Annotated in this window: 50 protein-coding genes (2 of these 50 running past the window's edge); 23 read left to right on the forward strand and 27 right to left on the reverse strand. The window is 45.8% G+C overall.

Going from position 1 to position 57671, the window contains the following annotated elements; translation table 11 throughout:
- Nucleotides 1-24 carry the final stretch of an enoyl-ACP reductase FabV gene (fabV, locus tag ACHZBG_RS05530; RefSeq protein WP_320128451.1) on the forward strand. It extends 1188 nt beyond the left edge of the window, so the window shows 24 of its 1212 coding nt (coding positions 1189-1212); the start codon falls outside the window, past its left edge; it ends in the stop codon at nt 22-24.
- Nucleotides 25-157: 133 nt separating this feature from the next.
- Here fabV and ACHZBG_RS05535 read toward each other — a convergent pair whose 3' ends face one another.
- The 3 genes from ACHZBG_RS05535 to ACHZBG_RS05545 all read right to left on the reverse strand — a co-directional run bounded on the left by ACHZBG_RS05535 (nt 158) and on the right by ACHZBG_RS05545 (nt 3806).
- Nucleotides 158-1507, reverse strand: a complete 1350-nt coding sequence (locus tag ACHZBG_RS05535) for a GGDEF domain-containing protein (protein WP_320128452.1) — start codon at nt 1505-1507, stop codon at nt 158-160.
- Between the two features lie 195 nt (nt 1508-1702).
- Nucleotides 1703-2815, reverse strand: a complete 1113-nt coding sequence (locus ACHZBG_RS05540) for a radical SAM/SPASM domain-containing protein (protein ID WP_320128453.1) — start codon at nt 2813-2815, stop codon at nt 1703-1705.
- Nucleotides 2816-2873: 58 nt separating this feature from the next.
- Nucleotides 2874-3806, reverse strand: coding sequence for a PocR ligand-binding domain-containing protein (locus tag ACHZBG_RS05545; protein WP_320128454.1), 933 nt, complete (start codon nt 3804-3806; stop codon nt 2874-2876).
- Between the two features lie 104 nt (nt 3807-3910).
- Here ACHZBG_RS05545 and ACHZBG_RS05550 point away from each other — a divergent pair, with 104 nt between their 5' ends.
- Nucleotides 3911-5023, forward strand: coding sequence for an aminoglycoside phosphotransferase family protein (locus ACHZBG_RS05550; RefSeq protein ID WP_320128455.1), 1113 nt, complete (start codon nt 3911-3913; stop codon nt 5021-5023).
- Nucleotides 5024-5060: 37 nt separating this feature from the next.
- On the opposite strand, the gene ACHZBG_RS05555 is transcribed toward ACHZBG_RS05550, so the two are convergent.
- Both ACHZBG_RS05555 and ACHZBG_RS05560 read right to left on the reverse strand, forming a co-directional pair.
- Nucleotides 5061-6251, reverse strand: coding sequence for an AGE family epimerase/isomerase (locus ACHZBG_RS05555; RefSeq protein WP_320128456.1), 1191 nt, complete (start codon nt 6249-6251; stop codon nt 5061-5063).
- Between the two features lie 583 nt (nt 6252-6834).
- Complete coding sequence (locus ACHZBG_RS05560; protein WP_320128457.1) at nt 6835-8010, reverse strand: YgeY family selenium metabolism-linked hydrolase; 1176 nt, start codon at nt 8008-8010, stop codon at nt 6835-6837.
- A 187-nt stretch (nt 8011-8197) separates the two neighbouring features.
- Between ACHZBG_RS05560 and ACHZBG_RS05565 the strand changes: the two genes are divergently transcribed.
- Nucleotides 8198-9586 carry an IS3 family transposase gene (locus ACHZBG_RS05565; protein WP_320127752.1) on the forward strand — a complete coding sequence of 463 codons (1389 nt, stop codon included), beginning with the start codon at nt 8198-8200 and terminating at the stop codon, nt 9584-9586.
- Between the two features lie 69 nt (nt 9587-9655).
- Here ACHZBG_RS05565 and ACHZBG_RS05570 read toward each other — a convergent pair whose 3' ends face one another.
- Nucleotides 9656-10366 (reverse strand): GntR family transcriptional regulator, encoded by a 711-nt coding sequence (locus tag ACHZBG_RS05570; RefSeq protein WP_320128458.1) that lies wholly within the window; start codon nt 10364-10366, stop codon nt 9656-9658.
- 130 nt (nt 10367-10496) lie between these two features.
- On the reverse strand, nt 10497-10751 hold the full coding sequence (locus tag ACHZBG_RS05575; RefSeq protein ID WP_320128459.1) for a HigA family addiction module antitoxin: 255 nt from the start codon (nt 10749-10751) through the stop codon (nt 10497-10499).
- A gap of 188 nt (nt 10752-10939) precedes the next feature.
- Between ACHZBG_RS05575 and ACHZBG_RS05580 the strand changes: the two genes are divergently transcribed.
- Together ACHZBG_RS05580 and ACHZBG_RS05585 are read left to right on the forward strand one after the other, a co-directional pair.
- Nucleotides 10940-11242 carry a helix-turn-helix domain-containing protein gene (locus ACHZBG_RS05580; protein WP_320128460.1) on the forward strand — a complete coding sequence of 101 codons (303 nt, stop codon included), beginning with the start codon at nt 10940-10942 and terminating at the stop codon, nt 11240-11242.
- 82 nt (nt 11243-11324) lie between these two features.
- Nucleotides 11325-12062 (forward strand): AAC(3) family N-acetyltransferase, encoded by a 738-nt coding sequence (locus ACHZBG_RS05585; RefSeq protein ID WP_320128461.1) that lies wholly within the window; start codon nt 11325-11327, stop codon nt 12060-12062.
- On the opposite strand, the gene ACHZBG_RS05590 is transcribed toward ACHZBG_RS05585, so the two are convergent.
- The 5 genes from ACHZBG_RS05590 to ACHZBG_RS05610 form a co-directional block, all read right to left on the reverse strand.
- Nucleotides 12051-13067, reverse strand: a complete 1017-nt coding sequence (locus tag ACHZBG_RS05590; protein ID WP_320128462.1) for a LacI family DNA-binding transcriptional regulator — start codon at nt 13065-13067, stop codon at nt 12051-12053. The genes ACHZBG_RS05585 and ACHZBG_RS05590 overlap by 12 nt on opposite strands.
- On the reverse strand, nt 13064-14416 hold the full coding sequence (locus ACHZBG_RS05595) for an FAD-dependent oxidoreductase (protein WP_320128463.1): 1353 nt from the start codon (nt 14414-14416) through the stop codon (nt 13064-13066). The genes ACHZBG_RS05590 and ACHZBG_RS05595 overlap by 4 nt, the downstream gene beginning before the upstream one ends.
- An 86-nt stretch (nt 14417-14502) precedes the next feature.
- Complete coding sequence (locus ACHZBG_RS05600; RefSeq protein ID WP_320128464.1) at nt 14503-15336, reverse strand: carbohydrate ABC transporter permease; 834 nt, start codon at nt 15334-15336, stop codon at nt 14503-14505.
- A complete protein-coding gene (locus ACHZBG_RS05605) occupies nt 15326-16237 on the reverse strand; it encodes a sugar ABC transporter permease (RefSeq protein ID WP_320128465.1) in 912 nt (303 codons plus the stop codon). The genes ACHZBG_RS05600 and ACHZBG_RS05605 overlap by 11 nt, the downstream gene beginning before the upstream one ends.
- Before the next feature lie 30 nt (nt 16238-16267).
- Nucleotides 16268-17566 carry a sugar ABC transporter substrate-binding protein gene (locus ACHZBG_RS05610; protein WP_320128466.1) on the reverse strand — a complete coding sequence of 433 codons (1299 nt, stop codon included), beginning with the start codon at nt 17564-17566 and terminating at the stop codon, nt 16268-16270.
- A 201-nt stretch (nt 17567-17767) separates the two neighbouring features.
- On the opposite strand from ACHZBG_RS05610, the gene ACHZBG_RS05615 reads away from it, so the two are divergent.
- The gene (locus ACHZBG_RS05615; RefSeq protein WP_320128467.1) at nt 17768-18814 is read left to right on the forward strand and encodes an IS30 family transposase; all 1047 of its coding nucleotides are present in this window, start codon (nt 17768-17770) and stop codon (nt 18812-18814) included.
- A gap of 315 nt (nt 18815-19129) precedes the next feature.
- Here ACHZBG_RS05615 and ACHZBG_RS05620 read toward each other — a convergent pair whose 3' ends face one another.
- Nucleotides 19130-20026, reverse strand: a complete 897-nt coding sequence (locus ACHZBG_RS05620; protein ID WP_320128468.1) for a sensor domain-containing diguanylate cyclase — start codon at nt 20024-20026, stop codon at nt 19130-19132.
- An 89-nt stretch (nt 20027-20115) separates the two neighbouring features.
- A complete protein-coding gene (budA, locus tag ACHZBG_RS05625; RefSeq protein ID WP_320128469.1) occupies nt 20116-20940 on the reverse strand; it encodes an acetolactate decarboxylase in 825 nt (274 codons plus the stop codon).
- A 152-nt stretch (nt 20941-21092) separates the two neighbouring features.
- Between budA and ACHZBG_RS05630 the strand changes: the two genes are divergently transcribed.
- From ACHZBG_RS05630 to ACHZBG_RS05640, 3 genes are all read left to right on the forward strand, one after another.
- Nucleotides 21093-21593, forward strand: coding sequence for a hypothetical protein (locus ACHZBG_RS05630; RefSeq protein ID WP_320128470.1), 501 nt, complete (start codon nt 21093-21095; stop codon nt 21591-21593).
- 95 nt (nt 21594-21688) lie between these two features.
- Nucleotides 21689-21976: a hypothetical protein gene (locus tag ACHZBG_RS05635; protein WP_320128471.1), complete on the forward strand. Its 288-nt coding sequence runs from the start codon at nt 21689-21691 to the stop codon at nt 21974-21976.
- A 15-nt stretch (nt 21977-21991) separates the two neighbouring features.
- A complete protein-coding gene (locus tag ACHZBG_RS05640) occupies nt 21992-22912 on the forward strand; it encodes a substrate-binding domain-containing protein (RefSeq protein WP_320128472.1) in 921 nt (306 codons plus the stop codon).
- 44 nt (nt 22913-22956) lie between these two features.
- On the opposite strand, the gene ACHZBG_RS05645 is transcribed toward ACHZBG_RS05640, so the two are convergent.
- The 5 genes from ACHZBG_RS05645 to ACHZBG_RS05665 all read right to left on the reverse strand — a co-directional run bounded on the left by ACHZBG_RS05645 (nt 22957) and on the right by ACHZBG_RS05665 (nt 29144).
- Nucleotides 22957-23916, reverse strand: a complete 960-nt coding sequence (locus ACHZBG_RS05645; RefSeq protein ID WP_320128473.1) for an ABC transporter permease — start codon at nt 23914-23916, stop codon at nt 22957-22959.
- Entirely contained in the window at nt 23909-25066 is a 1158-nt protein-coding gene (locus tag ACHZBG_RS05650) for an ABC transporter permease (protein ID WP_320128474.1), read from the reverse strand. The genes ACHZBG_RS05645 and ACHZBG_RS05650 overlap by 8 nt, the downstream gene beginning before the upstream one ends.
- On the reverse strand, nt 25063-26607 hold the full coding sequence (locus ACHZBG_RS05655; protein ID WP_320128475.1) for an ABC transporter ATP-binding protein: 1545 nt from the start codon (nt 26605-26607) through the stop codon (nt 25063-25065). Before ACHZBG_RS05655 ends, ACHZBG_RS05650 begins: the two co-directional genes overlap by 4 nt.
- Before the next feature lie 64 nt (nt 26608-26671).
- Nucleotides 26672-27799 (reverse strand): BMP family ABC transporter substrate-binding protein, encoded by a 1128-nt coding sequence (locus ACHZBG_RS05660; RefSeq protein ID WP_320128476.1) that lies wholly within the window; start codon nt 27797-27799, stop codon nt 26672-26674.
- A gap of 97 nt (nt 27800-27896) precedes the next feature.
- Complete coding sequence (locus tag ACHZBG_RS05665) at nt 27897-29144, reverse strand: hypothetical protein (protein ID WP_320128477.1); 1248 nt, start codon at nt 29142-29144, stop codon at nt 27897-27899.
- A gap of 341 nt (nt 29145-29485) precedes the next feature.
- Between ACHZBG_RS05665 and ACHZBG_RS05670 the strand changes: the two genes are divergently transcribed.
- On the forward strand, nt 29486-30604 hold the full coding sequence (locus ACHZBG_RS05670; protein ID WP_320128478.1) for an HD domain-containing phosphohydrolase: 1119 nt from the start codon (nt 29486-29488) through the stop codon (nt 30602-30604).
- 12 nt (nt 30605-30616) lie between these two features.
- Nucleotides 30617-35305 (forward strand): response regulator, encoded by a 4689-nt coding sequence (locus ACHZBG_RS05675; protein ID WP_320128479.1) that lies wholly within the window; start codon nt 30617-30619, stop codon nt 35303-35305.
- Between the two features lie 1511 nt (nt 35306-36816).
- Here the strand turns inward: ACHZBG_RS05675 and ACHZBG_RS05680 are convergent.
- Genes ACHZBG_RS05680 through ACHZBG_RS05690 form a run of 3 tightly spaced genes read right to left on the reverse strand, consistent with a single transcriptional unit; the run spans nt 36817 to nt 38646 of the window.
- Nucleotides 36817-37470, reverse strand: coding sequence for a reverse transcriptase domain-containing protein (locus ACHZBG_RS05680; RefSeq protein ID WP_320128480.1), 654 nt, complete (start codon nt 37468-37470; stop codon nt 36817-36819).
- Nucleotides 37451-37735 carry a hypothetical protein gene (locus tag ACHZBG_RS05685; protein WP_320128481.1) on the reverse strand — a complete coding sequence of 95 codons (285 nt, stop codon included), beginning with the start codon at nt 37733-37735 and terminating at the stop codon, nt 37451-37453. Before ACHZBG_RS05685 ends, ACHZBG_RS05680 begins: the two co-directional genes overlap by 20 nt.
- On the reverse strand, nt 37732-38646 hold the full coding sequence (locus ACHZBG_RS05690) for a retron St85 family effector protein (RefSeq protein WP_320128482.1): 915 nt from the start codon (nt 38644-38646) through the stop codon (nt 37732-37734). Before ACHZBG_RS05690 ends, ACHZBG_RS05685 begins: the two co-directional genes overlap by 4 nt.
- A 610-nt stretch (nt 38647-39256) precedes the next feature.
- On the opposite strand from ACHZBG_RS05690, the gene ACHZBG_RS05695 reads away from it, so the two are divergent.
- The 5 genes from ACHZBG_RS05695 to ACHZBG_RS05715 are packed head-to-tail and all read left to right on the forward strand — an operon-like array spanning nt 39257 to nt 45317.
- Nucleotides 39257-40363 carry a 4Fe-4S binding protein gene (locus ACHZBG_RS05695; RefSeq protein ID WP_320128483.1) on the forward strand — a complete coding sequence of 369 codons (1107 nt, stop codon included), beginning with the start codon at nt 39257-39259 and terminating at the stop codon, nt 40361-40363.
- Entirely contained in the window at nt 40360-42672 is a 2313-nt protein-coding gene (locus ACHZBG_RS05700; RefSeq protein ID WP_320128484.1) for a xanthine dehydrogenase family protein molybdopterin-binding subunit, read from the forward strand. Before ACHZBG_RS05695 ends, ACHZBG_RS05700 begins: the two co-directional genes overlap by 4 nt.
- Nucleotide 42673: 1 nt before the next feature.
- Nucleotides 42674-43483: an FAD binding domain-containing protein gene (locus ACHZBG_RS05705; protein WP_320128485.1), complete on the forward strand. Its 810-nt coding sequence runs from the start codon at nt 42674-42676 to the stop codon at nt 43481-43483.
- A 3-nt stretch (nt 43484-43486) separates the two neighbouring features.
- On the forward strand, nt 43487-43978 hold the full coding sequence (locus tag ACHZBG_RS05710; protein ID WP_320128486.1) for a (2Fe-2S)-binding protein: 492 nt from the start codon (nt 43487-43489) through the stop codon (nt 43976-43978).
- A 10-nt stretch (nt 43979-43988) separates the two neighbouring features.
- Nucleotides 43989-45317, forward strand: coding sequence for an amidohydrolase family protein (locus ACHZBG_RS05715; protein WP_320128487.1), 1329 nt, complete (start codon nt 43989-43991; stop codon nt 45315-45317).
- On the opposite strand, the gene ACHZBG_RS05720 is transcribed toward ACHZBG_RS05715, so the two are convergent.
- On the reverse strand, nt 45300-46019 hold the full coding sequence (locus ACHZBG_RS05720) for a GntR family transcriptional regulator (protein ID WP_320128488.1): 720 nt from the start codon (nt 46017-46019) through the stop codon (nt 45300-45302). The two genes, ACHZBG_RS05715 and ACHZBG_RS05720, sit on opposite strands and share 18 nt — an antisense overlap.
- A 460-nt stretch (nt 46020-46479) precedes the next feature.
- Here ACHZBG_RS05720 and ACHZBG_RS05725 point away from each other — a divergent pair, with 460 nt between their 5' ends.
- From ACHZBG_RS05725 to ACHZBG_RS05755, 7 genes are all read left to right on the forward strand, one after another.
- A complete protein-coding gene (locus ACHZBG_RS05725) occupies nt 46480-47814 on the forward strand; it encodes a sugar ABC transporter substrate-binding protein (protein ID WP_320128489.1) in 1335 nt (444 codons plus the stop codon).
- A 75-nt stretch (nt 47815-47889) separates the two neighbouring features.
- Nucleotides 47890-48786 (forward strand): sugar ABC transporter permease, encoded by an 897-nt coding sequence (locus tag ACHZBG_RS05730; RefSeq protein WP_320128490.1) that lies wholly within the window; start codon nt 47890-47892, stop codon nt 48784-48786.
- The gene (locus tag ACHZBG_RS05735; RefSeq protein WP_320128491.1) at nt 48783-49622 is read left to right on the forward strand and encodes a carbohydrate ABC transporter permease; all 840 of its coding nucleotides are present in this window, start codon (nt 48783-48785) and stop codon (nt 49620-49622) included. The genes ACHZBG_RS05730 and ACHZBG_RS05735 overlap by 4 nt, the downstream gene beginning before the upstream one ends.
- A complete protein-coding gene (locus ACHZBG_RS05740) occupies nt 49619-50809 on the forward strand; it encodes an amidohydrolase family protein (protein WP_320128492.1) in 1191 nt (396 codons plus the stop codon). The genes ACHZBG_RS05735 and ACHZBG_RS05740 overlap by 4 nt, the downstream gene beginning before the upstream one ends.
- 11 nt (nt 50810-50820) lie before the next feature.
- Nucleotides 50821-52242: an FGGY family carbohydrate kinase gene (locus tag ACHZBG_RS05745; RefSeq protein ID WP_320128493.1), complete on the forward strand. Its 1422-nt coding sequence runs from the start codon at nt 50821-50823 to the stop codon at nt 52240-52242.
- A complete protein-coding gene (locus ACHZBG_RS05750; RefSeq protein WP_320128494.1) occupies nt 52239-53006 on the forward strand; it encodes a fructose-bisphosphate aldolase in 768 nt (255 codons plus the stop codon). Before ACHZBG_RS05745 ends, ACHZBG_RS05750 begins: the two co-directional genes overlap by 4 nt.
- A gap of 26 nt (nt 53007-53032) precedes the next feature.
- On the forward strand, nt 53033-54085 hold the full coding sequence (locus ACHZBG_RS05755) for an alcohol dehydrogenase catalytic domain-containing protein (protein WP_320128495.1): 1053 nt from the start codon (nt 53033-53035) through the stop codon (nt 54083-54085).
- 55 nt (nt 54086-54140) lie between these two features.
- Here ACHZBG_RS05755 and ACHZBG_RS05760 read toward each other — a convergent pair whose 3' ends face one another.
- From ACHZBG_RS05760 to ACHZBG_RS05775, 4 genes are all read right to left on the reverse strand, one after another.
- Nucleotides 54141-54959 (reverse strand): sugar phosphate isomerase/epimerase family protein, encoded by an 819-nt coding sequence (locus ACHZBG_RS05760; RefSeq protein ID WP_320128496.1) that lies wholly within the window; start codon nt 54957-54959, stop codon nt 54141-54143.
- A gap of 19 nt (nt 54960-54978) precedes the next feature.
- The gene (locus tag ACHZBG_RS05765) at nt 54979-55809 is read right to left on the reverse strand and encodes a carbohydrate ABC transporter permease (protein WP_320128497.1); all 831 of its coding nucleotides are present in this window, start codon (nt 55807-55809) and stop codon (nt 54979-54981) included.
- Nucleotides 55806-56687, reverse strand: a complete 882-nt coding sequence (locus ACHZBG_RS05770; protein WP_320128498.1) for a sugar ABC transporter permease — start codon at nt 56685-56687, stop codon at nt 55806-55808. The genes ACHZBG_RS05765 and ACHZBG_RS05770 overlap by 4 nt, the downstream gene beginning before the upstream one ends.
- Before the next feature lie 64 nt (nt 56688-56751).
- Nucleotides 56752-57671, reverse strand: partial view of an extracellular solute-binding protein gene (locus tag ACHZBG_RS05775; RefSeq protein ID WP_320128499.1) — the 3' portion only. It continues 337 nt past the right edge of the window; the window shows 920 of its 1257 coding nt (coding positions 338-1257); its start codon lies off the right edge, out of view; its stop codon occupies nt 56752-56754.

Consider the following 57671-nt stretch of genomic DNA (forward strand, 5'->3'; position numbering starts at 1 on the left):
GATGTAGATCCAAGAATCATCTAACCAATCTCTCTGTTATATCTTTCTTTGAAAACAGGCAATCCTTTGGGAGTTGCCTGTTTTGTATTTAAGAACCATTGAATCAAAAAAGGTCTTCCGTCAAAAAGAAGACCTTCAATGAGTATTTCATCATCCTTTACACGGAAACTCGGTTTCTCCCTGAGTTCTTTACCAGATAGAGAGACCGATCCGCTGCCTCTATCAATTCCTTTTCATACTCGGCATCGAGTTCAGGGAAGGAAGAGCCCCCGATGCTTACCGTAGCATGGATGTTCTGTTCACCATATGAAATTCTCTTTTCATCAACCATGCGTCGGATCTTTTCCCCGATATCCTGGGTATCGGAACGGGAAGCCCCGAGCAAGACCAGCATGAATTCATCTCCCCCAAGACGGACAATAATATCACCTTCCCTCAATTGCCCTCGGGCTGTAAGCGCTATGCTTCTGAGCACACGATCTCCCACAGAATGCCCATAGGCGTCGTTGATCTGCTTGAAATTATCAATATCCATCATCAAAAGTCCCATCGAGATATTTTGCTTGACAGTCCTTATGAATTCCTCATGGAGTCTGGCAACACCAAAACGGCGGTTATAGACTCCGGTAAGAGGATCTACCGCAGCAAGGCGTTGTACTTGGTCATGGGCCATTGAATTATGCAAGGCCAGAGCCAGGCTCTTTCCAAACAAATCGAGATTCTCATAGCTCTCTTCTGCAAAGGTAAAAGGCGAAGCCAAGACAATAATGCCCAAACCAACTTTTTTATAAAGGATGGGCTCAACAATGATCTGTTGGGGCTGAAAGGTAGTCAAAACCCCATCCAGGGTAATGTTCTTGGGAATATCAATGATTCCCCTTCTCAAGGTTTGCAAGGTGTCAAGCACGAGGGGGTTGGCTCCCAGGGAATCGGCATTGGTCAGACCTACGGAACAATGCACGTTCAGTTCCCCTTCTTCTTCAACCAAAATAGCTCCGGCAGGAGCTTTTACCATATCCAGAAGTGTTACCAAGGCATCACGGCAAAGCTCATCGGTCTCAAGATGGCTGGTAAGCATCTGCGTATAGGTCCGTATATTTATTTCGGTCTGCATTGATTTTGCAAGCGTATCCACTAGATTGTTGAAAGCCTTGGAACTCTCTCCGATAGCATCCTCGGAATCCACGGGAATATGACATTTCAGGGGAGAACAATCAAAGGTCTCACTCTTGCCGGAAATATCTTTCAAATGTTTCTCAATATCCAGCATATGATTGGAGAGATCTGAAAGGCGAGAACCTACAACCCGTTTGGCAAGGATTATGTTAACAAAGCCAACAAACAAACCAGCAATCATGCAGACTAAAAAAAACCACCAAGAAAAGGTGATTTCCCTAGGAATACCCAAGAAGAACATGAAGAACGGGAAGACCAATCCTACTATCAGGCCAAAGCCCATCATCCAGATGGCAAGATCGGAAAACACCTTTTTTGTAAGTCTAATCATTTTCTTATGCAATACCTCATGCAGACCCTAGGATAGATATTTTCTTATGTCAAGAGGAACTGAAACCATATTGAAAAAGTAATGAAATTATTGAAACAAAGCCCTTTTTATTGCAAAATTCCCACTCATTGCAATAATTTCATTTCTCTGTCATAAGTCAGGATTTACTGATTTAAAACTATAAAGAAAACGGTTTCAGTATTTGAGATTTATCGTTATCTGTTCCAATCGTTCTATGGCATATGGAAAAAATTGCTTCATTGAGCCGCAATATCGATAGGTTTCTCCCGTACGATAGCGTTTGCACCCTCCCCTGCACAGGCTTTTCCACTGACACTTGTTACATGCAAGACTTTTGTTAGGTGAGGACTCAATGAATTGCAGTTCTTTCCTCTTGGCATCGAGCTCGGCAATCGAGGAGGAAAGGATATTGCCTAAAAGGTAGTCATCGGAACAATAAAAATCACAGGGGTAGATACTCCCGTCGCTTTCGGCTACATACTGAACCGAGCAGATGCCCGCCATATCACAACTTTCTGGTGGATATCCCACAAGCATGGAAACAAGGTTGTCAAAAAACCGTACCGACACCCCTTTCCCGTTTGCAAGATTGTCATACCATAGGTCGAAGAGTTGCATCAGAAACTTTGCATAGGAATCGGAGGAAAGGGAAAAAGAAGTTCCCCCCGGCTCCTCACCGAAAGGATCCATGCAGGGGATATATTGAAGGAAAGACAAGCCTTTGCCAGCAAGATAGTTCCACATGGGCTTCACATTATCGGCCATCGCAGGAGTTACGACTGAAAGGATATTGAAGTCAACCTCCTGTTCTTTTAAAAATGCGATGGCCTCCAGCACCCTTTGGGAACTCCCGTTTCCTTGAAGGTCCTTACGAAATATATCGTTCAGCCGAGCATTGCCGTCAAAGGAAACTCCCACGAGAAACTTGTTTTCCTTGAAAAATTGCGCCCAGGAAAGATCCAGGGTAAGCGCATTCGTCTGGAAAGCATAGTGCACTTCCCTGTGGTAGGTTTTATTCAGTTTATTGACGGTTTCTACAAACCTTTGGAAAAAAGGAAGCCCGATCAGTGAAGGTTCTCCACCTTGGAACATGAACGAACAGTGCTCAACCTCGCCCAGACATTTTTCTATAAGCGATACCATAACCTCATCGGCCATAAACCCATGGAAAGGAATATCGCGTTTGGAGGCCAAGTCCTGGTAAAAGCAATAAGAACAAGCTAAATTGCAAGCAGAGGAAGAAGGCTTTATCATCATTACCAATTGTTTCCGTCTAGTCCTGTTCATGATGTACCTCTCTCTTCAAATTGTTACTCTATTACCATAGCAAAAAACAGGAGTTAACTCAAATGCCAGACTTCTGATAAGCAAGACAAACAACACCGACCCCACACTTTCTCAGCCAAGGACCAATAGATCTCCGTTGAGTTCCTTGCTGTGAAGGGTCTTGATATATTGCGAAGGGGGTACAGCTCCTGAACTTCCGGTAAACCCGGGAAAAATAGAGTTGATCGGGAAACCCAACCTGAAGGCAAGCCTCATTTATCTGCAGCAAGGGATTCTTGCTCAAAAGGCTTTCGAAGCGCTGTATCTTCCTTACGGTTGCCAAATGCTTGAACGAAACCTTGAACTTTTGCTTGATCGCATGGGATACTGCAGATTCACTTCGCCCGACAGCCTGGGCTACAGTGGCAAGGTTGCTCGGTTCCTGCATATGGTCGTCCAGATACTGGATGACCTTTTCCACCAGTTGCGGTTGCCAGAGTTTGACATAGGAAGAGGAAGAGACAAAATTGATGAGCATGGAAAAGAGGTGAAGCATCCTTGAAAGCGTCTCCTCCTCAAAATAGGGCCGGGCCAGGAAAGCCTCTCGAAAGGTTACGGGATCGAGGCCTGCCTCACTCCACTGTTGAAGCAACTGGGCAGGGACATGCTCGAGGGTCCTGAACTGCCCGAGCATGGCAAATCCGATAGTCCTACCATCCCGTTCAATTGGCATGACAGCCTCATTAAGTCCCCCATGGCAACGGTAGAGTGTAAGCTTGCCCAAACGCTTGCAACGCTCACACATCAGTTTGTCCTGGGCAAGACACCGAGATCTATAATGCATGCCCTTTTGCAGAAGCGTACAATAATCGGACGACTTTACAAAAACTCCGACCAGCCATTCCTCGACCAAGGGAGAATAGAGAGTAATCTTTACCCCAAAGCAATAGGAGAAACTGTCAATCAGTTGCTTAACCTCAGGATCAAAAAATATCTGTTGTGTTTCCTGCATAGAAGAAGTATCGCATAAACTGCAGATTTGTCCATATCAATTCCTTTTTTTACCCTATACACCCATAGTCTTCCCCCGTACGCTTCAAAGAGAAAGGAATCTGCATGGAAGCTAATAAAGAAGTATTGGAAATCATCGGACAATTTGCCATAGAAGGAAAGCTCCTTGGAATCAAGAGCAACACCGAAGGGCATATCAATAGTACGTTTATATCGACCTTTCAAGAAGGAACAAGCCTAAGAAAATATACCCACCAATTGGTCAATGGCGTGGTATTTCCACACCCAGAACAGGTAATGGAGAATATTCAGGCTATAACAGGTCATATCCAATTGAAATTACGACAGCAGGGAGCTGATCAGATCGACAAGCGCTGTCTGCAACTCATTCCCACCAAGACAGGGAATTTTTTCACGAAAGACAGTGAGGGAAGGCTTTGGAGAACCTATCGATATATCGATGGAGTCAAGACTTTCAGTGTCCTCTCTGATGCAATGGATGCTTATCTGCTGGGAGGGGCCATTGGAACCTTCGCCTTACAGCTCTCGGATTTCGATGGCAGAAAACTCCATGTCACAATTCCGGATTTCCATGACATGCATGTACGGTACGAACAACTCGATGCAGCAATCGAGAGAGACAATGCAAAAAGACTGGCTTCTGTGCTGGATGAAATAGGATTCCTCAGGGAAAACAGAAGCCGTGGCATGCTGCTCATCGATGAGCTGAAAAACGGGAAACTTCCCCTCAGGGTAACCCACAACGATACAAAGATGAACAATGTCCTGTTCAGCGAACAGAACGGGGAGGCTCTCTGTGTCATCGACCTCGATACGGTCATGAGCGGAACCTGCCTGTTTGACACTGGGGACATGATCAGAACAGGAACCTGTACGGCAAAGGAAGACGAGACCAACCTTTCCAAGGTCCATTTCAATCTCTCCCTGTTCCAGTCGTTGGTGCAGGGATATTACGAAAAGGCAAAAACTTTCCTCACTCCCGCTGAAACAAATTTGATAGCGGAATCAGGGAGAAACATTACCCAGATAATGGCTGTCCGCTTTCTGACGGATTATCTCAACGGGGACATCTATTATCACATTGACAGGCCAAGCCACAACCTCGACCGAACCCGGACCCAGATTGCCTTGATAAAAGACATGGACAGACAATGGGAGGATGTGCAAAAGAGTCTACATCGTATAGTTTCTCCCTGACAATTTGCTAAAAGAATTTTCCTTCCGACTGTTTTCCCTATCTTTCCAATTCTCCCAACATCTGTGAGCAGACCATATACATTCGGGGAATATGGAAAGGTCCCTTGTACATATTGCCCTTCAAAGGTGTAGCGAGCGTACCATCCCTGTGAAGATAGCCATACCACTCACCTTCTTCATTATCAAGGAAATGATTCTTCACATACGTATCAACCAATTTGAAATTTTCCAGATACGTCTCATTCCCGGTAAGGGAATAAGCCATGAGATTTGCGATGCTCGCCTCACATTGTGGCCACCAGAATTTCATGTCCTGCCAGTATTCCGAGCCACTCTTGCCAAGGACATCACGGAAATAGATAATTCCGCCATATTCCTTGTCCCAACCTATTTCCCACATCCAATCGAGCATCGTGGTCCCGAGTTTGATGAGAGCTGCATCATTGTTCCTGTACTTTGCCTCGCGCATAATGAACCAGGACCCTTCTATGGCATGCCCGGGATTCAACATCCTTCCCTCGATATGATCCAGTTGCAACGTCCCGTCAGGAGCGCACTGCTCTACGACCAGTTTCCTTTCAGGTCGCACGAAATAGGTTGTGATTTCCTTGAGCAATCCATCAATGAAGGTTGTAAGTTCCTGCGCATGGTCAGGGCAAGCTTGCCGTAGTTCCTGTGCCGTGTTAAGCAGAATCATGGGAACCCCGAACCCCTTGGAGGGTGCATTTTCCTGATTGAACTTTGGAACAAGCAAACCAGGGGTTTGAAGCATCACCAGAACCCTCTTGAACAAGGTATAGGCCTTATTTGCATATTCACTCTTTCCAAATGCCTTGCCGTAGGCGGCAAACCCGAGGATGGCAAACGTTTCGCTGAAAATGTATCGCAGCCGTTTGATAACGGGCTTTCCTTCTGCAGTCACCCGAAAATACATCCGTCCATCTTCTGGATCGAAACAGTGATCCTCGATAAAGGAGACGAGGGAGTCACAAACTTGTTTATAGACTTCCCTTTTTTCCATTGTGTCATATGCCGTTGCAAAAACCCACAGGGCACGGCCCTGGAACCAAACGGATTTATCTGTTTCAAGAAGGGAACCATCACGATCGAGCCCTGTATACAGGCCTCCATTGACATGGTCGAAACCATGTTCAAGCCAAAACGGAAGCACATTATCCACAAGCATTTTTTTGTATTCATCAGACATTGAATTAAACGTTTTATCCATCAAATAATCTCCTAGGAAGAGGTTTTAATCCTCCATGAGCATACTACTTTTCTTTGATTTAATCTTTAGCTCAAACCGGTTCCGGGAACAAATAAACCATTGATCTTGAATTTCTGGATCAACATTACCTTGGTAGTCCAAAGATGTTCCCTGATCGCCTTTTTTGCAATAGCGGGGGCATCCTTGAAAATTCATTGATAAGCATCTTGCTTTCACACAGCATTACCAGACTTTCATGGAAATCATACTCCAGTTCCCAGTTTCCTTGTCCATTTACAAAAAGGGAGTCTAGCAAGGAGTTGCGAATACACCAGAGTCTCGAGACAGTGTCGACACTGAACAAAACGACTTCGGAGGCTTAGGAGACCAGGAAATAACCAGATCAATCGGAGGATCAACTTGGTTGTCAGGGGAAAAATGTAGAGGAACGCAGATTCGTAGTTCAATTTTCAAGAGATGCAAACCCGGAGTATCCCACAACCTATTTTCGATTGTAGATAACACGTGTTCCAGGATTTCTTCCTTTTAGACACCATGAAAAACAGTACGAACCTGCCATTGGAAACAATTTCAGGGACTGCCCTTATGCCAGGACTTGGGCAATGATCCCTTCAAAACCCTTGCAGGCCTTGGTAAGTTGCTCGATTTCGATGTATTCATCGATGACATGGGCAAGATCTTCCCTAGAAGGTCCGAACCCGATGGTGGGAATCCCCTTTTCTCCGCAGAAGTGGCTTCCATTCGTGCAGAAAGAAAAGTGTGAAAGAGGAGCTTCTATACCAGCTTCCTTCAAGCCCAAGAGGGCTTTCTGGACCAAGGGCTCTTCGCTATCCATCATCCAGGCAGGAAAGAACCGTTTGGCGCTGATGGTTTCTCCTGTCCAGCAGGGTTGTGAACCTTCTGCAATATAAGCCCTGGCCTTAAGAGAGGGAATGGTCAGCTTCACCTTCTCGATTGCTTCCTTGATCGGTTGCAATACACTTTCCGAGGTTTCTCCCACTACAGTCCGTCGGTCAAAGGTTACCCGACACATTCCCGGAACTACGGAAGCTCCCGGGTAGGGACTGGAAAGTATGTCGGTAAGTTCAAGGATTCCCTTTCCCAGGACAGGATGGGTAGGCGGTTCAATTTTTTTGATTTCCTGGATAAGATCTATCATATGATAGACAGCGTTGATCCCTTTTTCCGGGTTGGAGGAATGGCAGGTCTTGCCTTCGGTTTCCACCACGATTTCAGCACGGCCTCGTTGTCCGATTTTCAAGGTTGTGGTCGTGGCTTCCCCGATAACCACAAAGTCGGGATTGGCTACCTTGCTTATCTCCCTGGCCGAGATTCCCTCGAAGCACTCCTCATGGACGGTGCACGAGACATAGACGGTGCCGGCAAAATCTTTTTTGGTATCCTCGGCAAAGAAGGCGGCACCCAAGATCATTGCGGCAACGCTCCCTTTCATATCGGAGGTCCCTCTTCCATAGATTTTACCGTCGCTAATCTCTGCCCCATAGGGAGCATGTGTCCATTGTGAAAGGTCGCTGATGTCGACTGTGTCGATATGCCCATCAAGCAGTATCGATTTTCCTTTTCTGTTTCCTTCAATAGTTCCCAGGACACTTCCGTATGTATCGATCGTAACTGTATCGAAACCTTTTTCAAGCATGGTTTGCTTTACAAAGTTGGCAACTTCTTGTTCCTGCCCAGAAAGGCTTGGTCTTTGTATCAGTTCCTGGCAAAGTGTTATGACTTGTTCTGCTCTCGTCATTGCATGGCTCCCTTTGTATATGTAATATGTAATATGCAATATATTGCATATATTAAGTATAGTGTTCCCTGAGTTGTTTTTTGTCAAGAGTAACCAAGAGGTACCTGTAAAGAGAAAAAACCCCAGAAAGGAAATTCCTTTGAACTTTCCCCCGTGAATTGGAGAAATCCAAACATGGGGGATTGTTATGTCAAAGATCAGCAAAAAGACGAAACTCAAGGCCTTGAAGTTATTCAAGCAAGGATGCAAAGGCAAGGCCACCGCAAAGAGACTGGGTCTCAATCCGTCAAGCACCAGGCGGTGGTGCAAGCAATACGAAGGTGGAAACGAGAGCTGGGTGTACTGTACCTACGACCGTAGATACGAGGCCATGAACGAGCAAGTAAAGGAAGGGATTGTCCTCAAGTCGCTGTCCAAGGAAGAAACCAAATCTGGTCTTTGCCGCAAATACGCCTTGTCGATTAGTGTTCTGAATGTATGGATTCGGAACTATACTGAGTACGGGGTCTGCACGAGAAAGAAAGGCAGAAAGAGGAAAGGTGGACACAATGACGGAATTGGAACGGAAGAAGATGGAAGAGCTCGAGAAGCTCGTAAGGCAACAGCAGTCAGAGCTCAAGGGGATGCACGACGGGATTATCTTCTACAGGACGTACTTCCAAATCTGCGAGGCAGAGGAGACGGATCCGTCAAAAAAAAAGTTCTATCAGCAGTTGCTGAGGCACGGAAGCTCGGAGTCCCTGTGACCCGTTCGCTCAAGCTGGCAGGCATCTGCCCGAGCACCTACTATTACTGGGAACAACACAAGGATGATTCGGTCAACAATGATGTCTCCATAGCATCGCACATCAGGCAGATACAAGAAGAGACAAACTGGTCCTACGGGATTCCAAGGATGACGCAGGAACTGAAGGCGAGGTTCGGGTACGTGCAACTGAACCACAAGCGCGTCGAGCGGGTCATGAAGGAACATGCCCTGAACGCGAAGGTCCGCATCCGACGGTTTCCCAAGGGCTACTATCGGATACGGAAAGAAACTGCAAGGGAACTGCCACAAAACATACTGGCCAGGGACTTCTCGGCAGAGGGGCCCATGTGCAAGCTGGTGACCGACATCACGTACCTTCGTGTCGTGGGGGGCTGGTTGTTCCTGGCCGCGGTCAAGGATTTGTACGACAACGGGATCGTGAGTTATGTCATGGAGGAGCACCAGAGCCTCGCCATGGTCATCAAGGCCATCCAGCAACTGGTCGACAAGGGATTCGATCTCCATGGCGTCCTCATCCACTCGGACCGGGGATGGACCTACACGAACAGGGCCTATGTCGACTACCTTAGGGGTCTCGGTGTGGTGCAGAGCATGTCCCGCAGGGGAAACTGTTGGGACAACGCCTGCATCGAGAATTTCTTCGGCCTCATGAAGTGTGAGACCATCTACCAGAACAGAAAGAGACTGCTAACCAAGGAAGAGATGGAACAGCTGGTAAGGGAATACATCGCTTGGTACAATGACAAGCGAATACAAAAAAAACTAGGCTACCGGTCTCCGGTGCAATACCGTCAATCAGTAGCCTAGCTCTCAGAACTCTCCAACTCTATGGGGAAAGTTCACTTACCGGGGTTATTTCTGACAGAGACAGACAAACTAGGGACGGTTGAGGTTTTCTGAAGGATTTGCTTCGTCGTTCTCGTCCAAAACGTCGTTTAGACACCGCTGCATAACATAAAGCCAATGGTTTTTCATCCTTGAACCAGCCAGGTCTGCATCCTTTGCCTTGATAGCCTCCAGGATTCCCTCATGATGACCTACTGAAGTCTTTCTTAAGCGGTCAGAATGGAAATAGTGGTATTTGATACGCTGGATATGCAATATCATAGTCTGGGAGAATTCTTCCATGTATTGGTTGTCTGCACAATCCATGATAATGGCATGGAACTCACTGTCACAGAGAATTGCATTTTCTGGATCATTGTTTTTGCAAGCATCAGAAAATTGGTGGTGTACAGCCTCCAGCCTTGATAGTTGTTCTTCAGTTATGGCAGTGCAGGCCAATTCTGCGGCAAGAGCCTGGATACAGGCCAGGGGCCGATAGCAGTCACAAATATCTTTCTTGTCGACTTCGGTTACGATCGTAGTCTTTCCGGGTATCACTCTCACCAGTTTCTGGATTTCCAACATCTGGATAGCCTCTCTGACCGGAGTTCTGCTGACATTGAAATGCTTGGCCAGTTCCATATCGTTGATCTTTTCGCCGGGTAAAAGCTCACCGCTGATAATCCAGTTACAGACAGCCTGGTATATAAGATCCTTTGTCGATTGGCGTTTCATCTGATCATTTGTGCTGGGAATTGGCATTGTTTTCCATCCTGCTTAAAATATGTTCTTTCTGTATGTATTTTCGTCAAAAACAATGAATAAGACAAGGGATGGTTCAAGGAACCTTTTACACTCATTATATTCTTTTACAGCTTACCGATGATATCATCTATTCCAATTTTCGCATTTGATACCGTGCATCAAGATTCAACCAAATTTCGGCAGAGGTAGAGAAAGCCGAGGAAAGAAGTTTGGCTATCTCGGGAGTGATTTGCTGTTTGTTGTTGACAAGCTTATCGATCAATTTGTCCGAAAGACCTGTAATATCCGCCAAATTCTTCTCGTCCCAACGCAAGGCATCCAATGAATCTTGGATAATATCCCCAAGGCTTGCATTGTAAAAAGAGTGTAGTTCGTTAGTCATTGTCATCCTCCTTGCCTAGTCCAAGAAAACTATATTCTGGTACAAAACAGTGACTATTATACCATACATCAAGTGAAAAACAAAAATTTGCAAGCCATCACAAAAGACAATTCATCATGCACTTCAAAACATTTATAAGCTAATATATGATATACTAATGAATATTTCTCTCTACTGGAGCTAATATTTTGATCATTATTAAAGTACAAAATGATATTATCAAAGAAATATCAATCCGTGCAAGAACACGAAGACTGGAACTAAACCTTACACAAACAGGATTGGCCTTACGCTCAGGAGTAAGCCTTGGATCTATCAAACGTTTTGAAACAACAGGTGAAATATCCCTTTCCTCTCTCTTGGACCTTGCACTTGTCCTGGATTGCCTGGATGACTTCTCACATCTTTTCAATACAGAAGAAAAACTCCCTGAAACAATATTGGAGATGCCGAAACAAAAACCCAGACGAGAGAGAGGTCGAATAACATAAAAATCCCAAGGACCTTTTTTTAGTCACAAGTAGGTTACTTTTAATCCTTGACTCTTCAGTTCCTGTTCTGGATGATATTCCCATGTATACCAAAGATACCTTGCTTGAAAACCTGAAACAGATGAACCTGGACCCGAAAGGGACCATTCTGGTCCATGCCTCCTATAAAAGCATCGGGGACGTGGAAAACGGACCTCTTACCGTACTGGAAACCCTTATTGAATATATGAGTGAAGGCCTATTGGTTTTTCCTTCCCATACCTGGGCAACAGTAAATGAAGAGAATCCAATCTATTCAGTGACAGAAACCCCTGGTTGCATCGGAATAATTCCGGAATTGGCAAGAAAAAGAGCAGGAGGCTTTCGCTCAGCTCACCCTACTCATTCAGTTGTGGCTTTTGGAAAGGATGCAAAAAACTTTATCCAGGGTGATGAAAAATTCGACACCCCATGTGATCGTTCCTCTGCCTGGGGAAGATTGCTTGACAATGAGGCCACAATACTGTTGCTGGGAGTGGGCTTGAACCGCGACACGTTTATCCATGGAATTGAGGAGTGGCTTGATATTCCGGGAAGACTGACCGAAGAAAGAGAGAATCTTATCAGCATACTCGCTGATGGAAAGAAGGTGTCGGTACCGTCAAGAAGACATATAGGACACCCCTCGGAGAACTTTCCCAGGGTACAGGATTATCTTTTGGAAAAACACATTCTCAACGTAGGGAAATTTGGCGACGCACCAGTGCTCTATCACAATGCGAAAGAACTCTATGTAGCCTTGAAGCCCCTTTTACAAGAAAATCCAGCCCTATTTTCCTAGGACGTTTCCTGAAGTTTCACTGACAATGAGCGTAAGTGGCGTGAAACGAGGAAGAGAATCCCGGTCCTTGCCGTCAAGCATTGCCGAAAGGTACTCCACGGCCAAAGCTCCCAATTCAAAGCGCTCGTTGGTCCATCGGGTCCAGTTGGCATAGGTACCTGACCAGTCATCCTCAAGGACTGCTGTCGCAAGATCCCTGCCCAGGACAAGCCCCTGTTCCTGGCATAACACTTCGAACGGATGCAACAAAGAGAGCCTATCGAAGATGGCTACCTTGGCCTTGGCAATGGTTGCCATCTCAGTTACTGTTATCCTGTTATTTTCATCAGCCTCAATAATTTCAACCTCAAGGCCCTGCTTTTGGGCAACATCAAGAAGATACCTGCGTTTATCGCGCCTCGGTTCCCGCTCGACTGCCCGCTCTTCAACATACACAAGTTTTCCGGTACTACAGAAAGGAAGCAAATGGACCACCATTTGTGAAATTACTTCTTTATAATCGAAGGTAACCCAATGGGTGGAGGCCCCGGCCACCTCTCGTCTTCCTACGAAAACCAACGGATAATTATTCTGCACCAGCCTCACGATGTCCTGGTCATCCCGATTCACCCCGATCATGACAGCACCATCGGCAAGGGCAATACGGGAGGAAGGATTTCCCACGGTAGGTCGATTATTGAGAATCAAAAGATCATAGCCGTTCTTTTCCGCTGTTTCCTGGATTCCCAGAAAAAACCGATAGAACTCATTCTTTGCATCAACTGGAAAAATTTGTTCATAGGTAAACACTGCAATAAGGGAATTGCGGCCATTCTTCAGTTTTCGTGCTGCCATATTCGGCACATAGCCCAAACGAGTTGCACATTCAAGTATCTTTGCCTTGGTTTCCTTTCCTACCCGGATACTTTGCCCATCCTTTCCGTTAAGGACTGCAGATACCGAGGCATAGGAGACATTGGCCTCTTTTGCAACAGATTGAAGCGTAACCCGTTTATACTCACTCATCCCAGAAATGCCCCTTCTTCCAATAACCTTTTGTGCAACACGGCACTAGGTAAATATCGCACATCCACACCGTTTTGCAAAGCCAATGCCACTGCAGTTCCCGCCGCATGTCCAATGGCACCGCAGGAGGGACTGAGCCGCAAACTCGAATGAGCCTCGAATTCACTGCTGATGTTTCTTCCGGCCGCCAAGAGATTGGGGATCGTATCATTGAGCAGACACCTCAGGGGAATCGTATAATAAGCCCCATTGGGAAAGAATCGGGAATCGGTGGCAGCACCATCGGGAGAATGAATGTCCAAAGGATACCCATTTGCTGAGATTGCATCTTCAAACCGTCTCTGTAAAAACATGTCTTCGACAGTTATCTGATACATACCCTTCAATCTCCTAGAGCTGCGGATACCAATCCTTGGCCCTGTGGAAATCATCCTTGCCTGTGAAAATCCGGGAAGATGCTTTTTCATGAAAGCATACAATTCCCATACTTGGCGCCTACCTTCCACCTCTGCCTCGGAAAGAGAGAAAGGATCAACAGGATTCTTTCCATTTATCCTCGTCATGTTTACGATAACCTCGTTGGAGGCATTGGTCTCGAAACACAGGACAATGTCCCGGTCAAAGGATATCTCTCCTGTTTTGCATCCTTCTTTCATGATTTCTTCAAACCCCGAGAAGGAAAGACGGGAAGCTTGCTTCTGGAGCCCTGGCTTCTTGGACAACAACGGAAACAATTCCACCTTGCTATCCATCAAATCCCTGATTACAGCCAAATCAACATCAACTAACTTAAAATTTGCCGTCATGGGTTGGTCACGACCATCAGTCGTTCTTCCCTGCTCAAAAGGAACTTTTGCCATTGCTATCAGATCGGCATCCCCGGTGGCATCGATAAAATATTTGGCTGAAACGGGAAACAGGGTACCGCAGGAAAGGCAGGTAAGGGAAACAAGCAATCCATTTTCAACGGTGACGGAGGCAATGGAAGTATGGAACAAAACGGTTACCCCGGCTTCCTGGGTCATCAGATCCAACTCCCTCTTCATTCCCTCACTGTCGAACGGAGTCACCGTATAGGTATACCCTGTTGAATCAGGAATATGTCCGACCGATAGTCCTTTGGCTACCAAACGCTGGACCAATTCATCGGTAAGACCACGGATGACTTGTTTTTCTCCGGCATGAAAAGTCATCATGGGACCGGTGCCACTGGCGGTCAGACTCCCTCCGAGGTATCCCTCTTCTTCGATCAGCAATACGGAGGTTCCATTGCGAGCAGCACTTATAGCTGCCATGGAACCGGCTATACCGCCTCCTGCCACGATTATATCAAAGGTTTTACTATTCATTTTTATGCACACTCCCAAAAATTCTTTGTTCATATGAGAAGGATTTCTTTTAGATAAAAAGACTTTCACCTTGGTCTCGTTTTTGACTACTTCAATCCTGAGTTGACCATGGCATTTGAAATCTTTCTCTGGAAAATCAGATAGACCACCATGACTGGCATGATCGAAAGGGTCGTTGCTGCAAGTTGCAGATGCCACTGGGGAAGCCCATAGGTATCGTTGAAATTGGTCAACGATAGAGGCAAGGTGAAGTTTTTCAGGCTATTGATAAACACCAACGGTTCCAAATAGGAGTTCCAAACCCCTATAAAGGCCAAGATTGCCACCGAACTCAATACGGGAACGGCAATGGGAAACATAATCTTGATAAAAATCTTGAAGGGATTGAGCCCATCAATTCTCGCAGCTTCCTCTAGCTCGATGGGAACCGTTACATAGAACTGCCTGAGCATAAAGGCAGAGAAAGCTCCCTGGCTTCCGAAAATAGGAAGAAGCATCAAAGGAAAAAGAGTATCGAGGGCTCCCCAGTTTTTCATCTGGAAAAACAGAGGAATGATAGTTACCTCAATAGGCATCATAAGGGCAGTAAGCAACAAAATAAAGGCAAAATTACGCCCGGGAAATTTCATTCTGGCAAAAGCATAACCTGACAGTGCCGAGATGAAGACATTCCCCAAAGTACCGACCAAGGCAACTAAAAGGGTATTTGCATAATGACGGGCAAACGGCTGTACGGTAAAGATATCCCTATAGTTGGAGAAAGCCCAGGATTTTGGCAAAAACGAGGGATCCCCGAAGATTTCTGCACTAGTATTGAGAGAGTTGACCAACATCCACCAAAAGGGATAGACAAACAGCACGGTCAGGACTGCAAGCAACAGGACATACGGAAGATTTTTGGCAACGGTGTTATGCTTCATAGTAGGAAATCCTCTTGCGCATAAACCATTGCAATGCGGTCAGAAGGAGGACGACAAGGAACAGCACGACGGCAATTGCCGAGGCATATCCGGTATCGAACATCTTGAAAGCCTGATGATAGATGTAATAGACCAGAACCATGGTCGATCCTTCGGGTCCGCCATCGGTCATGAGCTTGATGGTATCGAAGACTCGCATGGAACCGATGACGGTCACAATGGTTACCATCATGACCGTAGGCATGAGAAGAGGCAATTTAATCTTGTAGAACAGCTTCCAGCCTTTGGCCCCATCGATCCTTGCTGCCTCTATTACATCATTGGGCATGTTCATGACAGCACCCATGAATATGAGTACATTCATACCCAGATTCTTCATTACCCTGGTTACGATGACGCTCGTCATTGCCCAGCCCTTTTCAAAGAGCCAGTTCGGACCGGCAATCCCTATCTGGTCCAATAACCAGTTTACAGGTCCTGCCGTTCCTCCTTGCAACAGATATTTCCAGACAATGGCCCAGGCCACCCCTGAAGTTACCACAGGAAGAAATATGATTCCCCGTACAAACAAGGCTCCGTTTTTTCCTTTACCCAGATAGAGGGCAAGTAAAAGGGAGAAGATGAGATTCAAGGGAACCACCCCGGCACTGAAGATCAAGGTATTTATCATAGACTTGGTAAACAGTGGATCCGCAAAGAGCCGAGTGAAATTTCCAAATCCAATAAACGAGCTGGTACCGAACAAGAGATTCTTGTCTTGCATTCCATACATAAATACGGAAAACAACGGGAGCAGGACAAATATGATAAATCCAGCCATCTGTGGGGTTATAAAGGCCCACCCTATCAGCGCTTCTCTTTGATGCATCGAGCGCAAGGAATTTTGTTTCTGCCGTTTCATATCCGTTCCTACTCCTTAATTTGCAAAAAACTATTTGATGTACTTGGCGTAAACGGCAGCAACCTCGTCCATTATTGACTGGACGTCTGCATCACTCTTCCAGAGCTTGTCAAAACTCATTTTCGATTCAACTTCGATCTGTGGATATTTGACATGGGAAGGAAGGACCCTACCGGTCTTGATGGAGTCAGCGACTGCAAGCTTCATCTGTTGGGGAGTAACCTTTGCATTGGAGCTGAGGAAAGCCTCACTGTCGAGTACTGACTTTCTTGCTGGCGGCCAGATTCCGGACATTGCGGTAACACTTGCCTTATTGGTCATGTAGGCAACCAATTCGCTTGCCAGTTTTGCATTCTTGCTTCTGGCACTGGCACCAATGGCAGCCTGGCCGATAACGGGGGCATTGCCCTTGGCTCCTGCAGGCATCGGGGCAAGACCCCAGGCAAAGGATGCTGCATCAAGCTTGGAAACACGAGAAATCTGGCCGACCGTCATGGCCGCGTTACCTGCAAAGAAATCACTCTGATTTCCTGGGGGAACTACCGACTGGTCGACATAGACCATATCGTGGAAGAATTGGACAGCCTTGACTGTTTCTGGTGTATTTACCAAAATTTTCCCGTCCTCGGTCCAGAAATCACCGCCAAAAGAACGTACGATAGGACTGAGGTTATGAAGGATTCGTGCATCATACCCCTGACCATCGACAGTCTGGTAACCCCATACCCCTGTGTTGTCCTTGATCTGTTTGCTCACGGTCCTGAAAGCATCCCAGGTCCAATTGCCCTCTGCTATTAGCTGATCGGGGTTCTTTGCCCCTGCTTTAGCAAATAAATCCGCGTTGTAAAGCATGAAGAATGGAGAAGTGGAGAATGGTATGGCGTAGACATCACCGTTCTTGGTCCAGAGAGCCATTGCCTCGGATGAAAAATCTGCTGGATCATACGCTTCCATGGACTCATTGAGCTTGGCAAGCAATCCTGACTGGATATAAGCAGGGGCAGCTGTCTCCAAGACCCAGAAAACATCGGGACCATCAGAACCCTGTAATTCAAGGGGAAGCTTGGTGTTGTATTCCGCAAACGGAATAGATTCGAAGTTAGCTTCGATGGTAATACCCTTTTCCTTGGCAAAATTCTGCACGAAAGACCCAAGTAAGGCAATCTGGTCAGCATTGCTTGTCCAGGTTGCAATGGTCATCGACACAGGTCCGGCCTCAACTTTCTCACTTTCCTTTGCTCCTTGGGCAAAAGAGAGAGAAATCGTCACTGCCAACACTACCAGCAGAACCAGCACACGCTTCATACCTAGAGTAGGTTTCTGTTTCATATGTCCTCCATAAAGTTTGATTAATCATTTAATCAATTGTCATATCGTACACTATGCAGAGAAACCCGTCAATAAAAAAGTATGCAAACAAGACTGGCGGTGGACAGTAAGATGAATTGTCCGCCGAAAAGCGGAAAGAAAAACAAAGTCCCATGGTGTTCGATTACTATGGTTTTACCAGAACTAAGCAACGAGGTAACCATGGGACGAAAAAAGCTTACCATAAAGTCTGTATGCAAGCATACTCATTTTACTTGGGAGGAGCGTTTGGCATTGCAGTATCACTACTCCGGGACAAACAGATACCAGAAAATAACCAGCCCGACACTCCTTGGACGGTTATTGGGCAAGAATGAAAAAACCATCCGCAGGGAGCTTAAAAGGGGTATGATGCGGCACGAGCTGGGTGCAGAGCCCTTCGAGCGCTGGGAATACAATGCTGATCATGCCCAGTACGACGCTGACAGCCTCAGCACAGCAAAGGGGCCAGACCTCAAGCTGGGAAGGGATTGGGCCCTTGTAGAGCAAATATCCCTGCTCGTCACAGAGCACCATTACAGCCCCTATGCCATCATAGGGCACTTCAATGCCAAAGGATGGCCCAGCGAGACCAGGATCTGTGAGAAGACGCTCTATTCCTATATCGCGACAGGGCATATTACCGGAATCTCCGAGAAGAACCTCCTGTTGGAAGGAAAGCGACGCAAATCCAGAGGCAAGCCGTCCCGGCATTCCAGGGCGGCGAATGCTGCCAGAAGCATGGATAAGAGGCCAAAGGAAATCAATGACCGGTCAATTGTCGGCCATTGGGAGATAGATACTGTCTACAGTGGCAAGGAATGCTCCCCTACGTGTCTCCTTACCCTTACCGAACGCAAGACAAGGGTGGAGATAGTCAGAAAGATACACGACAGGACCTCAGAGTCCGTGAATGCCGAATTCGACAAGATGGAGAGACAGATGGGCAGCGTACGGTTCAGGAGCCTATTCAAATCGCTTTCAGCCGACAATGGAATGGAGTTTGCTGGTATTGCCGGTCTGGAGGGTTCCATCCTCAGTTCCCTACCCAGGACCCAGCTGTACTTTGCCCATCCCTATTGTTCATCGGAAAGAGGCGCAAATGAAAATCACAATGGGATCATCAGAAGATTCATCCCCAAGGGTAGTGACATAGGATTGGTAGCCAAGAGGACCGTCAGGGAAACCCAGGAGGACATGAAAATTAGTCGTTTTATGAAGAAATCTTAAATTTTCAGAGTAGAAACAACTCACGTTTTCAATTGTTCCTATTTGGAAACTTTAAACACATCAAGGAATGAAAGTAATTCTTTCTTTTCTTTGTGATAAGGTTCCTTGAAATAAAACCTTTCTATTGACAGGAAAATGATCTATGCAGTATATTTTGACTATTAATGTATATTTAGTCAAATGTATTGTTATAGGAGCGAATCTTGCCAAAAACCTTCTCGGAACATGAACGACTGGCAAGAGAGCAAGGGCCCGAGTAAAAATAATGTATAGATACTATTCTTTTCCCGGAACAACTAAATATTTTTCATATACCTATCCGAGAGTAACCTGATTTCTTCCCTTCTCTTTGCTGGCATACATAAGCTGGTCGACTCGATTGACTGCCTCATCAAGGGAACAAGGATGATCGATAACCGTAGTGCCAAGCGATATGGTAACATGCAATGATTGTTCATCAATCTCAAAGGAAGAATGCTCTACCAACATTCGGATCTTCTCGGAAAGCGTCCACATTTCCACTTCAGAGACACCGCTGAAAATACCAATGAACTCCTCCCCTCCCCAACGTCCGATCAAATCAGTGGCACTGACAATTCCCGCAATGGTTCGGGAAACCATTTTCAGGACCCTGTCCCCTACCTCATGTCCATAGGAATCGTTGAATCGCTTGAACCGATCGATATCGATGAAGATCATTCCAAAGGGAATACCCAGACTTTCCAATTCCTCCATCTTTCCCTTCAAAAATATCTCAATATATCGTCGATTTGCCAAATTGGTAAGCTGGTCCTTCATGGCCAGGACCTTGAGATTTTCCAGGTTACTCTCAAGTTCTTCCAAATCATGCTTGTCACTGAATAATTCCACGGCACCTATGACTTTTCCATTTTCTGTCATGGGAAGAGCCTTTACAAGGACAGGAACCCGATGTCCAAGCTTATGATGAAGATACACTGAGGCTTCCCTCAGATTGCCATCAGAGAGCGTCTTGTGCAAAGGACATCCGTGGAGACATAATTGCACTCCGGAATCATTTACATGTCTGAGAATATTATCGAAACAAAAGTGGCCGACCACCTCCGACTCCAAATACCCGGTGATTCGTTCAGCACCCTTGTTCCAGAACGTTATTTTCCTTGCTGCATCCACGAAATAGACACCTTCGTCCATATTACCCAAAATTAGCGAATACAGTTCTTCCCCTTTCATAGTTGGCCCCTCATCGTATCTAGATTTTCCTCTACTTGATCACAGAATTTGCTGAGAAGTGTTTTATACATCATTTTCAAAAAGAAGTCTCACTTGCCCTCCACTTGTGAAGTCTCCTTGCTTAAATCGTGAGCTATATCCATATGAGCAAAAGATTCACTTTGGGGCAGAATCAGATCGAATTCCCTCGTCAAATCCATCTCCAAGGAACCGCTGTTGAGATTGGCTTCAAGCAAGTGCCCTCCCTTGGTCTTGTCAGAGGAGAGAAAGTGCAAATGCCATTGGGGCAGGTTGATTCCCGCAACATACTCCGGGCAGCGAAAAGCAACGATGGTCCCCTCAAGGTTTTCGTAGTTAAATTCCTTTTGCGTTGCAGCAATTTCAGAAAGCCTCTTGTAAGGTTTTTCCTGGGGAGGAACACTCCTGACCTTCACATGGAAAAAATCTCCCTCCAGCTTGGCGACATAAAAACAATTCAAATCGTTTCCGAGCTTACTTATCTGCTGATCCAGAAAATCCTTTATTATATCCATATTTTCCAGGGAACCAATTTCATCCTCACGCAGGTCTATGGTAAAACGCTTTACCACAGCAAAGGGAATCATCTCCTGGGGACCCACAAGTTCTACAGCACCTGTAGCAGTTGCCCTATACATAATACCATCGAGAAAAATCATCTCGCCATCCAAGGTATCAAACGTACCAATTCCTATATTGCCTTTTGTCTGGAGAACGGAAACCGGTACAAAGCCATCATATTCACCGAGCATGAGTGCATTGAGCAACGAAACCTGATAGAGCGTGTCAGACCCTGCGGTTGCTTTCGGGATTGACTGGCATGAGGTGCTGAGCAAGACAAAAAGCACAAGGAAGATGATCAACAGATTCTTTGCATGTAATTTAGTTTCTTTCATATGTAATGGAGCCCCTTGGGGAAATTGTAGGGGAAGTCCGGGCAGGAAACAAGACACTGATAAAAACTGTCAATAAAAAAGGATTTTTTTATATAAATAGGCGAAACATTCTTTTAGGGTGAGAATTTCAAAAACTTAAAAAGGGGTTTGCAATGGAAAAAACAGTAGCAAAAACAGAAAAGGAACCGGAAAAACTGACAAAACCCAAGATAGCTATGTTGATAATGGCTCTGGTTGCCTTAATCTTCATCATGGCCTTCAGTTGCTATGGATGCAGCTACCAGAACTTGACACCCCCGGATGAACAAGAAGCCCAGGATAGTTTCAAGAGCATGTATGCAACTACCTGGAAACTGGACAAACAAGGAGACGCTTCCTCTCTTAGCGAGATGAATAATATGGAAGTTGCAAGTCTTGCCTTTTCAAATGCCAAAAATGAAGAGGGATTCCTTTCGACAATCTTGGGACTCACTGATTTCCCATCCCTGACAGCACAACTCGGGTTTCGACAGGACTATGGATTCTATCTGAGAACCAATGGCAAGGATCTTCCTATAAAAGTGACCTATTCTTCCAGCAAGGACGGAAAAACCGAAACCATTACCCTCATGGGCGAAGAGAGCAATATATATTGTTATTACTTGAAACAATAGACAACTTTTACGATATTGTAGGTAACCAGATAGTAAGGGGGGTCCTTGACCAGTATCAGGAGATTCCCCTAAAGTTGGCAAAAGGAATATACAATATGCATAACCTACAAGAATTCACCTTCCTCTCGGAAGAAAAAACTATAGTCACTACCCCGTTCTTACTGGATCTGCTCGACTCTGCACTTGTGGAAAACATTCAGGCAGGCAACCTCCAGGCTGCCTATAGTGTCCTGGATTTGAGCATCAACATCAGTGAGACCTTGGACCAACAACCTTTCAGCCACGATGAAGGAAAACAATTGCTTGCATCGGTACGGAAGGCCATGGAAAACGGAAATGTTTCATCTGCGAAGCAACACATGATTGAGTTTGCCTTGAAATAAACAAAGGAATTGACTATGGGTTTACCTGTTACCATTTCAGATATAGCAAAAAAGACCAGGATATCCCCGATAACTCAACCTACAGGCGAAAAGAGGATACAGGGCAAACAAGAAAAACAGCAAATCATTGGCTGTCTGGCCGCCGACATTACAGAAGGCTCAGTCAGCCAGATAATCAGGGGCATCGAACAGATACTTGGCAAAAATGGAGGTTCCCTGTTTATGGTCTCTGGTGTTGAATTTGGGCAAGACCTGAAAAAAGCCTATGGCTTTCTCAAAAGTCATGCACTGGATGGCATCCTGCTCTGCCATCATATGCCTTTCTGGCAGGATTTTGCCAACGACCTGAAGAACACAGATGTTCCCTTGGTTTCGATAGGCATGGAAGTTCCTGAGGCCATCTCGGTACTATCGGATAATAAAGACGGTGGTTATCTGGCTGCAGATCATTTATATACGTGCGGAATGCGTCATCCTGCCATGCTTTGCGGACCCAAGGACCGGTTCTCGGTGCAGGAACGTCTGAAGGGATTCAAGAGACGAGTACGGGAATTGGGACTTGCCTTTGATGAGGCAGATTTATTTTTTGGCCCCTATGATTTCGAGCATGGATATATAAGTGCAAAAGAATTGCTGGATACCCACCCCCTGACCGACGGAATTTTCTGCGCCAACGACTATATCGCGGCAGGAGTCATTACCAGGTTGCAACGCATGCATATCGAAGTTCCTCGGCAGGTACAGGTGCTTGGCTTCGATAATCGTGACTTTGCAGCCTTCTGGGCTACCCCTATTTCCACGCTTGAACTTCCGCTTGAAAAAATGGGCAGGACAGCAATGGAGCTCTTGCAAAACAGTATCGATACCGGCACGTATGTGCTTGAGAAGCAAGTGCTACCACCTTCTTTGATACCTCGGGCAAGTACCCGAGGTTAAAGCTCAATACCAAGAATATTGCATTTTTATCTTTGGATTCCAGTTTACCGTTTTCCCTTGTCGTAAACCTCTCCCAAGGCTCTCGGTGCGTGGTTCCCCTTGGAAAAGAAAATCAACAAAACCAAGGTAAGGACATAGGGTAAGGTAAGTACCAGGTCGCTGTAACTGCTGGGAAGACCTAGCATATTGATCAAGGCATAGCCTCCTGAACGGGCAAACCCGAACAAAAGACAAGCTACCAAGGTGGGCAGGATTTTCCAGTTTCCGAAAATCATGGCAGCGATTGCAAGATAGCCGAACCCGGCATAGATGCTCGATGAAAAATTGGTGGAGATGGAATAGGCAAAGCACATGCCTCCCAGTCCTGCCAAGGCTCCGGACATCATCACAGCCCCGTAACGAATCTTTGAGACATTTCCCCCAGCGGCATCAAAAGCCTGGGGATTATCCCCGCAGGCACGCAACCGCATCCCAGATGGAGTCCTGTACAACAGGTACCAGCAAATGACTGCAAGAATGCAGATGATGATCTCAAACGGATATACCGAGGTAAAAACTGCACCGAGAACAGGAATTTTCGAAAGGCCCGGAACATCAATTCGAGGGGATACGGCAAGCATGAATTTATTGGAAGCTGTTCCAAAGACACTGGCGTTGATTTGATTTGCCAAAAAGGCGGTAAGGGCAACGGAAAGTACATTCATGACTACTCCGCTGATAACCTGGTTTGCCTTGAAAGTGATGCATAGAAGACCATGAAGCAGGGAATAGACCATTCCCCCGGCCATTGCCGCTGCCAGTGCAAGATACATCGGGGTCGAGGATCCTGCGGCAAACGAAGACCCGAAAAAGGCTACAGTAAGCCCTCCGCAGAAAGCACCGAAACCAAGAAAACCTTCAAGGGCAAGGTTGGTAATGCCACTTCCCTCGCTATAGATCCCTCCAATTGCAATAATGAAGAGCGGTAGGGAGAATGATAATCCATCAATGATAATACTAGACATTTTCTTCCTCCCTTTCCAGTTTTTCATCTTCAAATTCTGATTTGTATCGGCGTACCTGTTGACGTATGAAACCACTGCAGGCACTGAATAACAGCAGGATGCCAGTTATGAGGGAAGCAATTTCTCGCAAAACTCCCACCTGGGAAGACATATAGGTCGTCCCATTGGTAATTGTCGTGACCAGAAGCGAGGCAAAGAAACACCCTATCGGCGAAGAGTTTCCCAAGAGGGATACAGCAATTGCATCGAAGCCCAACGCTGGGATGACCTTCGGTTGTATGGAAGCAAAGGTGCCCATAAAATAGGAAACTCCGGCAAGTCCTGCCAAAGCTCCTGAAAGGACCATTGCAAGAATGACCGTTTTCCCTACATTCATACCACTGTACCGGGCTGCTTTGGGATTCAACCCCACTGCCTTCAGTTCAAAACCCAGACGGGTACGATCCATCATGAATTTCAAAAGAAAGACTAATAGGATACCCAAGGGCAATATCAGGGAAATATCCATCTTCAGGTTGCCCGCCACTACATCGGTCAGAGTCAGCCTTGCAGAGTCATTTATCTTTAACGATTGCCTGGTCAAGGGATCGACAAATCTGGTCTGGATAAAGAAACTCACTACATAGGCTACGATATAGTTGAGCATTATCGAAGATACAACCTCATTCGTATTGAATCTATGCTTCAGAAAACCAATGAGGCCTCCAAGCAAGGCTCCACACCCCATTCCGACCAGAACTACCAGGATCCGGGCAATAAGCGGGGGAAGCGTTGAATAACCGATGAGGATTGAAGCAATGAAACCCGAGAAAATCATCATTCCAGGGACACAAATATTGAACAATCCGCTTTTGAAGGCAACCGCTATGGAAAGCGAGGCAAACAACATTGGCGTTACATAATCGAGCAGACTCATAAAGTCAGTGAGGATGCTCTTATGTCCGGCATAGCGGGCTTTTGGCCAGAAGCCAGCTCCCTGGAGAATGCTTTTATAAGCAAGCAAGGGATTCTTGCCCAAAGAAAGAAGCAACAGGGCTCCTACAAGCAAACTCAAAAAAATACAAAAAAGGGCAACGGTCACTCCCTGGGTACGCTCATTTCCCAAGAGTCTTACCAAAAAACGCTTGAAGGCGTGGTGGGTTTTTTTCATACTGTTTTCTTTACTCCCATCATATACTCACCTACTTGGTTCGCAGTCAACGTCGAGGCACTGGAAATGTGCTGGAGGCTCCCGTTATAGACAACCCCGATGGTATCTGCACAATTCATGATCTCTTCAAGTTCCAGGGAAACCAGCAATACTGCCTTGCCCTGGTCCCTGAGCTCAATGATCTTGTTATTGATAGTCTCGATGGAACCTACATCAAGGCCCCTGGTCGGTTGCACGAAGATCAAGAGACTTGAATCCAATTCTATCTCCCTGGCAATGATGGCCTTCTGCTGGTTGCCTCCGCTGAGGCTCCTGGTCTGGGCATGCACGCCCTCCCCGCTTCTGATATCATACCGGTCGATCAATTCTTGCGCATGGGTTCCAAAAGCTTGTTGATCGAGAATGCCATGATGGCAAAAAGGTTCCTTATAATAGGTCTTCAAGCAAAGGTTCTGTCCAAGTTCGTAATCAAGGAGCAGTCCAACTGCCTGCCGGTCCTCAGGGATATAGGAAATACCCATCTCCGTACGCTCCCGGATGGAAGTATTCTCGATAGATTTTCCGAAGAATTCGATTGTTCCTTCCGTTTGTCGGGTCAAGCCTGCAATGGCATCGGCTATTTCGACCTGCCCATTGCCGGCTACCCCTGCAATGGCAAGCACCTCTCCCTCATGTATGGAGAAGCTCACATGCTTTACGACTTCGACACCATCCTGGCGACGAATACTCAGATCAGTGACTTTAAGGACTTCCTTACCAAAGGAAGATTGCTTCTTATCTACTTCAAAAAGGACATCACGACCAACCATCATATTGGCCATTTGCTGGGTTGTCGTATCTGCTACGGAAAAAACCCCGACCAGTTTTCCACGGCAAAGGACTGCACATCGGTCGGCGACCTGCTTGATTTCCTCGAGTTTATGGGTAATGAGGATGATGGTCTTTCCCCCGTCGCGAAGGCTTTTGATAATACCAAGCAACGATTCAATTTCCTGGGGCGTAAGCACAGCGGTTGGTTCATCAAAAATAAGGATTTCCGCATTCCTATAGAGCATTTTTAATATTTCTACACGTTGTCGCATTGAAACAGGGATTTGTTCAATTCGCAAGGAAGGGTCGACTTCCAGGCCATAGGTCAAAGAAAGTTGGCGGATTTGTTCCTCGGCACCTTTGCTGTCTATAGGTGAAAAAAGCCCCAATCGTTTTTTGACGGGCTCCATACCGAGAATGATATTTTCAGTGATTGTCTGGTTCATGACCAAACGAAAATGCTGGTGGACCATGCCGATATTCAGTCGGGTCGCGTCCCTGGGAGATGTAATGCGCTCAGGTTTGCCATTGATGAGGATTTCTCCTTCATCTGGCTCATAAAGACCAAAAAGCACACTCATCAAGGTTGATTTCCCTGCCCCGTTCTCGCCGAGCAAGGCATAAATCTCACCTTTTTTAATCTGGATGGAAATGTCATCATTTGCCACGATTTTCGGAAATCGCTTGGTGATATTTCGTAGTTCTACGATGTAGGAATCGTTTTCCGGCATAACACCCCCCATAAGAAATTCGTCCTCCCCTTAAATCAAGGAGAGGACGGAATGATAAAATTCGTTATTTTGCTACGACAAATTCATCAGGGGTAAAACCACCGAAATTCGAAGCAGGTACAATCTTGCCTGATTGAATCAACGGATAGGCCGCGTTGAGTTTTTCAATCGTGGAAGCGGACAGTTGCTGATGACCGGCTTCACTGACATAACCAGTGGAATCGGTATCGGCTTTGAGCAGTACATTGCCACCGGCAAAGGTACCATTGAGGATAGTCTCGAGGGTACGGTCTACATTCAATGACATGACCTTCAGTACACTGGTAAGAATGATGTTCTTATCCCCATTCACCCCGTCATTCCATTGGTCGACGTCACAACCGATGACCATTGCCTTCCCGCTCTCCTTGGCAGCAGTGAAAACACCGTTTCCGGATCCGCCGGCAGCCACGAAAATAATGTCACAACCCTCGTTGATGAGGTTTTGCCCGACGATCTTTCCGGTTGACTCATCGGCAAAGCTACCGACATAGTTACCGCCGACATTCGCCCCGGTCACATCGGTTCCTGCCTGGGAAGGAAGTTCCACCATCTGGACAGTCTTACCCTCGGTTGCATTGACATATTTTACGCCACACTCAAAACCATACTGGTAGTTGACATTCGAAGGATAGGCAATTCCATTGACAACAGCGACTTTACCTGTCTTGGTCTCAAGGGCAGCTGCCATACCGGCAAAGAAACCACTTTCCTGCTCTGCAAATTGCATCGCATATACATTGGTAAGCTCAACGGTATTACCCGTGGCATCTGAAGGATAAGAATCGACAAGGATGAACTTCGTTGCCGGGTTTTCCTTGGCGAGCTCCCCGATACCTGCAAACTGGAACCCAGTGCAAACCAACACGTCGTAGTCAGCGACAATATCAGCGGCAGCCTTAACTGCAGCGGCACTATCACCGGTTGGTTCACGTACGGGCGTTACCGTAGAAGTAGGGTGTTTCTTGATAAAAGAAAGAATCCCATTGTAATTATCTTCATTGAACGAACCATCATCGACACCACTGGGACTCGATACGATAGCAATTTTCAGACCTTTTTCGGCTGCCGGGGTACTTTCCTTGGCGCCTCCTGCAAAGACGGAAGAACAGAACAAAAGCCCTGCCAACACCAATACAATTGATTTCTTCATTACGTTTCTCCTCATGATGCCCCGCATGGATAGGGGCATATAGTATAGTATACAACAATGCGGATAAAAATACCCGCATTTCCTAAACCCTAACTTATTATTGGAAATCTTCACCCGTCAGATACCGATAGAAGGCATTATTTACAAATCGGCTCTCTGTTACGACAGGCAATGACGAGAGTGCCTGCAGTTTTTCCTGCACCGCATCCTTGGCCTCTGGAAGAACAAACGACTGGAACTCATAACCATCATGTTCAATCTTGCAATTGAAGATCTGTTTGTAGCTATTCTCATCTACATTTACGGTTGCACTGTACAAGGGCTGCCACCAAGCACCGCTGATAAGATGATACGGACTGTCCTTTACCTGGTTGAACTCATACTTCTTTGAATATTTCTCGATGATGGAGTTGAATCGTACCATATCTTTTGTAGAGGCAAACTCAAGGGCCAGATCATATTCCACGGCATGCACAAGATACAAATCGGTACTATACTGTTCCACCCTATAGAGCGGGGTAGACTCAGGAACAGGACCCCATTCCAGCAAATACTGATATATGGACATCTTGGGTTCAAGTTGGATCCTAGCTACGATATGCTCGCTATTAAGCAGGGCAATGAGTTGTCTCGCATGTTTTTCATCACTGTGACCATATTGGAGGGTCAAGGCGGGGAGGAAATTTGCTTTCATGGCAGTCTTTTTCAGATTATAGCCAGTGGTAATCCCCTTCTGGACACTTTGGGCTCCCAGGTCATCAAGAGCTGCATCCCCAAAGGTTTCATAGGCATTGAAGGCATTGGAAATCCTTGATAAAATATCACTATCATTGCTGAAGCCAAGATAGTTGGGACCCTTTCCCTCTATATCGGCAACTCCCGTAACCAGGAGAGTGGCAAGATTGCCACTGAGAGTGGTAGCACAGCTGGCAACCTTTGCTGCATAGACAGAGAGCAAGCCTGAATCGACGGCGCAGGCCAGATAGGCCGAGGAAGAATTCTTTATACCCAGATCAGAAAGATTGCTGGTAGCCTTCTCTTCTGTATAGGTAAGGGCAAGTTCATCAAGATCCGCGGCCTTGACTGCAAGTTCAACCGCTTGAAGGGGCCCAAAACCATCTTCCTGTGCAAATGTCTTGCCAGAAACCACAGACAAAGCCGAAACAAAGGAAGCTTCGTCCACTTCTGCACCAAAGGGTGCAATACCAAAATACGACTGGAGATACTGCACCTGAGTTTTCGATGCGGTCAAGTCTGTTGCAGAAAAAGAGGTTGTTGTTGCACAACCTGCAAGAATCAAACACACAGAAAGAACAAGCACAGAATGAAAAGTTCTTTTTCTCATAAGGATTCCTTGTTTCAATTCGATTATGGACGTGAGTATAGGGACAAGTATAGCGAAAAGTCAACAAAATCGATAGAACCTACATCAACAAAACAGCATTTGCAACAAAAATAATTAGCGCAATGAGAAACACAACAAATCAGTACCTGAATGGTCAATTATGGTCAGAAAGTGACTATTGTCCCAAAAACAAGACAAGGAAAAGCAAGCCTACCCTACCAAATCCTTCAGTTTTCCATTCCAGACAGTACAATCATAGTCCCACAAACGCTCTTTCTTGACAGTAAGCATAGATGGTGCGTTAATGGAATAAGTAATATGTATAGGTTGGAGAATAAATTATGGTAAAACCCAAGATCTTGATCGTGGACGACGAACCAATCAATCTTTCAGTATTGAATACTTTATTGAATCCATTTTATCAAATCAGTGCATGCAAAACAGGAGAAGAGGCTTTGAAACTGTTGCGTCTCCCCTCCAAACCCGATCTCATTCTCCTGGATATCATGATGCCCCAGATGGATGGTTATGAGACTCTCAGCCATATCCGCGAAGACAAGGCAACACAGGACATCCCTGTTATCTATATATCCGCACTCGATAGTTCAACCGACGAAGAAAAGGGATTTCATCTCGGTGCCGTAGACTATATAAGCAAACCCTTCAAGCCAGCAATCGTCTTGGAACGGATCAAGGTTCACTTGGAGCTCAAGGAAGCCAGGGATAAATTACGAAATCAGAATGAATGGCTGGAAGAAGAAATCAATGAAAGGATACACGAGAATTTCTTGATTCTCGATGCTGCCTTCAGCGTCATAACCCAATTGGTCGAGACCAGGGACACCGATACGGCAAACCATACCCTGCGTACGAAGGCCTATGTCCGGATCCTGGCAAAAAAACTACAACAAATACCAAAGTTCAAGGCTCAACTGGATAAAGACACCTTGGAGAGAATCGTAAAAACTACACCTTTTCATGACATCGGTAAAATAGGAATACCCGATGCCATATTGTTGAAACCGGGCAGACTGACCCCCGAGGAATTCAAGATAATGAAAACCCATTGCGTAATTGGGGGAGGAGTATTGCAAACCTCAATGAGAAACGTCCTTGCGGTTTCCGAGGATCCTGAGGAAATTGCACAGACCGAAGCATTCAAGTTTCTCAAGCAAGCAAAAGACATAGCAATGTATCATCATGAACGATGGGATGGCCAAGGCTATCCTGAAGGACTGAAAGGAGAAGAAATACCTTTCAGTGCACGAATGATGTCCCTTGCCGATGTTTTCGATGCCTTGGTTACACCCCGAGTATATAAAAAGGCCTGGAGTTTTGAAGATACGGCCAAATACATCAAGGAACAAAGAGGAATCCAGTTTGATCCTGATATCGTTGATGCGTTTGAGGCAGAGCAAGAGGCTTTTAAAAAGGTCCTTATTCTTCTTGGTGATAGTTAAAAGGAGTTACAGATGCATCCTCAAGACAGTAGTTTTTTTCTCGACACCAATACCTTTGAAGGATTTTTCAATGCGGGGTCCGCTCAGCTTTTCAGTATGAAGGAAGGCCAGATAGTTCCTTTCGCCCAATTGCAGAAAAAATTGCTGCCAAATAGTCAAACTGATCTTGATGTGGCTGTCCATACGGCAATCCAGGAAACAAGAGCCTTGGAAATTCCAATTATCCTGGCAAAAAAAACACTGGGAAAAAACTCGTTTCGATGCAAAATAACCCCTGTTTTCAAAGAAAACATCGTGGCTTTTCTGAACATCAGTTTTAACGACTCCCAGATGCAGGATTTTTCTGAACAGACCAAATTATGTGAAAACTATTTTGAAGTCATCCCTGATCTCTTCTTCCTCTTTGATTCCGACGGAACCATACTCGATTATCATTCTCAAAAGAGTTCCAATCTGTATGTACCTCCCCAAGCCTTCCTCAATAAAAAATTCTCCGAGGTCTTGCCCCCTACCGTGACAAAATTATTTTCAGAATACTTAAAGAAGGCATTCCAGAAAAAAGAGTTGACAATTTTTGAATATGATTTGCCTTTACAGGAACATGGTGTACATCATTTTGAATGCCGTCTCAGCAAACTTGCGAAAAAACCACAATGCATTGCAATTATACGGGACATCACTGCAAAATATACCATCAGGAAAAAACTTGATGAGGAACAGGCAAAACTCAAGAAAAAAATCAGGGAACAGCAATGCCAACAAGAAATCTTCAAGCTGACCGATTCCAACAGGACTCCCTTGATTGCAATGTTTCAAAGTGTTCTGGAAAACATCCCCAAAGGCTGGCAATACCCTGAAATAACCGTAGCCAGGATACAATGGGATGGAAAAATCCATGAGACAGAGGGTTTTTTCGAAACACCGTGGAAACTATCCAGCAAGAAGATGACTCAACTCGGGAAAACATTGCAATTGGAAATTGTATATACAAAAGAACCTCCGACCAATATTTCCAATCCATTTTCCAAGGGTGAATGGTATTTAATGCAGTATATCCTCAATCGTCTGGTCGAGATCATAAATAGACGTCACAGGATTGAGAAAATCGAGGAACAACATGGCTTTATCGAGACAATGTTCAATCTTGTCGGAAATTCCATAATTCTTCTGGAGCCACAAACCTTCAAATTCTTGCGATTCAACACTGTGGCTTACAAAAGCCTGGGATATACAAAAAAAGAATTTTCAGAGATGTCTGTCCAAGACATCAATGCTACCTTGGGTCCCGTAGAAAACAAGAATATCATGGATACACTGCTCCAAGGGAAAAACATTCAGTTCAGGACATTCCATAAAAATAAAAAGGGAGAACTACGAAACGTCTCTGTCTGGTTGTCTCCTGTAAATATAGGGGGAAAACCCTATGTTTGTGATATCGGCACCGATATTACTGTACAGGTAGCGCAAGAACTCGAACAGAAGCAGCTTACGGCCAACTTGAAGCTCTATACGGAACTGCTCAACCAAATCGGAAAATTGGAAACAGGAATCAATGGAGACCTATCCTTGTTCCTTTCCGATATTACCCAGATATTGGGTACTAGATTGGATATTCCACGGGTATCAATCTGGAAATATAAAGAGAATAAGAAAGTACTGGAATGCAAGGATCTCTATGAAACAGCAAAGGACCTTCATTCAAAGGGCTATTCCTATTACACGTTGTACAATCAAAATTCCCTCACAGATCAAGAAAAGAACCGTTATTTTTCTGTAGAAAAGCCTCTTTCAGACCCTCGTACTGCCAAGAATCGCGAATATTACCGGAGTTTTGGCATCAGTTCGGTACTTACTTGCAAAATATTCTCCAAAGGCATGTATTATGGGGAAATCTGCTTTGAATATGTAAAACAGGATCATCACTGGATCAATGAAGAAATATTTTTCTGCTCCCAAATTGCTGATCAAATCGGAATAGGACTGCTTAACAATGAAAGAGCAGAAGTAGTCAAAGCCCTCAAACAGAGTGAATTGACTCTCAAACGTGCAGAAGAAGTATCCAAGACAGGGTATTGGTTCATTGATTTTCCGGACAATCATCCTACTTGGTCTTCAGGAGTGTATCGTATTTTCGGTATACAAGAGGGTTCACAAGTAACTCTTGAAGCTTTCTTTGCCAGTGTATATCCCGATGACCTTTCCATCGTCAAAGCCGATATGGAACACTCGCAATCAGGTGGAATCAATACAATACGCTTCAGGATTCTCAAGAAAGGTGAAATTCGATGGATTGAACAGGTAGTGGAAACAATTCTTGACCCACAAGGCAAGCCCACCACGATACTGGGAATAATCAGGGATATCACGGAACAAGAAAAGAATATGAAGGAATTGGAGTCCTACCGGTTGCATCTGGAAGATCTTGTACTTTCCAGGACCAAGGAACTTGAGATAGCAAGGGATGCCGCGGAAGCAGCCAACAGGGCAAAGAGTTCTTTCCTTTCCAATATGAGCCATGAGATTCGTACTCCCATGAATGCAATCATCGGATTTGCCCATCTGATCAAGCGCGATGCCCTGACACCCAAGCAAATGGACCAACTGAACAAGCTTACAGGGGCTTCCCAGCATCTTTTGCAGATCATCAATGATATCCTGGATTTCTCCAAGATAGAGGCAAACAAGATGCAGTTGGAGATTACCGACTTTGAACCAGGACGAGTAATGGACCATGTTTGCACTATCATTGCAGATCTGGTATCTGCCAAGAAATTGAAACTTCGGGTCGACTTGGACCACGTTCCCTTGATATTGAGGGGTGATAGTGTTCGTCTGGAACAGATCCTTCTCAATTTTGCCAGCAATGCGGTGAAATTTACCGAGAAAGGCACAATCGAAATTTTTGGAAGGGTTTTGGAACAGGAAGGTACCAAAATAAAGATTCGTTTCGAGATACGGGATACCGGTCTTGGGCTGACGCAAAATCAAATGGGTAATCTGTTCAAGGAATTTGAGCAGGCCGATGTTTCCATGACCCGAAAATATGGTGGCACGGGACTTGGTCTGGCCATTAGCAAACGCTTGACACTTCTCATGGACGGACAGATCGGGGTCGAAAGCGAGTTTGGAGTAGGAAGCACCTTTTGGGTTGAGATTCCTTTTGAAATTGCACAAGACCAATCAAAACCAATTGAACAAATAAAGTCCCTTGTTGCCAAACGGGTGTTGATCATCGATGACTTGGTGGATGACCTGGAAGTTATGGCAACCATGCTTTCCAATCTGGGCTTGCAACCTGAGACAGCTTCCACAGGAAAGGAAGGGTTGAGACTGCTGCTTGAAGCAGATAAACGGGGAAATCCTTTCTCCTTGTTGATAATCGACTATATAATGCCCTCAATGGATGGTATTGACACTTCCCTTCTTCTGGAATCCCTCAAACTCAACGCTCCTCCAAGGATTCTTCTGGTAACAGCATACGGAAATCAATTGCCACCAGAAGAACTTGAGCGTGCCCATATAGGCAGGGTTCTGACAAAACCGGTGACTCCTTCCACCTTGAACGATACCCTGGTCCTTTTATTGAGCAGGGAAGAAGGAACTAGTTCCCAGCTTATTCCTTCTGAACTTGAAAATGAGATAAAACGAAGAAAAGGTTCAAGGATACTCATTGCCGAAGATGTAGCAATAAACCAGGAAGTAATGGAGGAATTGCTTGTATCCGTGGGAATGAAAGTATCAACTGCTGAAAATGGCTTGGTTGCAATAGCAATGGCCCGTGACAACGACTATGACCTCATCCTCATGGATATTCAGATGCCTGTCATGAATGGGTTGGAGGCAACCAAGGAGATTTTGCGTATTCAAAAGAAGCATCCTCCTATCCTGGCCATGACTGCAAACGTATTTGCCGAAGATCGTGAAAAATGCTTGCAGGCAGGAATGGTCGGGCACATTGCAAAACCTATTGAACCCAACAACCTCTTTGCAAGTTTGGTTCAGTGGCTTCCTCCCAAAATCCAGGAACAGTCTCTTCCTTTCGAGAACGGTCAGGCTAGGGAACAAATTCAGGTACAAGGAAATCAGGAAGCCCTCACTCTCTTGCATTCCATCAAGGGACTGCAAATGGAAGAAGGCTTGAACACCTTGCATTTCAATGCCTTGACGTACCTTCGCTTCCTTAGGCAATTTGTCGAGAATCATGGTGAGGATGTAGAGCGAATGCAGCAATATTTCAAAAAGCAAGATTATAAGGAAATACGACAGATAGCTCATGCCCTCAAGGGGGTTTCGGGAACCTTGGGAATATATCGTATACAAATTCTGGCTTCCAAAGTTGAAGTGCAAAGCCAGAACACCGAGAACAGACAAACATTGCATGATATTCTCAATGAAATGGAACAGGAATTCAGGGCACTGACAAAAGCATTGTCTGTAAGTAAAACCCCTTCGCTACTTTCAACCTCCCCTAGCTTTTCCAAGGAAAAACTTTCCCAGGCCAAGGAAGTGCTTGCCCGCTTGTCAGCACTGCTTGAAAACAATGAGGCAACGGCCAATTCACTGTTCGATCAATCGAAAGAGCTGTTGGAACCAATCTTCGGGGAACCCATCAACCTTTTGGAGAAGCAAATCATGAATTTTGATTATTCAGAGGCTTTGGAAACCGTGCATTCCCTGCAAGTACAAGATACTGGCCAGTAGCTTTGGTCAAGACAACCCGATACGAGTTACCCTTGCCAATACAAGGATAACTCGTATCGGTAAGAAGACCTTCTCCAACTTGACTGCAAAGAAGCGAACCATTCATTTTAATCTCTGTAAAGCACCTCATCGAATAGAGCATTCAAGGCATCGAAGCTATATACATTTTTATCTTGCCATCCGAAACAGTCACCTCCAAGAGAAAGAAAAGAAATCCTTGACACAATAACCAACAAGTGAGTACTTCACTTCTCAGCCATTTTCGACACGCATTTTTAGGCTTATACAATTGTTGGAGAGTTTTTCTCTACACGCATGTCAAAGAACTCCTAAAATATGAAAGTATCATTGATTTCCTCATTGGAGAACATATCTATGCAAAGAAAAGACAATTTTGAATAGTAATGAAACCTCAAGTCCACCTTCCCAATAGGCTGTCACCCTGTAACCTATAAAATCAGATTTACCCATTTCAGAACACACCAATTTTAGGAGGACAACCAATTAATTCAATGGTTTTTAATTCTCATATTAAAAGCGGTTTCAATTCCTCAGCTCAGTAATAATTATTCCGATACTTAGAAATCTACGTTCCGGAAGGCAGTGGCAACAATTTATTTATTACAGATAAAGCTACATTCTGCGTTCAAAACAGGACATAGGTCTGCGATAAACGGGACAGTTTTCGTTAGCGCGGAACGACAGTCATCTTTCTAACCGAAACATTCAGATTTACCCTTGAGAAAAATCCTTGCTGAATAAATTTGACTCAAGAAAGGTTGCACATGCTACAACTCAATTATGTAGAGATTCTGAGACTTTACTACGGGAAAAATGTTGGAATCAGAAAAATCGCCTAGATGTTTAGGTATTCCAAGACTATAGTCGGAACATTCCTCCAAAGGTTCAAGAACTCTTGAATTTCCTATCCTTTGCCTGAGAATGTCGGGAATGTGGAACTCAGGGAATAACTGTACAAACCAACTAAAGAAAATGACTCAAGCTTTGTCATTCCGGACTATGAAATCCTCCTCAGGTTTCTGGTACTGAAGGATTTCAACTTCAAGAAGCTTTGGGAGATGCCATCATCAGGTGAATAGTGGACAACAGCTATTTGTTTTTATCGCTGCAGGTTCAAATGGTAGATAACCCTGATAAGACCACCCTGTCGGATGTAATATCTGGCAGGGTCTGTCCCGGCCTAACGAAAACTGTCCCGTTAATCGCAGATTACTGGTCCGTTTCAGCCGGAGAATGTAAAAGCTGGTGAACTGGAATATACTATCTATATCAATCAAATTTTTCATCGGTAAAAACATCATACCCACAGATATATCTATTTTCACATATTTGAACTTCTCCTGCAGGAAGTTGAGCATTCCTGGGTAGGGGACTATTGAAAAACTTCATTGACATATAAACTCCTACACTAGGAAAAACGAGTGCGGAATCAAGGTGAATGCTCAGAAAGACTATGCCTGAGGGGAAAAGAAATATATAAGATGAGTTGTTCAGTTTTCTTGAATTATTTTTTTATAATAGACTTTGCCATACTTCTTGATGAGGTTATTTAGATAACTTGGTTCATTATCACGAATATAACTTATATAACCGTTAAGAATTTGCTTCTTATCAAAATCAAAATCCTTATCAAAAAGAAGGGATCGTATATATCTTTTAATTTTTCTCGGAACTTTAATCTCTTGTTTTTCAGTAATTACAAGTCCTGCAATGTGGTGCGCTTGATTTTTTCGACTGAAATAGGTTTTCTGCTGATTGATCTGTAATAACCAATCGTTCCTCTTCAAATAGTCAGTCACATCATTGCAAAAATCGTTACGTTGTTTGTATGAATTTGTAGAAAACCATAAATCATCGGCATATCGCGTATAACTTGAAGAATACCGTGCTGCATAACCCATGAAATAATCATCAAACTCTTTCATAATGATATTTGAAATGATGGGAGAAGTAGGAGATCCAATAGATAAATAATAACTCATGTTGGTATTTCTAAAGCAAATTTTTTGAATTATGCTTTGATCATAATCATCCAATTCAATATTTTGTATTTGTAAAGATCGAAAAAGCATATTTGATGAAACAGAAGGGAAAAAATGGGCAAAATCAAGATGCACGGTAAATTCATAATTTAAATGTCTCATTGCGTTTTTTTTTTAGTGGACTTGAAAGACCTTTTTGATAGCCAAAGGTCGACATTTTATTGATACTACATGAAGAAAAAAAACAGTTCAACAAACAATACTGAAGCATTTTGGTAGATTTGGAAGGCTGAAATATTACTCTCTTACCTTTTCCATTTTTTTTATCAATGGAAAATTTGTAATAGCTTACAGGAGCTTTTTCAATCAATGATAATAAATCATCAGTCTGCAATTGAGTATATTGTTTCAACAATTCTAGTATCATATTTTCAGATTCTCCTCTTTAATAAAACCAAAATACTGATTCATTCGTTCCTTATCATGTTTCAGATATTCCTGTAATATAATTGCACGTATCTTAGAAGAATCATCACTCTTTAGCCGAAGAGCTTTTTTCTCAGTCGCAACAAGAAATCCCCCAAACTCCCGAAAGTAATTTAGAGAAAGACATATACTTATTATTTCTTCAATAGTCGTCCTTTCAATTTTTGTAAGCAGATTAAAAACTTTCACAAAATCCTTTAAAGAAATTGGAGTAAGAATTCGTAAAACTTCTGAAACAAAAACCATCTTTATTCGTTTAGGATAGATACTATCATTACACAAATCACTGGCTTTCTCAAATCTACAAAATTTATAATTCTTTGGAAGATTATCTTGTAATTTAGCAATTAGGGGTTCTGTAATTTCTAAGAGTGCTTCTTTTGTTTTAAAAAAAATCTCTCCTTTAAAAGTAGATAGTTTATTAATTTTCTGAATAGGACCCTTGTTTATAAAGGATTTCTTACCCTTGAACTGCTTGTCATTTACGATTAGCAATTTTTCAACTAGGGTCTTATGGTTGGCGAAAGCCCCAAGTTCTGCAAAAGCACTTTCGGATTCCAAAATAATGATAATACAATCAGAGTAATCACCTAATATATTTTCCTGCGTAAGCAAATCATCTTCGGAATCATTTTTACCCGAAATATCATCAGCAATAATAAAATCATAAGCATCAGCATAATGCTGAGAAAAATGCTCTTTAAGTTGGAATCTTCCACTTTTTTGACTATCCGTTGAGACAGCTCCACAGAGAAAAATATTATCTTTCTGTGGGGGTATTCCAATTCTTTTCTCTATAAAATAGCTTTCTAAAGCTGGCAATATCGTTTTTTTATATATTCTAATATCCATAATTATTACTAAATAGGCTGAAGTATAATTTTCCTTACAAAGCATCAGGGCGGTTGTCTAATGGGAAATTGCACAAAAAGAAAAGGTTTCTTCTTGTGCAATTTCCCATTAGACAACCAGCACAAAGAAACCAATTCTATTATTCTAAGTGGCTTAACACCACTCATCTTGCGAAAACAAGAAAAACTAAGAAAGCATTATACTCCAGCGTCATTAGCATAAACCAAAACCATAAATTTTGCAAAACAACTTTTAATAAAATATAAAGCAATTTAAAATAACCAATGATCCTAAGTCATGTATAAATTAATTTCGCCTCCCCCATCTTAATCATTTCCATTATTGCATCAACTTCATATTTTTTAACAAAACAAGATAGTTATATGAATTATTTATAATAGGAAGCATTTCGATAACGTGGTAATCACTTATTATTTATTTTTACAAAACACTTGGCAACCAAACTTAGGAAACCCTCTATAAATGCAGTCTCAAATATCTGACTATACACCTAAAGCAAAATTATTGATTCTAGCACGATAGTGGGATAAAGATGCATCTTGTATATACAAGATATATCTGGTATGGTACATTGTATCAGGGAGGGAATATGGCCACCGAAGAGAAGCGCCTGGAAACAATCCTATTCGACATGCACCTGCAAAGCCCCTTCATCCTGGGCTCAGGTCCCCTCTGCCATGATGCCAATTCCCTGATCGCTGCCCATAAGAATGGAGCCGGGGCCGTGGTAACAAAAACCCTTCGCGCCAATCCTGCCATCAACCCAATCCCGCATATCTGCTCCGTTTCCAAGGACAAAACCCTCATCAATGCAGAAAAATGGAGCGAACTTCCTTATCAGACTTGGGTGGATACAGAAATTCCGAAAGCCTGTGAATCAGGGGTAATAGTCATCGCAAGTATCGGGCATACCCCAGAAGAAGTTCAGCTCATCGCTCCATTGGTCCTGCAAGCAGGAGCAAAGGCCCTTGAATTGGTCTCCTACGATGAACGAACCATGCTGGATATGGTTTGCAAAGCAAGAAAACTTACCGACAGGCCCATCCTGGCAAAGCTCAGCCCGAATTGGAACGCTCCAGAGACTCTGGCCCTCCAACTGGAAACCAAAGGAGTTTCAGGCTTCACAGCCATGGACTCGGTAGGACCTGTCTTGAGGATCGACATTCATACAAGACGCCCTCTGGTCGAGGGCGAGAATGGAAGGGGCTGGCTTTCCGGTCCGGCCATCAAACCGATCATCCTCCACCATATAGCAGAGCTGGCTTTTCAAACCAACTTGCCCATCATTGGACTGGGAGGAATCGAAACAGCAGAGGATGTCATAGAGATGACCATGGCTGGAGCCCAGGCCATCGGTTTGTGTTCAAGCTTGATGACCCATGGCCTCGATTATCTTCCTCTGCTCATACGCAGAACCCTTGAACTCCTCGATCTGCTGGGCTACGCCACCTTGGCCGAAATACAAGGTGTTTTTCTTTCGGAAATACAAAAAGAAAGGCCCTCCTATCATTTCCAATTCACCCAAGAAAAATGCATCGGTTGCAACCTGTGCAATCTTGCCTGCCCCTATGGTGCCCAATACACCGGGAAATCAGGATTTTCCCTTAAAAAAAACCTCTGCCACCTCTGTGGATTATGTGGTTCCGTATGCCCGACAAAGGCCCTTTCCTTTCTACCGACAGGAGCCTTTCTATGAACAATTCCCCTAATCTCAGATTTGCCGGACAGCCTCTTGTACGCAATGATGCCAGAGCCAAGGTAACCGGCAAAGCCTTGTTTGGAAATGACCTCAACCTGGCCAATCAACTGTATGCCAAAACCGTCTATTGTTCCTATCCAAATGCCATCATCGAATCCATCGATTGCAGTGAGGCAAGAGCTCTGACTGGAATGGTTGCCGTAATTACCGCCCAGGATGTACCGGGGGATCCAGTCATGTTTGGGCGTTTTCCTGTCCTGGTACAGAATCACGTGAAATTCATCGGCGATGGCATTGCCGTGGTTGCCGCAGAAACCTTGCAAGCAGCCACTCTGGCAGCACGGTTGGTGAAAGTAACCTACAAGCAAATACTCCCCCCTATCCTGGACATTGCCTCAGCCAAGACCGGTAGCCTGGGAAAAGTCCATGAAGACAAAGCAGACAATATCATTGAGGAATCACAATACCATTTGTTCGATGGAGACGTAGACAAGGCTTTTTCCACAGCCTCCAGGATTCTCCAAAGGACCTATCAAACTGGTTTTGTTGATAATGGCTACATTGAACCAGAGTCAATCATCGTATCCCATGACCCAAATGCCAACACTCTGTTGGTACAAGGCACAACCCAAAACCCCTATAGTGTCCGATCCGCGGTAGCGGGAGTACTCGGCTGGCCCTTGAATCGGGTACGGGTAATCCAGAGTGCAATAGGAGGAAGCTACGGAGGGAAGGATGAATCAGCGATGATTCTGGCTGCTCGAGCCGCAATCCTGGTGCTTAAAACGGGAAGACCCGTAAAAATGACCATGGAAAGGGATGAAAGTTTTTTGGCCAGCAGCAAACGACATCCCTTTATCTCGGACTATCGCATCGGGCTTTCCGAATCTGGGGAAATCCTGGCCATCCAATCCAACCATGAAGTCCTGGGAGGCCCGTATAACAAACAGGCCAGGTATGCGAACTGGAGGGCAAGCATCCATGCCGCAGGTCCCTATCGGGTTCCCAATGTCCATACCACGATTGAAGCCTTGTATTCCCATACCATATACGGTGGTGCCTATCGAGGATTCTCTGCCCCGCAGATTACCTTTGCCATTCAATCCCTGGCCGATGAATGTGCACAGATTATGGGGATGAATCCACATCAGTTCCAACTGATGAATTGCCTCAAACCCAACGATATGCTCCCTACCGGACAAACCTTACATGCAGATGCCTTTCCCGCCAATCTGGCCCAACTCATCGACGCCGTGTGCGAAAAGACCTCCTTTGACAAAAAATGGCAGCAGAACAAGGAAAATCAACACCAGGGAGAAATGCTCTCTGGAGTCGGTTTGAGTGTATCTTTCAGGGGTACGGGCCTGGGAGGAGAGGGAATCGATACCGGTTCGGCAACCCTTACCATAGACCTTGACGGATACGTGCAACTCACGTCGGGGTTTTCAGAAATGGGACAAGGAATATCCACTACCCTTTGCCAGATAGCCGCCGAAGAGTTGGGCATAGATATACGAAACATCTGTTGGGGTACCACCGATACCGCCGCAAACATGGATGCAGGTCCTACCGTTGCTTCCAGGGGACTTGTCTCCGGGGGCAATGCGGTAAGAAATGCAACAGACCAATTGAAGAAACGCATCGTAACGGCCCTCAGTGAGGACCTGCACTGCCCCCCGGGTGAAATCGAGTTCCACGACGATTACCTATGGGTACAAAAAAACCGGAGTCTCTCTTTCAGACAAGCAGTAGAAATTTGTCTGGGCAAGAAAGGAATATCCCTTTCCTGCGTGGGTTGGACCTCCCTGGGTTCCCATAACTTTGATCCGGCAACGGGAAAAGGCGATGCCTATCCCTCCTATCTCTGGGGCGCGACCGTCGCAGAGATTACCGTCGATACGGGACTGGGGACCTTGCAGGTCAAAAAACTGACTTGTGCCGTGGAATTGGGAAAAGCCATAAACCCCCAGATTGTTCGAGGACAGTTGGTAGGGGCTTCCGTCCAGGGTCTCGGTTATGCTCTCACCGAAGAGATGGACATCCACAATGGCTACCTGCATACCAAAAATTTCGACGCTTATTTGATTCCCTGTTCCGTGGACGTCCCACCAATCGACATTCTCCTCTTTGAAACGGACGACAAGGTAGGTCCCTACGGGGCAAAAGGCATCGGGGAATTCGGTGTTGAGATGATTGCCCCGGCGATAGCGAATGCCTATGCAAATGCTACCGGAAAACGTATCCGGGAACTCCCACTCAACGCTGAACGCATAGGGCAGACCATGAAAGATAAGGATACCCCCTGATATGGAACAAACCCATTATTACCGGCCGACAACCCTGGAGGAAACACTGCACCTCCTTGCTACAGAACAGGCCTCCCTTCTTGCTGGAGGAGTTCTGCTTGTTCCCTTTATCCATTCCCAACGACTCAACAGACCAGCAATCATTGATATCTCGGCAATCCAAGAATTGAGAATTCAAGTGGAAAAAGATGGCAAGTTGCACATCGGGCCCCTATGCACCATGACCCTCCTTGCAAACTCACAAAACCCCGTACTGGCAAAAGCCTGTTCGTTGGTGGGAAATCTACAGATTCGCAACCAGGCAACCCTGGGGGGGAATATCCTCAGCGGAGCCCGTTATTCCGATGTCGTCCCTGCCCTGCTTCTGTTGGATTCCTCCCTGGTTTTCCAAAGCCTTTGGGGTTCGCGGACCGTAGGTCTTGCGTCCTACCTTGCACACAAGGACCAGAGAATCAAGAAAGCTGAATTACTTGTAGATATCATCGTGACTCCCTTTCCCCCAAAAAGCCCTTTTTTCATTACGAAGGTGGCTAGAAAACAAGCCGGGACAAAGGCTCTCGTAACGATATGCCAAATCGCCAGACAGGAAGGAAATCGGGTTTCGGATTATCGTCTTGCCCTGGGATCGGCAACACCGCTTCCTGCACGACTGACAGAGGTGGAATCCCTATTGGTAAATCCGAATACCCGAAAAAAAGGAATGTTGGAACTTGAGACTTGGTTGGCAGAAAACCTTGCTGGAAAAGAGTACAAGCAACGTGCAATCTATACGACGGTAGAGCGTGCCCTTATTGATCTACTAGGAGAATAAACCATGGAAAACAACCTTCAGACTGTACATTGCACGGTCAACGGAAAACCAATAACCAAAGAGGTTGCACTTACCGACCGTTTGCTCGACCTGTTGAGAAATCAATTGGGGCTTACCGGGACCAAGGAAGGTTGCGCCATCGGAGAATGCGGAGCCTGTACAGTCTTGCTGAACGGGGAACCCGTACAGTCATGCATGTTGCTCGCCTTGCAGGTGGAAGGAAAACAGATACTGACCATCGAAGGTATTTCGGGACCAAATGATACCCTGCATCCGATACAACAAGCCTTTCTTGATGCCGGTGCCGTTCAATGCGGTTTCTGTACTCCGGCAATGGTACTCAATGCCTATGCCTTGCTCATGAAAACCCCCCACCCGGAAGAAACGGATATCAGACAAGCAATATCGGGAACTCTTTGCCGATGTACCGGATATTCCCAGATTATCGAGGCAGTCAGCCTCGCCTCACAACGGATGTATCCATCCAATCAATAGGAGGATTAGGATGACCAACATTATAGGTGCCAGCTATGTCATCGGGCCTGAAGGCACAATCCTTGAAAAAGGAGGCCTCGTATATCAGGACGATACGATTCGTATGGTGGGTACGTATGAACAATGCCTGAAAACCTTCCCCGAGAGCCCAAAACAGTTCTTTTTCCAAGCCGTGCTTGCCCCTGGATTTATCAATGCCCATATGCATCTCTATGGGGTACTTGCCCATGGCTTGGTCTCTCCTGTTCCCCTTACGGGATTCAGTGGCTTTCTCAATGATTTTTGGTGGCCGTATATCGAAAATCGTATAGACGAGGAATTGCTGGGCCCTGCCGTACAACTTGCTGCCCTTACCTTGTTGGAGAGTGGGGTGACCACTGTATGCGATGTACTGGAAGCCCCGAATATGCATGAAACCGGGCTTGAACTGGAAGCCAAGATATTGCATCGGCTGGGGATGCGTGCGGTATTGAGTCTGGAAGCCTCCGAGCGAATTTCTCCCGAGAATGGAATGCAATGCCTCCAAGCCAATGCCCGATTTATCGAAGCTCATCGAAATGATTTACTTATTTCTTCCCTGCTTTGCCTTCATACTGCCATAACTTGCCCTGAATCGTTTATACAAAAGGCGATTTCCCTGAAAAAGGAAGTAGATTGCGGCCTCCAGCTCCACTTGAATGAAAGTTCCTATGAACCTCTCTGGTGCCAAGCTCATCATGGCAAGAGAACTGCGCTTTGGTATGGGGATATCGGATTGCTCGGGGAAGATTTGCTCGCAGCCCAATGCGTCCAGCTTTCTGACAAGGAAATTGCAACCCTGGCGGATCACAAAGTCAGAGCTGTCCATGTACCCCTGAGCAATTGCGAAGTAGGAGGAGGCATCGCCCCCATTCCCAAACTTCTGAAAACCTCTATTTCTGTTGGGTTGGGTACCGATGGATATGTAAATAATTTCTTTGCAGTCATGCGAGGGGCATTCCTCATACACAAGGGATACCTGGAGGATGGTTCGGTCATGCCCGCAAAAACAGTCTGGGCCCTGGCCACCGAAGAAGGGGCAAAAGCCGTATATGGCAGGGAAGCAAGAAATGGCAGCCTGCAAAAAGGGTATCTTGCGGATTTTCAGGTTATTTCTGTGAGGAGAATTCCCACCCTCATTACCAAGGATAATATTTGGGAACAGGTATTGCTCTTTTGTGATCCACAGGACGTACGGGAAGTATGCATAGGTGGAACATGGGTAAAACAAGGGGGAAAACTTCTGACAGGCAACCTTGGGGAAGCAACAAAAGCTTGCAAAAAAGCAGCAGGCAAGTTGTGGTCAAGAGAAATGCAATAGCATCGAGAGATCCATGATCCCCGGATTGAAATTAATCTTGATATACCCCATGCATTCGTCATAGACGTTGTAATAAACTTCCTGCCAACAAAGCAAGGGAGTTTCAGGGGGAAGACCAAAGGAACTCGCAATCAAGGGATTGGTCTCCGCACGTTGCCAGGAAATGACATGTTCGCTTTTCATCTTGCAGTGGGTAAGAAAAAATTTGTTGATATTGTCATGATACTCACCTGGCTCGGGATATACCTTGATGAACCCCATATCGATGCAAACCGTGGTATGTATTGCCAGGCTATCGTCGGCAAAAAAATCCTGGTCGAAGGTAACATAGGAACGTTCCCTGGCCCCAGGAATGCGAAGCTCCATCTCTTCTGTCCCAAAAGTTTCCCTCCAGGCAGAGCGAGTCAAATGAACCCGATACCCAGAATGTTCCAGCAACAAGCGAAAATTTGAATCAACGTCAAAACGCATGGGAAGACGGGCTACGGCGGGATGACCGAAACTTCCCTTTCCTCTCCACTTGGAAATCAAGCCTTCCCTATATAACTCAGTCAAAGCCTTGCGAATGGTCCCCCTGCTCATCTTGAGTTTCTTGGTGAGAACCGGTTCCGACTCCAATTGATTGCCATGGGGAGGCATTGAGGCAATTTCATTTTCCAAATATTGCTTGGCTTGTATATAAAGGGGGACTTTCTTGTTCACCGTACCAGTATATAACAGGAAAAGATTGCTTTCAACTAAATCTGCCACAACAGATTCCAGCAAAAGGAATTTCTCGCAAAAGAGGAAACCCTGCTCTTTTTCAAAATGCAACTATCTTGCCTTTCCAGAAACAATATTGCTTGCAAATTGCTCAATGTATGCATTTTGCATAAATATTCCGCAATTCAACTTTTATTCTTGACAGACGATTTTGTTTCAGCTAGTGTCATGTATATACAAGTTAATTTCCAACGCCCCTTTTGCTAGGAAAAATGGGTTTTATACATATCGTTTCAGAGCCCTGATTGAAAAAAGTGAACCAGCCTAGGCTGGGATCTCCTCTTTTCACCAGAAAAACGACCTTTGCTTGATTTCCTTGCAATTGTGTTTCCTGGGTTTAACCAAATACCAGGAAACCTTTTAATACATTTGCCTTGAAAAGGCATTTCGGGAGGAAGCTATGAAGAGATTTGCTTGTGTACTGTTCCTACTGCTATCCGTAACGTTTCTCGGCTTTTCCAATGGAACCAAGGAACCCGTAACACCGAAAGACAATTCAAGTCTTCCGTACAAAGGAGTTGATCTTACAGTTGCCGTTTGTGCTGAGCAATATGCCGATTATCTGAATCAATTGGCAAAATCGTTCAACGAGAAAACAGGAGCCAATGTTAAGGTAGATGTAATCGGGTATGTGGAATTATACCAGAAGATCACCCAGGACTATGCTTCGGGAACCAAACTGTATGACTTGGCTACCGTGGATATCATGTGGTCCGGCGAATTTGCACAGAAGGGCTATACCATGGACCTGACCGATTTGATAGCCAAGGACAAAACGGAAATCAATACCGATGACATTATCCCTGTCATGTGGAAAATTGGCTCCTGGGATGGCAAGCAGATTGCCTACCCCATGGCTGGTTATGCAAACAGCCTCATCTACCGCAAGGACCTGATCGAGGATCCTACGGAGCAAAAAAACTTCAAGGCAAAATATGGCTATGACCTGACAGTCCCCACCACGCTTACCCAACTGAAGGACATTGCCCAGTTCTTTACCAGACCTGACCAAAACCTCTATGGCTTGGTGGCCAACGGGGCAAGGGGCTCGGCAGTTGCCCAGGACTGGATGGAATATATGCGTGCCTTTGGCGGTTCCTTGTTTGACAAGGATGGAAAAGTCAGCATCAACAGCAAGGAAGCCAAGGCATCCCTTGAATTCTTTGTCTCCATTTTCGATAAATATGCACCTCCGGGAGCCATCGGATACTGGTGGGATGACCGCGAGACCTCCTACAGGATCGGACAATCAGCTATGGAATCAAGCTGGAGCATAGCCCGTGCAGGCTACGAGGATCCAGAGATTTCCAAGGTAGTAGGCAAAACCGGCATGACGGCCCTGCCCAAGATCGAGACGAAGGATTCTCTCTACGGTGTCGGTGGTTGGGGCATTGGCATCAACAACGATATCGATGCACAGAAAAAAGATGCCTCCTGGGCATTCATCAAGTACATCACCAGCCAGGCTGAACAAAAAGAATGGATGATGCATGATGGAGCCCCCATCAGGTATTCCACCTTGAACGATCCTGAACTTCTGAAAGCCAAGCCTTGGCTTCCTGAAATGCTGAATGTATTCGTCAATGGGGATGGAGACTATCGTCCCCGTGGCCCCCAAGCTACGGAAATCCAGAATATGCTTGGCCTACGGGTCAACCAGGCAATAACCCATGAATTGACAGTGGATGAGGCCTTGAAGGCTGCCGAGAAGGATTTGATTGCAATAATGCAATAGTATCCCATCAAGAATCTTTGGATCGTTTCCTCTCTTTTAAGAGGGGAAGCGACCCATCTCAATAAGGAAGCATACGTGTCAATCTCACATAAAAACCATTTCTTACGACAGTATAAAAACCGCATTGTAGTCTTTCTGATTCCCCTGACCCTCTACATGTTGATTTTCTTTCTCTATCCCATCTTTTATAATATCTACATCAGTTTCTTCTCCTATACCCTCGGGGGAGAAAAAACATTCAACCATGGAAAGAACTACCAATTGCTTCTCCAGGACTCCCAGTTTTTGGCCTCCTTGGGTACCACTGCCATCTTCATCGTTGCCACGGTGGCAATCGAATTATTGCTTGGACTTTCCATTGCCTTTTTGCTCAACAAGGAAAATAAACTATTTACGGGCATACGCACCCTGATCCTGCTTCCTACCGTATTTCCCCCTTTGGTTGTCGGGTTGATATGGAAAGCACTGTACCATCCCGATCTTGGCCTGATTACCTATTACCTGCGGTATCTCGGGGTCAATATCGGTAGAGGACTTCTGGTAGAACGGCATCTTGCCCTTTTTGCCATCATCATCATCGATGTCTGGGAATGGACCCCACTGGTGGCAATCATGCTGCTCTCCGGCTTGAAGAGCTTGCCCAGGGATCCGTATGAGGCAGCAGTCATCGATGGGGCCAATGGATTCCAACTCCTTTACTACATCACCCTTCCCTTGCTCAAACCAACCATCCTCATAGCAATACTGATACGCGCCCTCGACTCCATGAAAGCCTTCGATACCATCTTTGCCACTACCAACGGAGGTCCAGGGACAGCTACCACCGTGGCAAACCTTCGTATCTATGAAGTAGGCATCCAACAGTCAAACATAGGATACGCCTCGGCCCTCTCCAATGTATTGCTCACTTTGGGCATCTTGCTGGGAGCCTTGTTTATCCATAACCTTTACAGTGAGGATAAGAAAAAATGAACATGACCCACACCACTCGAAAAAATCTGGGGCAGGTCCTGCGAATCCTGCTGGTTACGCTTTGTGTGATTTTTTTTCTGTTTCCCATTATCTGGTTGCTCGAAACGTCGCTGAAACTGAAAATCGACATGTTCACCCTACCTCCCAAATGGATTGGGTTCACCATGACCTTGAAGAATTTCACCTATGTTTTGAAAACGATGCCGGTACTCACCTGGGGCAAGAACAGCTTGCTCATCTCCCTGGGCACCATGACCCTTTCGCTCGTTCTTGGAGTGCCTGCCGGATATGCCTTTTCACGGGTAAAATTCAGGGGGCGCTTTGCCTTGTTGATTTTCTTCTTGCTTGCCAGGACACTTCCCCCGGTAACCCTTGCCCTTCCTTTCCGGGTATTGATGTTGAACATGGGACTTTTCGGAACCCGCCTCTCGGTAATTCTCATCGATACCATCTATGATGCTACGTTTACCGCCTGGTTGATGTCCGGTCTGTTTGCAAGCATTCCCGAAGATTTGGAGGAAGCTGCCATCATCGATGGATGCACCGCTTTTACGGCATTCTTCAAGGTAATACTTCCCCTCAGTCTCCCCGGCCTGGTTACGTCGGCCTTGTTTGCTTTCATTTACTCCTGGAACGACTTTATATTCGCAATGACCCTTACCTCCCCCAAAACAGCAACCTTGCCGCTGGGAATGCTCAGCACCTCGGGTATGCTCAGTGTAGGCTGGACCTATATGGCAGCCATGGGCGTCTTTGCCATGCTTCCCGTCCTCTTGCTTTCCCTGTTCTTGCAAAAGTACTATGTAAGCGGGCTGACTCTCGGAGGCGTGAAATGAAGTGGTATACCAACGGAAATCTCTTCCTGGGAAAATCCTTTGACCTTTTGGGACCGGGTTCCTTTGCCGTCGAAGACGGGAAGATCGTTGCCATTGAAAAAGGCAATAGACCGGAAGGCCTCGATTTGCAAGGTGCCTATGTCATTCCTGCCTTTGTCAACGGCCACTGTCATCTGGCTGACACAGGAGCAAAGGAAATGGGAATCGGGTTGAGCGTGGAAGCGACCGTAACGCCACCCAATGGCCTGAAGCACCAATACCTTCGCTCCCTTTCCGAAGAAAGTTTGATTTCCCTGCTCAGGGAAGGAATGGAAGAGATGCTACGCAATGGCATCTGTGCCTGTGCCGACTATAGGGAAGGAGGGGTCAAGGGAATTGAAGCCCTTCGAAAGGCCCAGACGGGATTGCCCCTGCAGGTTCTTGCCCTGGGACGCCCCTTGGCCGATTCCACCCAGGATCCTTTGCTTGGCGATAAGGAACTTCACCAAATTCTTGAGCTGGGCGATGGCTTGGGAATCCCTGGCATCAACTCCTTTTCCAGGGAAACCTTGCTTCATATGCGAATACTGGCAAAAAACAAGTTGTTGTCGATTCATATCAGTGAATCTCCCTCGGACTATCGACAAAGACTTGCCCGAAAGGAAGTAAGTGAAGTGCAAAGAGCCTTGGAGATAGGAACAGATTTTTTGGTGCATCTTACCCATACGGATGAAGAGGATATTGCCTTGTTGCAAGCCAGTGGACAGCCAATAATCTGTTGCCCACGGACAAACTGCCTTCTAGGAGATGGTATTCCCCACTTGGAAGAGTTCGAGAAGGCAGGACTCTTCTGGGGACTGGGCACCGATAACATGATGTTCAGCAGTCCTGACTTATTTCGGGAACTCGATTTTGCAAGTCGGATAACCCGAGGAAGAACAGAGAGACCGTCTTGCCTCGGTACCGATTTATTGAAACAAGCGACCTGGATGGGATCTTCGGCCCTCGGCCTGGAAAAGCGAATGGGAACCTTGGAGGTGGGAAAAGATGCAAGTTTCCTTGCCCTGGATTCACATTCCCCCGCTTTTTCCCATAGCCGAAATATTCAGTCAAGCATCATTCATCGAGCCGGTCCCGCGGACATTGCCTGGTTTATCTGCAATGGGATTGAGGTAATCAGGGACCATCAGTTTCTGTTTGCATCCTGAGGAGAGGCCATATGTTTTTAGGTTTGGATATTGGAACAAGCAGCGTGAAGGCGGCCCTCTTCGACGGAAAGGATTTTAGGACCGTCAAAACTTTTTATGCAAACGGAGCCGACCAGAAAGTTTTGGACACGAGTATTCTTCGTGAAGCCATTGTCTCCGTTTGCCAAAAACTATGGACAGAATTGAACGTTTCCCCACAAGAAATCGAGGGAATAGGGCTTTCTGGGCATGGCCCGAGCATTGTATTCATTGATCAAGATGGCAAGGAGCTTTCCCCCTTGGTTACCTGGCAGGATAACCGGGCCGAACAGGAAGCCAGGGAACTGGCAACCCTGATACCCGGCTTTTCCAAGGACGGGACCTCCTATGAAGCAAAACTCCTTTGGTTCCATCGACACGAAAACCAATATTTCGAAAAAGGCTGCACGGCTCTCTACCCGAAGGATTACCTGCTATATCTGCTCTGCGGGAAACGAGTGGTCGACTCCTCCACAGCATCGACCTTTGCTTTCTATGCGCGTACCGAAAAAAAGTGGAACGAAGCGTATGTACCGGTCCCTTGTTCAGTATTGCCCGACATTGTCGATTCCTGGGTGGAAACAGGAAAAACAGGGACACCGTTCAGCAAACTCTGCGGTTTTTCCGACACAACTCCCCTGTTTCCAGGAGGAATCGATGCATATTGCGGAGCCGTGGGAGCCGGGGCGGTACAGGAAGGGATCGTGGTCGAGGAAACAGGGACGTCAGCTTGCCTTTCCCGTTGCTTTTCCTCTCGCAAGGGCCATGATGACCATGTCTTACCCACTCTTTCCTTGACCATGCAGGTCATCTCACTTTCAGGGGGAGCCTTCGAATGGTTTTCAAACCTGATGGGAAAAACCGATATGAGGGCCTGGCAAGAGGCAGTCGACCCAGCAAGGCCCGAAGCCTTGCTCTTTCTCCCCTATCTTATCGGGGAACGGAGCCCTATCTGGGACAAGAAAGCCTCCGGTGCATTTCTGGGATTGCGTGACACTACCTCCGATCAAGCATTGTTCCAGGCAGTCATGCAAGGAACAGCCTTCTCCCTGTACCAGAATATCCTGATCTTGGAAAAGGATTCTTCTACCATCGAGGAAGTACGGATGGTGGGAGGAGGTTCCAAGGATGCCAAATGGAGCCAGATGAAGGCAAATATAACAGGAAAAACGTATCTTGCCATGCAAGAGACGAATGCCGCGGCAACAGGAGCTGCTTTGGTTGCCGCATTTGGATCAGGCTCGCTCACGCTCGAACAGATACCTAGCCTGGTACCGGTATCGGCAAGATTTGAACCGGATAAACAGGCGCATGAACTATATATAAGACTATTCAGGCAATATGAAGCTGCCTATGGCAATTTGGCTTCAATAATGCACGCATTATCAGATATTCAAGAGGAGATACGACAATGAGAAGAATGGACAGAATTTTCCGTAAGGATGGAAAAACGGTTATCGTTGCAATCGACCATGGGATGGGACTTTCGGTAAATCCTGCATTGGATGATTTGGGACATATATTGCAACAGGTAATTGCCGGGGGTGCCGATGCACTGTTACTCCCCTATGGAGTAGCTTGCAGGTATGAGGATATCCTTCGCGACGTTGCCGTTATCATTCGCATGGACGGCGGAACCTCCCAGCTGGGTTCCAATGTCGATGGGCCTTCCTTGCTTTTTTCCATGGAGGATGTCTTGCGTATCGGCGCCGATGGAGTGGCCTGCATGGGGTTCCCGGGCACAGTCTTTGAACAGAAGACCATCGAAAACCTCTCCCTATTGGCAAGTGAGGGAAAACAATGGGGAATCCCAGTGGTAGCAGAGATGCTTCCTGGCGGTTTTGGATCTGAACCACCCAAGACAGTGGAGAACATCCGCCTGGCCGCCCATATCGGATGCGAACATGGAGCCAGCATCATCAAGACTACCTATGCAGGGACTCGCGAGGAATTCAAGAAGGTGGTCGACGCCTCCTACCAGCCTCTCGTCATCCTGGGCGGGGAGAAGACCAAGGACCTTACGGATCTGTTCGAATGCATAGAGAATGCAATCTCGGTAGGGGCCGCAGGGGTCGCCATCGGAAGGAATGTATGGAAACACCCAGATCCGAAGGCAGTGGTCGAAGCCTTGGTCGAGCTCGTCCATGGAGGAAAGACTGCCAAGGAAATAGTTCTGTGAAAAAATCGGATACAGGGAGTATATATATGGAAACATTGCCCAAGAAAATGAAAGTCGTAGCGGTAGAGGAAGTCGGAAAGGTATCAGTCAGGGAAGTGCCGATGATCCAGCCTCTTCCCGGGGAGATCGTGATCAGGATTCAACATTGCCTGCTTTGTACCTGGGAGCAACGTATATTCAATGGAATGTCCAAATCGTCCTATCCCTTTATCCCGGGACATGAAGTCTCCGGACATGTAGCGTATATCCCGGAGGATACGGTAACTTCCTTTTCCGTCGGAGACCCTGTGGTCATGAAAACCCTGGATAGCTGTGGCCATTGCGAGGCCTGTTATCGCGGAGATGACAACCTTTGCACAGGCAAGACGAAAAAACGAGTGTATGACGGAATTTCGGGAAGCGGTGGGCTTGCCCAGTATATTTGCTTGCCGGTAGCCCGTGTTTATGCACTTCCCGATCCAACTATGGATCTGCGGTTTGCTGCCTTTGCAGAACCCCTGGCTTGCTGCATCAATAGCATCGAACAGGCAAATATCACCTTATCTGAGGATGTCGTGGTCGTGGGCGCAGGTATCATGGGACAATTGCATATTGCCTTGGCAGTAAAGAGAGGGGCACGGGTGTTGGTCGTGGAGATAGACAAGGAACGAGCCGAGCTGGCAAAGCGCATGGGCGCATCAGTGGTCATCAACCCCCTTGAGATCGATGCCAAGGCAGAAATTTTGCGTCTTACGCAAAATCAGGGAGCCCACGTGGTGTTCATAACCACCACCATGGCTTCATTGGCCCAGGAATACCTCGGAGTTTTGAAAAAACGGGGACGAATCGTCTATTATGGATCCTTCCACCCTGATCTCGACATCACCATCAATCCCAATGCCATTCACTATTCCGAAAAAATCATTACCGGTTCCTATAGCCCGACAAGCAAAGCTTTCTGGATCGCCTCCAGATTGCTGAGTCTTGGTATCATCGATGTTTCCCCGTTCCTGTCAGGGGAATATGACATCGAGGATGCCCAAAAAGCTTTCGAACATTCCGTTAGGCCAGGATCCTTCCGGGTGTTGATCAACCTGTAAAAACAGATAGAGGGCAAGGAAAAAATCCTTGCCCTTTTTTTATATCATAGACTGTTCAGATCAATTGCTCCAGCAACTTCTTTGCCTCCAGAATATCCTTGATCTGTTCATCCCCTGAAATTTCCCGTTCAATGGTTATGGAACCGTCATAGCCCAGTTCTTTCAATTTGGCTATGAGACGGGGAAAATCGACCTTTCCCTTGCCCAAGGGAACTTCATCACCCAGATGATGCCCATCGGTAGGATATTTCCCGTCCTTTCCATGGACTCCCTTCACATACTCTCCGAAAACATCCAGGGCATCCAAGGGATTCGCCTTGCCATACATCAACAAGTTGGCAGGATCAAGATTGATGCCCACATGTTCGCCTCCCAGGTCCTGTAACACCCGTTTCAAGGTAACAGGGGTTTCCTGCCCGGTCTCAAACAAGAAGCACTGATCATTCTCCTTGCATTTTTCCACCAACATCCTCAAGGAGGCCAGTACCTCTCCATATTGGGAATCATTGGGATTCTCGGGCAGGAATCCTGCATGAGTAACCACGTCCTTCACGCCGATCAGTTTTGCAAAATCGCAACCTTGCAACAAAGTCTCCAGGCGTTGCCCCCTATAGGCTGCCGGAACCAAGCCCAGAGTTAGGGGCCCATCATAGAAGTCCCATACCTTCGGTCCATTCCAGCCACACCAGAAGGCAGTAATCTCCACGTGTTGAGAAAGAACTGCCTTGCGTATTTTTTCTGCCATGCCTTCATTCAGGGCAAGGGAATCCCAGCAGACCAACTGGCAATTATCCATTCCCATGTCCCTTACTTGGGCAAACTTCTTTTCAATATCGGTATCCTTCGTCATCAATACGATCACACCAATTTTCATAGTTTCTCCTTATTGAAAGTCAACCCTTGACCGAGCCGGCTGTCACTCCACTGATAATTTTCCTCTGCATCAACGCAAAGAATATGAGACTGGGAATCATGGACATCACGATACCGGGAAGGGCATGTTCCCAATCGGCCGTCTGGGCTGAAAACCGCATATACAACGAATTTTGTATATTCATGGCCGCAACCTTCCCTCCTACTATCAATTGGTTGGTAATGATATCGTTCCAGGTTGCCAAGGCATCCAAGACAATGACCGTTACCAAGATAGGTTGCAATAAAGGCAGGACAATCTGCACATAGGTCCTGATTTTTCCGGCTCCGTCTATGCAAGCCGATTCCTCCAGCTCATAGGGAACTGTCTTGACAAACCCATGGATCATGAACACTGCCAAGGGGACACATAGCCCTGTCGATACGAGTATATATCCTATCCGGGTTCCTGATAGCCCTACTGAACTCACAATCCTGGTAAGGGAAATCATATACGACTGGAAGGGCACCATCATTGGTATGATGATGGCAAGCAAACAAAACTTGCTGAAACGTGACTTGGTCCGCGAAAGCTTATAGGCACTCATCGGGGCAACCAGAAGCACCAAAAGGACCGTGCTTACCGTGTACAATACAGTATTTCCCATCAGGTGGGTGAACCCGAATTTATTCCAAGTCTCGAAGTACATGGACAGGGACCATTGCTTGGGCAGAGCCAAGAAATGCTGCAACATATCATTATAGGGCTTGAAGGAGTTGATGAAGATGAGGATCAACGGGACGAGCCAGAAGAAAGAGGCTACCATCACCAGGATTTTTCCGATCGGCATTGGTTTACGATGTTTTATCATGCCTCTACCTCCTTGCTTTTAGTAATTTTCATTTGGATGAGAGTTACCAGCAGGACAAAAACCACAAAGATGAGGGATTTGGCAGTGGCAAGTCCATAATTACTCTTCGTAAAAGCTTCCTTATATATATTATAGGCTACCGTTACCGTCGAATTTGCCGGACCACCCTTGGTAAAGACCAGGATGATATCGAACAGCTTGAAAGCAAAAGTAAGGGAAGTAAGCAGACATATGCTGATGGCGGGCATGATCATCGGGAGGGTCACATGCCTGAATCGCTGGAAAGGATTCGCTCCATCGATGGTTGCAGCTTCAAGCAACTCCTTGGGGACGGACATCAATCCGGCGATGTAATTGATCATATAAAACCCCAGGGTCTGCCAGACCGTCATCACTACGATGACAATGAAGGAGTAACTGGGAATGCCTAACCAGCTTATACCAAACACGCTGGCTCCGGTAAGTGCATACAAAGCATCAAACCCTGGTCCCAGGATAAATTTCCAGATAAGTCCGATTGCCGTCAGGCTGATGATATAGGGAATGTAATACAGGGCCCTTCCCAGATTCGAGAACGTCTTGTTCTGTTGCAAGGCAAGGGCAACAGCTAAGGAGGCTATATTGACGATGATGACATAAAACAGGGAAAACTTGAGTGTAAAGAGTGCCGATTTCCAAAAGAGGGAATCATTGGCAAAGGTATTGATGAAATTGGATAACCCGACAAAGACCATTGACTTGCCGATACCATTCCAGTCAAAAAAAGAATAATACAGGTTCATCAAAAACGGTATATCGGTCGCAAAGAGCACAAAGGCCAGGGCAGGAAAGACGAATACGCCGAAAATCAGTTTGTCAGTTATGGTTTTTTGTTTCATTGTTTTTATTTTAATCGGATGGTGGCCATCTTCCAAGAGAGGAAGACAACCACCAAAAACTCAGTTATCTAGCAGCATCCCAGAATTGCTGAAGACTCTCGATAACATCCTTTTCGGACATCTGGCCGATCATATACGCCTGTAGATCCCCGCCAAGAAGATCATAATACCCAAGGGGGGTACTGGTATGAATCCAGCCATTGGTTTTTCCCGCCGTAAGGTAGGTGCTTGCATCATTGGCAAGATAACCCCTGATCTTCATATCCGTCTTTGCCCCAGGCACAGCGCCGACACCATCGCTCATCCATTTGAGACCTTCGGTGGAAGAAAGAATATATTCCTCATATTCCTTGGCCAAGGCCAGGTGTTTGGAATTCTTGTTCACGATGTAGGTCCAGTTACAAGAGGACAGAAGAGTGGCATCATTGGGATCTTCACTTACAGGGAAGGGCAAGAATGCAAGATTTGCATCAGGATTGAACGAATCCAGCGTCGATTGGCACCAATCTCCCATATGGATGATGGCTGCCTGATTATTTGCAATCTTGTTTTCGGAAGTCTCCCAATCGACTTCAAGGGGTTTATTGACGCCATATTTCATTACAAGATCCAGGAACCGAAAAAGATTAGGTAAATTCTTCATGTCGGCAAATTTCAGTTGTCCGTCATTCAATGCCTCCACTACTCCTTTTGCTCCCAATTTCTTGTCCATCATGAAATGAGTGGCAACCTGCCCGAGAACCCAGGTTTCCTTGGAAGCGAGGGCAAAGGCCGGTATGCCTTGCGCTTGCAATTTGATACAGGCCTGTTCAAGTTCATCCATTGTCTGGGGCAAGGTAGTAATTCCAGCTTTGGCAAACAAATCCTTGTTGTAGATCAAACCCATATTCTCAAAGGTCCAGGGCAGGGACATGACCTTTCCCTGTGCATCAAGACCGGTGTCCAAGGCTGATTGCTTGAATTTGGCCAAGACGGCGGCATCAT

It is taken from the genome of uncultured Sphaerochaeta sp., from assembly GCF_963676625.2.
Taxonomy (GTDB): domain Bacteria; phylum Spirochaetota; class Spirochaetia; order Sphaerochaetales; family Sphaerochaetaceae; genus Sphaerochaeta.

What these genes read in the sequence shown, in the direction of transcription:
- ACHZBG_RS05535 (WP_320128452.1), bottom strand. Translation starts at nt 1,507, where the DNA reads ATGATTAGACTTACAAAAAAGGTGTTTTCCGATCTTGCCATCTGGATG.
- ACHZBG_RS05540 (WP_320128453.1), bottom strand. Translation starts at nt 2,815, where the DNA reads ATGAACAGGACTAGACGGAAACAATTGGTAATGATGATAAAGCCTTCT.
- ACHZBG_RS05545 (WP_320128454.1), bottom strand. Translation starts at nt 3,806, where the DNA reads ATGCAGGAAACACAACAGATATTTTTTGATCCTGAGGTTAAGCAACTG.
- ACHZBG_RS05550 (WP_320128455.1), top strand. Translation starts at nt 3,911, where the DNA reads ATGGAAGCTAATAAAGAAGTATTGGAAATCATCGGACAATTTGCCATA.
- ACHZBG_RS05555 (WP_320128456.1), bottom strand. Translation starts at nt 6,251, where the DNA reads ATGGATAAAACGTTTAATTCAATGTCTGATGAATACAAAAAAATGCTT.
- ACHZBG_RS05560 (WP_320128457.1), bottom strand. Translation starts at nt 8,010, where the DNA reads ATGACGAGAGCAGAACAAGTCATAACACTTTGCCAGGAACTGATACAA.
- ACHZBG_RS05565 (WP_320127752.1), top strand. Translation starts at nt 8,198, where the DNA reads ATGTCAAAGATCAGCAAAAAGACGAAACTCAAGGCCTTGAAGTTATTC.
- ACHZBG_RS05570 (WP_320128458.1), bottom strand. Translation starts at nt 10,366, where the DNA reads ATGCCAATTCCCAGCACAAATGATCAGATGAAACGCCAATCGACAAAG.
- ACHZBG_RS05575 (WP_320128459.1), bottom strand. Translation starts at nt 10,751, where the DNA reads ATGACTAACGAACTACACTCTTTTTACAATGCAAGCCTTGGGGATATT.
- ACHZBG_RS05585 (WP_320128461.1), top strand. Translation starts at nt 11,325, where the DNA reads ATGTATACCAAAGATACCTTGCTTGAAAACCTGAAACAGATGAACCTG.
- ACHZBG_RS05590 (WP_320128462.1), bottom strand. Translation starts at nt 13,067, where the DNA reads ATGAGTGAGTATAAACGGGTTACGCTTCAATCTGTTGCAAAAGAGGCC.
- ACHZBG_RS05595 (WP_320128463.1), bottom strand. Translation starts at nt 14,416, where the DNA reads ATGAATAGTAAAACCTTTGATATAATCGTGGCAGGAGGCGGTATAGCC.
- ACHZBG_RS05600 (WP_320128464.1), bottom strand. Translation starts at nt 15,336, where the DNA reads ATGAAGCATAACACCGTTGCCAAAAATCTTCCGTATGTCCTGTTGCTT.
- ACHZBG_RS05605 (WP_320128465.1), bottom strand. Translation starts at nt 16,237, where the DNA reads ATGAAACGGCAGAAACAAAATTCCTTGCGCTCGATGCATCAAAGAGAA.
- ACHZBG_RS05610 (WP_320128466.1), bottom strand. Translation starts at nt 17,566, where the DNA reads ATGAAACAGAAACCTACTCTAGGTATGAAGCGTGTGCTGGTTCTGCTG.
- ACHZBG_RS05615 (WP_320128467.1), top strand. Translation starts at nt 17,768, where the DNA reads ATGGGACGAAAAAAGCTTACCATAAAGTCTGTATGCAAGCATACTCAT.
- ACHZBG_RS05620 (WP_320128468.1), bottom strand. Translation starts at nt 20,026, where the DNA reads ATGAAAGGGGAAGAACTGTATTCGCTAATTTTGGGTAATATGGACGAA.
- budA (WP_320128469.1), bottom strand. Translation starts at nt 20,940, where the DNA reads ATGAAAGAAACTAAATTACATGCAAAGAATCTGTTGATCATCTTCCTT.
- ACHZBG_RS05630 (WP_320128470.1), top strand. Translation starts at nt 21,093, where the DNA reads ATGGAAAAAACAGTAGCAAAAACAGAAAAGGAACCGGAAAAACTGACA.
- ACHZBG_RS05635 (WP_320128471.1), top strand. Translation starts at nt 21,689, where the DNA reads ATGCATAACCTACAAGAATTCACCTTCCTCTCGGAAGAAAAAACTATA.
- ACHZBG_RS05640 (WP_320128472.1), top strand. Translation starts at nt 21,992, where the DNA reads ATGGGTTTACCTGTTACCATTTCAGATATAGCAAAAAAGACCAGGATA.
- ACHZBG_RS05645 (WP_320128473.1), bottom strand. Translation starts at nt 23,916, where the DNA reads ATGTCTAGTATTATCATTGATGGATTATCATTCTCCCTACCGCTCTTC.
- ACHZBG_RS05650 (WP_320128474.1), bottom strand. Translation starts at nt 25,066, where the DNA reads ATGAAAAAAACCCACCACGCCTTCAAGCGTTTTTTGGTAAGACTCTTG.
- ACHZBG_RS05655 (WP_320128475.1), bottom strand. Translation starts at nt 26,607, where the DNA reads ATGCCGGAAAACGATTCCTACATCGTAGAACTACGAAATATCACCAAG.
- ACHZBG_RS05660 (WP_320128476.1), bottom strand. Translation starts at nt 27,799, where the DNA reads ATGAAGAAATCAATTGTATTGGTGTTGGCAGGGCTTTTGTTCTGTTCT.
- ACHZBG_RS05665 (WP_320128477.1), bottom strand. Translation starts at nt 29,144, where the DNA reads ATGAGAAAAAGAACTTTTCATTCTGTGCTTGTTCTTTCTGTGTGTTTG.
- ACHZBG_RS05670 (WP_320128478.1), top strand. Translation starts at nt 29,486, where the DNA reads ATGGTAAAACCCAAGATCTTGATCGTGGACGACGAACCAATCAATCTT.
- ACHZBG_RS05675 (WP_320128479.1), top strand. Translation starts at nt 30,617, where the DNA reads ATGCATCCTCAAGACAGTAGTTTTTTTCTCGACACCAATACCTTTGAA.
- ACHZBG_RS05680 (WP_320128480.1), bottom strand. Translation starts at nt 37,470, where the DNA reads ATGAGACATTTAAATTATGAATTTACCGTGCATCTTGATTTTGCCCAT.
- ACHZBG_RS05685 (WP_320128481.1), bottom strand. Translation starts at nt 37,735, where the DNA reads ATGATACTAGAATTGTTGAAACAATATACTCAATTGCAGACTGATGAT.
- ACHZBG_RS05690 (WP_320128482.1), bottom strand. Translation starts at nt 38,646, where the DNA reads ATGGATATTAGAATATATAAAAAAACGATATTGCCAGCTTTAGAAAGC.
- ACHZBG_RS05695 (WP_320128483.1), top strand. Translation starts at nt 39,257, where the DNA reads ATGGCCACCGAAGAGAAGCGCCTGGAAACAATCCTATTCGACATGCAC.
- ACHZBG_RS05700 (WP_320128484.1), top strand. Translation starts at nt 40,360, where the DNA reads ATGAACAATTCCCCTAATCTCAGATTTGCCGGACAGCCTCTTGTACGC.
- ACHZBG_RS05705 (WP_320128485.1), top strand. Translation starts at nt 42,674, where the DNA reads ATGGAACAAACCCATTATTACCGGCCGACAACCCTGGAGGAAACACTG.
- ACHZBG_RS05710 (WP_320128486.1), top strand. Translation starts at nt 43,487, where the DNA reads ATGGAAAACAACCTTCAGACTGTACATTGCACGGTCAACGGAAAACCA.
- ACHZBG_RS05715 (WP_320128487.1), top strand. Translation starts at nt 43,989, where the DNA reads ATGACCAACATTATAGGTGCCAGCTATGTCATCGGGCCTGAAGGCACA.
- ACHZBG_RS05725 (WP_320128489.1), top strand. Translation starts at nt 46,480, where the DNA reads ATGAAGAGATTTGCTTGTGTACTGTTCCTACTGCTATCCGTAACGTTT.
- ACHZBG_RS05735 (WP_320128491.1), top strand. Translation starts at nt 48,783, where the DNA reads ATGAACATGACCCACACCACTCGAAAAAATCTGGGGCAGGTCCTGCGA.
- ACHZBG_RS05740 (WP_320128492.1), top strand. Translation starts at nt 49,619, where the DNA reads ATGAAGTGGTATACCAACGGAAATCTCTTCCTGGGAAAATCCTTTGAC.
- ACHZBG_RS05745 (WP_320128493.1), top strand. Translation starts at nt 50,821, where the DNA reads ATGTTTTTAGGTTTGGATATTGGAACAAGCAGCGTGAAGGCGGCCCTC.
- ACHZBG_RS05750 (WP_320128494.1), top strand. Translation starts at nt 52,239, where the DNA reads ATGAGAAGAATGGACAGAATTTTCCGTAAGGATGGAAAAACGGTTATC.
- ACHZBG_RS05755 (WP_320128495.1), top strand. Translation starts at nt 53,033, where the DNA reads ATGGAAACATTGCCCAAGAAAATGAAAGTCGTAGCGGTAGAGGAAGTC.
- ACHZBG_RS05760 (WP_320128496.1), bottom strand. Translation starts at nt 54,959, where the DNA reads ATGAAAATTGGTGTGATCGTATTGATGACGAAGGATACCGATATTGAA.
- ACHZBG_RS05765 (WP_320128497.1), bottom strand. Translation starts at nt 55,809, where the DNA reads ATGATAAAACATCGTAAACCAATGCCGATCGGAAAAATCCTGGTGATG.
- ACHZBG_RS05770 (WP_320128498.1), bottom strand. Translation starts at nt 56,687, where the DNA reads ATGAAACAAAAAACCATAACTGACAAACTGATTTTCGGCGTATTCGTC.